The organism is Phytoactinopolyspora halotolerans (assembly GCF_010550675.1).
Classification (GTDB): domain Bacteria; phylum Actinomycetota; class Actinomycetes; order Jiangellales; family Jiangellaceae; genus Phytoactinopolyspora; species Phytoactinopolyspora halotolerans.
This window is the reverse complement of record NZ_JAAGOA010000004.1, coordinates 115,344-173,014: the sequence shown is the minus strand read 5'-3', so window position 1 is coordinate 173,014 and position 57,671 is coordinate 115,344. Positions and strand designations below refer to the sequence as shown.

General features: G+C 69.7%; 49 protein-coding genes (2 of these 49 cut by a window edge). 19 read left to right on the top strand and 30 right to left on the bottom strand.

Annotation, left to right across the window (positions count from 1 at the left end; all coding sequences use genetic code 11):
* Together aceB and aceA are read right to left on the bottom strand one after the other, a co-directional pair.
* Positions 1 to 148 carry the start of a malate synthase A gene (aceB, locus tag G1H10_RS07275; protein WP_216852995.1) on the bottom strand. Its footprint begins 1,640 nt before the window's first position, so 148 of the gene's 1,788 nt are visible here — the first part of the coding sequence; it begins with the start codon at positions 146 to 148; its stop codon lies off the left edge, out of view.
* A 132-nt stretch (positions 149 to 280) separates the two neighbouring features.
* Positions 281 to 1,621 carry an isocitrate lyase gene (gene aceA / locus G1H10_RS07270; RefSeq protein ID WP_163734878.1) on the bottom strand — a complete coding sequence of 447 codons (1,341 nt, stop codon included), beginning with the start codon at positions 1,619 to 1,621 and terminating at the stop codon, positions 281 to 283.
* Between the two features lie 210 nt (positions 1,622 to 1,831).
* On the opposite strand from aceA, the gene G1H10_RS07265 reads away from it, so the two are divergent.
* On the top strand, positions 1,832 to 3,268 hold the full coding sequence (locus G1H10_RS07265) for a helix-turn-helix transcriptional regulator (protein WP_246219261.1): 1,437 nt from the start codon (positions 1,832 to 1,834) through the stop codon (positions 3,266 to 3,268).
* A gap of 84 nt (positions 3,269 to 3,352) precedes the next feature.
* On the opposite strand, the gene G1H10_RS07260 is transcribed toward G1H10_RS07265, so the two are convergent.
* The 4 genes from G1H10_RS07260 to dusB form a co-directional block, all read right to left on the bottom strand.
* The gene (locus G1H10_RS07260) at positions 3,353 to 3,955 is read right to left on the bottom strand and encodes a class F sortase (protein WP_163734872.1); all 603 of its coding nucleotides are present in this window, start codon (positions 3,953 to 3,955) and stop codon (positions 3,353 to 3,355) included.
* Between the two features lie 49 nt (positions 3,956 to 4,004).
* Positions 4,005 to 4,904, bottom strand: coding sequence for a hypothetical protein (locus tag G1H10_RS07255; RefSeq protein WP_163734870.1), 900 nt, complete (start codon positions 4,902 to 4,904; stop codon positions 4,005 to 4,007).
* 63 nt (positions 4,905 to 4,967) lie between these two features.
* On the bottom strand, positions 4,968 to 7,661 hold the full coding sequence (gene ppdK / locus G1H10_RS07250) for a pyruvate, phosphate dikinase (protein WP_163734867.1): 2,694 nt from the start codon (positions 7,659 to 7,661) through the stop codon (positions 4,968 to 4,970).
* Positions 7,662 to 8,066: 405 nt separating this feature from the next.
* Positions 8,067 to 9,242 (bottom strand): tRNA dihydrouridine synthase DusB, encoded by a 1,176-nt coding sequence (gene dusB / locus G1H10_RS07245; protein WP_163735350.1) that lies wholly within the window; start codon positions 9,240 to 9,242, stop codon positions 8,067 to 8,069.
* Between the two features lie 247 nt (positions 9,243 to 9,489).
* On the opposite strand from dusB, the gene G1H10_RS07240 reads away from it, so the two are divergent.
* Complete coding sequence (locus G1H10_RS07240) at positions 9,490 to 10,428, top strand: ABC transporter ATP-binding protein (protein ID WP_163734865.1); 939 nt, start codon at positions 9,490 to 9,492, stop codon at positions 10,426 to 10,428.
* Positions 10,425 to 11,228 carry an ABC transporter permease subunit gene (locus tag G1H10_RS07235; protein ID WP_163734862.1) on the top strand — a complete coding sequence of 268 codons (804 nt, stop codon included), beginning with the start codon at positions 10,425 to 10,427 and terminating at the stop codon, positions 11,226 to 11,228. Before G1H10_RS07240 ends, G1H10_RS07235 begins: the two co-directional genes overlap by 4 nt.
* Positions 11,229 to 11,310: 82 nt before the next feature.
* Here G1H10_RS07235 and G1H10_RS07230 read toward each other — a convergent pair whose 3' ends face one another.
* From G1H10_RS07230 to G1H10_RS07220, 3 genes are all read right to left on the bottom strand, one after another.
* Positions 11,311 to 12,702, bottom strand: a complete 1,392-nt coding sequence (locus tag G1H10_RS07230) for a glycine--tRNA ligase (protein ID WP_163734860.1) — start codon at positions 12,700 to 12,702, stop codon at positions 11,311 to 11,313.
* A gap of 171 nt (positions 12,703 to 12,873) precedes the next feature.
* Positions 12,874 to 14,229 carry a YibE/F family protein gene (locus G1H10_RS07225; protein WP_163734857.1) on the bottom strand — a complete coding sequence of 452 codons (1,356 nt, stop codon included), beginning with the start codon at positions 14,227 to 14,229 and terminating at the stop codon, positions 12,874 to 12,876.
* Positions 14,226 to 14,699, bottom strand: coding sequence for an antibiotic biosynthesis monooxygenase family protein (locus G1H10_RS07220; protein WP_163734853.1), 474 nt, complete (start codon positions 14,697 to 14,699; stop codon positions 14,226 to 14,228). The genes G1H10_RS07225 and G1H10_RS07220 overlap by 4 nt, the downstream gene beginning before the upstream one ends.
* Before the next feature lie 198 nt (positions 14,700 to 14,897).
* Here G1H10_RS07220 and G1H10_RS07215 point away from each other — a divergent pair, with 198 nt between their 5' ends.
* Positions 14,898 to 15,302 carry a DUF6703 family protein gene (locus tag G1H10_RS07215; RefSeq protein WP_163734851.1) on the top strand — a complete coding sequence of 135 codons (405 nt, stop codon included), beginning with the start codon at positions 14,898 to 14,900 and terminating at the stop codon, positions 15,300 to 15,302.
* Positions 15,303 to 15,372: 70 nt separating this feature from the next.
* Here the strand turns inward: G1H10_RS07215 and G1H10_RS33845 are convergent, their stop codons facing one another.
* Complete coding sequence (locus G1H10_RS33845) at positions 15,373 to 15,789, bottom strand: Fur family transcriptional regulator (RefSeq protein ID WP_312856545.1); 417 nt, start codon at positions 15,787 to 15,789, stop codon at positions 15,373 to 15,375.
* 187 nt (positions 15,790 to 15,976) lie between these two features.
* On the opposite strand from G1H10_RS33845, the gene G1H10_RS07205 reads away from it, so the two are divergent.
* The 5 genes from G1H10_RS07205 (at position 15,977) to G1H10_RS07185 (ending at position 21,247) form a co-directional block, all read left to right on the top strand.
* Positions 15,977 to 17,101, top strand: coding sequence for a metal ABC transporter substrate-binding protein (locus tag G1H10_RS07205; RefSeq protein WP_163734846.1), 1,125 nt, complete (start codon positions 15,977 to 15,979; stop codon positions 17,099 to 17,101).
* Between the two features lie 88 nt (positions 17,102 to 17,189).
* A complete protein-coding gene (locus G1H10_RS07200; RefSeq protein ID WP_163734845.1) occupies positions 17,190 to 18,038 on the top strand; it encodes a metal ABC transporter ATP-binding protein in 849 nt (282 codons plus the stop codon).
* Positions 18,026 to 19,015 (top strand): metal ABC transporter permease, encoded by a 990-nt coding sequence (locus G1H10_RS07195; protein ID WP_163734842.1) that lies wholly within the window; start codon positions 18,026 to 18,028, stop codon positions 19,013 to 19,015. The genes G1H10_RS07200 and G1H10_RS07195 overlap by 13 nt, the downstream gene beginning before the upstream one ends.
* 193 nt (positions 19,016 to 19,208) lie before the next feature.
* Positions 19,209 to 20,126, top strand: a complete 918-nt coding sequence (locus G1H10_RS07190) for a type IV toxin-antitoxin system AbiEi family antitoxin domain-containing protein (protein ID WP_163734841.1) — start codon at positions 19,209 to 19,211, stop codon at positions 20,124 to 20,126.
* A gap of 71 nt (positions 20,127 to 20,197) precedes the next feature.
* Positions 20,198 to 21,247, top strand: a complete 1,050-nt coding sequence (locus G1H10_RS07185; RefSeq protein WP_163734838.1) for a zinc-binding dehydrogenase — start codon at positions 20,198 to 20,200, stop codon at positions 21,245 to 21,247.
* 66 nt (positions 21,248 to 21,313) lie between these two features.
* Here G1H10_RS07185 and G1H10_RS07180 read toward each other — a convergent pair whose 3' ends face one another.
* Both G1H10_RS07180 and G1H10_RS07175 read right to left on the bottom strand, forming a co-directional pair.
* A complete protein-coding gene (locus G1H10_RS07180; RefSeq protein ID WP_163734836.1) occupies positions 21,314 to 22,438 on the bottom strand; it encodes an amidase in 1,125 nt (374 codons plus the stop codon).
* A gap of 103 nt (positions 22,439 to 22,541) precedes the next feature.
* Positions 22,542 to 23,495 (bottom strand): LysR family transcriptional regulator, encoded by a 954-nt coding sequence (locus G1H10_RS07175; protein ID WP_216852992.1) that lies wholly within the window; start codon positions 23,493 to 23,495, stop codon positions 22,542 to 22,544.
* Between the two features lie 63 nt (positions 23,496 to 23,558).
* Here G1H10_RS07175 and G1H10_RS07170 point away from each other — a divergent pair, with 63 nt between their 5' ends.
* Positions 23,559 to 24,224 carry a type 1 glutamine amidotransferase domain-containing protein gene (locus tag G1H10_RS07170; protein WP_163734830.1) on the top strand — a complete coding sequence of 222 codons (666 nt, stop codon included), beginning with the start codon at positions 23,559 to 23,561 and terminating at the stop codon, positions 24,222 to 24,224.
* 89 nt (positions 24,225 to 24,313) lie between these two features.
* Here the strand turns inward: G1H10_RS07170 and G1H10_RS07165 are convergent, their stop codons facing one another.
* Together G1H10_RS07165 and recO are read right to left on the bottom strand one after the other, a co-directional pair.
* Positions 24,314 to 25,102: an isoprenyl transferase gene (locus G1H10_RS07165; RefSeq protein ID WP_163734827.1), complete on the bottom strand. Its 789-nt coding sequence runs from the start codon at positions 25,100 to 25,102 to the stop codon at positions 24,314 to 24,316.
* Positions 25,099 to 25,875 carry a DNA repair protein RecO gene (gene recO, locus G1H10_RS07160; RefSeq protein WP_163734824.1) on the bottom strand — a complete coding sequence of 259 codons (777 nt, stop codon included), beginning with the start codon at positions 25,873 to 25,875 and terminating at the stop codon, positions 25,099 to 25,101. Before recO ends, G1H10_RS07165 begins: the two co-directional genes overlap by 4 nt.
* Before the next feature lie 130 nt (positions 25,876 to 26,005).
* Between recO and G1H10_RS07155 the strand changes: the two genes are divergently transcribed.
* Positions 26,006 to 26,851 (top strand): DUF3800 domain-containing protein, encoded by an 846-nt coding sequence (locus tag G1H10_RS07155; RefSeq protein WP_163734821.1) that lies wholly within the window; start codon positions 26,006 to 26,008, stop codon positions 26,849 to 26,851.
* A 247-nt stretch (positions 26,852 to 27,098) separates the two neighbouring features.
* On the opposite strand, the gene dacB is transcribed toward G1H10_RS07155, so the two are convergent.
* Positions 27,099 to 28,691 (bottom strand): D-alanyl-D-alanine carboxypeptidase/D-alanyl-D-alanine endopeptidase, encoded by a 1,593-nt coding sequence (dacB, locus tag G1H10_RS07150; protein WP_163734818.1) that lies wholly within the window; start codon positions 28,689 to 28,691, stop codon positions 27,099 to 27,101.
* 237 nt (positions 28,692 to 28,928) lie between these two features.
* Between dacB and G1H10_RS07145 the strand changes: the two genes are divergently transcribed.
* Positions 28,929 to 29,963: a quinone oxidoreductase family protein gene (locus G1H10_RS07145; protein WP_163734817.1), complete on the top strand. Its 1,035-nt coding sequence runs from the start codon at positions 28,929 to 28,931 to the stop codon at positions 29,961 to 29,963.
* 26 nt (positions 29,964 to 29,989) lie between these two features.
* Positions 29,990 to 30,442, top strand: a complete 453-nt coding sequence (locus tag G1H10_RS07140; protein ID WP_163734814.1) for a MarR family winged helix-turn-helix transcriptional regulator — start codon at positions 29,990 to 29,992, stop codon at positions 30,440 to 30,442.
* 32 nt (positions 30,443 to 30,474) lie between these two features.
* On the opposite strand, the gene G1H10_RS07135 is transcribed toward G1H10_RS07140, so the two are convergent.
* Together G1H10_RS07135 and G1H10_RS07130 are read right to left on the bottom strand one after the other, a co-directional pair.
* Positions 30,475 to 30,900 carry a type II toxin-antitoxin system VapC family toxin gene (locus G1H10_RS07135; protein WP_216852990.1) on the bottom strand — a complete coding sequence of 142 codons (426 nt, stop codon included), beginning with the start codon at positions 30,898 to 30,900 and terminating at the stop codon, positions 30,475 to 30,477.
* An 8-nt stretch (positions 30,901 to 30,908) separates the two neighbouring features.
* Positions 30,909 to 31,160, bottom strand: coding sequence for a type II toxin-antitoxin system Phd/YefM family antitoxin (locus G1H10_RS07130; RefSeq protein WP_163734809.1), 252 nt, complete (start codon positions 31,158 to 31,160; stop codon positions 30,909 to 30,911).
* A gap of 295 nt (positions 31,161 to 31,455) precedes the next feature.
* Between G1H10_RS07130 and G1H10_RS07125 the strand changes: the two genes are divergently transcribed.
* Positions 31,456 to 33,000 (top strand): hypothetical protein, encoded by a 1,545-nt coding sequence (locus tag G1H10_RS07125; protein WP_163734807.1) that lies wholly within the window; start codon positions 31,456 to 31,458, stop codon positions 32,998 to 33,000.
* Here the strand turns inward: G1H10_RS07125 and G1H10_RS07120 are convergent.
* A complete protein-coding gene (locus tag G1H10_RS07120) occupies positions 32,981 to 33,415 on the bottom strand; it encodes an ester cyclase (protein ID WP_163734804.1) in 435 nt (144 codons plus the stop codon). The genes G1H10_RS07125 and G1H10_RS07120 overlap by 20 nt on opposite strands.
* 331 nt (positions 33,416 to 33,746) lie before the next feature.
* Between G1H10_RS07120 and G1H10_RS07115 the strand changes: the two genes are divergently transcribed.
* Together G1H10_RS07115 and G1H10_RS34455 are read left to right on the top strand one after the other, a co-directional pair.
* The gene (locus G1H10_RS07115) at positions 33,747 to 34,898 is read left to right on the top strand and encodes a cyclic nucleotide-binding domain-containing protein (protein ID WP_163734800.1); all 1,152 of its coding nucleotides are present in this window, start codon (positions 33,747 to 33,749) and stop codon (positions 34,896 to 34,898) included.
* Positions 34,895 to 35,872 (top strand): MBL fold metallo-hydrolase, encoded by a 978-nt coding sequence (locus G1H10_RS34455; protein WP_163734797.1) that lies wholly within the window; start codon positions 34,895 to 34,897, stop codon positions 35,870 to 35,872. The genes G1H10_RS07115 and G1H10_RS34455 overlap by 4 nt, the downstream gene beginning before the upstream one ends.
* A gap of 118 nt (positions 35,873 to 35,990) precedes the next feature.
* Here the strand turns inward: G1H10_RS34455 and G1H10_RS07105 are convergent, their stop codons facing one another.
* From G1H10_RS07105 to G1H10_RS07060, 10 genes are all read right to left on the bottom strand, one after another.
* Complete coding sequence (locus tag G1H10_RS07105; protein WP_163734794.1) at positions 35,991 to 36,995, bottom strand: type IV toxin-antitoxin system AbiEi family antitoxin domain-containing protein; 1,005 nt, start codon at positions 36,993 to 36,995, stop codon at positions 35,991 to 35,993.
* A gap of 168 nt (positions 36,996 to 37,163) precedes the next feature.
* Positions 37,164 to 37,571 (bottom strand): response regulator, encoded by a 408-nt coding sequence (locus tag G1H10_RS07100; RefSeq protein ID WP_216852989.1) that lies wholly within the window; start codon positions 37,569 to 37,571, stop codon positions 37,164 to 37,166.
* A 284-nt stretch (positions 37,572 to 37,855) separates the two neighbouring features.
* Positions 37,856 to 38,536, bottom strand: coding sequence for a response regulator transcription factor (locus G1H10_RS07095; RefSeq protein WP_216852988.1), 681 nt, complete (start codon positions 38,534 to 38,536; stop codon positions 37,856 to 37,858).
* A 77-nt stretch (positions 38,537 to 38,613) separates the two neighbouring features.
* Complete coding sequence (locus G1H10_RS07090) at positions 38,614 to 40,269, bottom strand: sensor histidine kinase (protein ID WP_163734789.1); 1,656 nt, start codon at positions 40,267 to 40,269, stop codon at positions 38,614 to 38,616.
* Between the two features lie 17 nt (positions 40,270 to 40,286).
* Positions 40,287 to 42,782 (bottom strand): ABC transporter permease, encoded by a 2,496-nt coding sequence (locus G1H10_RS07085; protein ID WP_163734787.1) that lies wholly within the window; start codon positions 42,780 to 42,782, stop codon positions 40,287 to 40,289.
* A 7-nt stretch (positions 42,783 to 42,789) separates the two neighbouring features.
* Positions 42,790 to 45,267 (bottom strand): ABC transporter permease, encoded by a 2,478-nt coding sequence (locus G1H10_RS07080; RefSeq protein ID WP_163734784.1) that lies wholly within the window; start codon positions 45,265 to 45,267, stop codon positions 42,790 to 42,792.
* Positions 45,268 to 45,273: 6 nt separating this feature from the next.
* Positions 45,274 to 47,703 carry an ABC transporter permease gene (locus G1H10_RS07075; RefSeq protein ID WP_163734781.1) on the bottom strand — a complete coding sequence of 810 codons (2,430 nt, stop codon included), beginning with the start codon at positions 47,701 to 47,703 and terminating at the stop codon, positions 45,274 to 45,276.
* 6 nt (positions 47,704 to 47,709) lie between these two features.
* Positions 47,710 to 50,115 carry an ABC transporter permease gene (locus G1H10_RS34450; protein WP_163734779.1) on the bottom strand — a complete coding sequence of 802 codons (2,406 nt, stop codon included), beginning with the start codon at positions 50,113 to 50,115 and terminating at the stop codon, positions 47,710 to 47,712.
* The gene (locus G1H10_RS07065) at positions 50,112 to 50,849 is read right to left on the bottom strand and encodes an ABC transporter ATP-binding protein (RefSeq protein WP_163734776.1); all 738 of its coding nucleotides are present in this window, start codon (positions 50,847 to 50,849) and stop codon (positions 50,112 to 50,114) included. Before G1H10_RS07065 ends, G1H10_RS34450 begins: the two co-directional genes overlap by 4 nt.
* A 69-nt stretch (positions 50,850 to 50,918) precedes the next feature.
* On the bottom strand, positions 50,919 to 52,250 hold the full coding sequence (locus tag G1H10_RS07060) for an adenylate/guanylate cyclase domain-containing protein (protein WP_163734773.1): 1,332 nt from the start codon (positions 52,248 to 52,250) through the stop codon (positions 50,919 to 50,921).
* 204 nt (positions 52,251 to 52,454) lie between these two features.
* Between G1H10_RS07060 and G1H10_RS07055 the strand changes: the two genes are divergently transcribed.
* Complete coding sequence (locus G1H10_RS07055) at positions 52,455 to 53,744, top strand: amidohydrolase family protein (RefSeq protein ID WP_163734771.1); 1,290 nt, start codon at positions 52,455 to 52,457, stop codon at positions 53,742 to 53,744.
* A gap of 200 nt (positions 53,745 to 53,944) precedes the next feature.
* Here the strand turns inward: G1H10_RS07055 and G1H10_RS07050 are convergent, their stop codons facing one another.
* On the bottom strand, positions 53,945 to 55,168 hold the full coding sequence (locus G1H10_RS07050) for a type II toxin-antitoxin system HipA family toxin (protein WP_163734767.1): 1,224 nt from the start codon (positions 55,166 to 55,168) through the stop codon (positions 53,945 to 53,947).
* A complete protein-coding gene (locus tag G1H10_RS07045) occupies positions 55,165 to 55,461 on the bottom strand; it encodes a helix-turn-helix domain-containing protein (RefSeq protein ID WP_163734764.1) in 297 nt (98 codons plus the stop codon). Before G1H10_RS07045 ends, G1H10_RS07050 begins: the two co-directional genes overlap by 4 nt.
* Positions 55,462 to 55,747: 286 nt before the next feature.
* Between G1H10_RS07045 and G1H10_RS07040 the strand changes: the two genes are divergently transcribed.
* Complete coding sequence (locus G1H10_RS07040) at positions 55,748 to 56,344, top strand: type IV toxin-antitoxin system AbiEi family antitoxin domain-containing protein (RefSeq protein WP_163734761.1); 597 nt, start codon at positions 55,748 to 55,750, stop codon at positions 56,342 to 56,344.
* A 774-nt stretch (positions 56,345 to 57,118) separates the two neighbouring features.
* A protein-coding gene (locus G1H10_RS07035) for a serine hydrolase domain-containing protein (protein ID WP_163734759.1) crosses the window boundary here: on the top strand, positions 57,119 to 57,671 show its 5' end (the start). 1,244 nt of this gene lie beyond the right edge of the window; only the first 553 of its 1,797 coding nucleotides appear in the window; it begins with the start codon at positions 57,119 to 57,121; its stop codon lies beyond the right edge, outside the window.

Below are 57,671 nucleotides of genomic sequence, written 5' to 3'. Positions count from 1 at the left end.
TCACCGCTCCCGTCTCCGTTGCCGTTGCCGTCTCCATGGTGCCCGCCTCCGCGCGCCGGCTGTCTCGTCGTTCTTCCGTGCCAGGCTCGCCGCCAGTATCCCGCGCCTGCTCCGCGCCGGCCCGCTGATTGATCAGATTCGCAGTCATCTCTCGTCTATGTCCTCTCCTCGTGCGCGTGCCCGGCCGTGAACTCGGCGCGCTGCGCTGCGACGTGCGCCCTGTGACGTGCGCACCGTCAGCGCCGCGCGTCGCGGGCCGGGCCCGCCGCACGCTCCGCTATCAGTGGAACTGCTCCTGCTCCGTCGACCCTTTCAGCGCGACGGTCTCGCCGTCCGGGTTCAACGTGGTCGACACCAGGTCGAAATACCCCGTGCCCACTTCGCGCTGATGTTTCACCCCGGTGTAACCGAGACTCTCGGCGGCGAACTCGTCTTGCTGCAGCCGCACGTAGGCCGTCATGCCCTCCTTGGCGTACCCGCGGGCCAGCTCGAACATGCCGTAGTTGAGCTGGTGGAAACCGGCGAGCGTGATGAACTGGAAGCGATAGCCCATGGCGCCCAGCTCGCGCTGGAAACGGGCGATCGTGTCGTCGTCTAGGTGCGCCTTCCAGTTGAACGACGGCGAGCAGTTATACGCCAGCATCTTCTGCGGGTACCGGTCGTGCACCGCCTCCGCCACCTGCCGGGCCAGGTCGAGGTCCGGCGTACCCGTCTCCACCCAGATCAGGTCCGCGTACGGGGCGTAGGCGAGCGCACGTGCGATCACCGTCTCCGGGCCCGGCGTCGTTCGGTAGAAGCCCTCGGGGCTGCGTTCGCCGGTGAGGAACTCCTGGTCGCGCGGGTCGACGTCGCTGGTGATCAGCTTGGCCGCCAGGGCGTCGGTACGCGCGACGATCAGGGTGGGGACGCCGGCGACGTCGGCGGCCAGCCGGGCCGCGTTCAGGGTCCGCACATGCTGGGCGGTCGGCACGAGCACCTTGCCGCCCAGATGGCCGCACTTCTTCTCCGACGCCAGCTGGTCCTCGAAGTGCACACCAGCGGCGCCGGCCGCGATGAGCGCCTTAGCCAGCTCGAACGCGTTGAGCGGGCCGCCGAAGCCGGCCTCGGCGTCGGCGACGATCGGCGCCAGCCAGTCCACGCCGGGGTCGACGCCCTCGGCGAAGGTGATCTCGTCCGCGCGCAGCAGGGCGTTGTTGATCCGGCGAACGACGGTCGGCACCGAGTTGACCGGGTAGAGGCTCTGGTCCGGGTAGGTCTGCCCGGACGTGTTCCCGTCCGCTGCAACCTGCCAGCCGGACAGGTAGATCGCCTCCAGACCGGCCCGCACCATCTGCACCGCCTGGTTGCCGGTGATGGCGCCGAGGGCGTGCACGTAGTCCCGCGTGTGCAGCAGCTCCCACAGCCGCTCGGCGCCGCGCCGGGCCAAGGTGTGCTCTTCGCGCACGGTCCCGCGGAGCCGGACCACGTCGTCGGCGGTGTAGTCGCGCTGGATCCCGGCCCATCGCGGGTCGGTCTCCCACGTGCGCCTGAGTTCCGCCGCCTCAGCGGCCGCTCGCTCCCGCGGGGCGTGCCGGCGGGTCTGTGTCACCTCGTGCTGTGTCCTGTCGAGTGCAACCGTCATGTTTCGCTCCTTGGTGATCGCGACGGCCGGACGTCGTCGGTTCGTCGAATCACGGCCACCGAGCGGGCGGGGCCGCGTACCCGTCGGACGACGACTGGCCGTCGAACATTCGGCACATGAACACAATGTGCCCACAACGACCGCCCTTTCTAGAGATCCTGTGTGTGAACTATGGTGGTTCTTCACTCACCGAGAAGAATGGGCTTTCCCATGGACACCGACATCGACCTCGCGACCCTTGGGCAGCGGATCCGGCATGCTCGCAAGGCCAAGGGCATGACCCTGGGCGAGCTGGCTCAGGCGGTCGACCGTGCGCCGTCGCTGCTGTCCCAGATCGAGAACGGGAAACGTGAGCCGCGGCTGACGCTGATCCAGGTGCTCGCCGGCGCGCTCGGCGTCGACATGGCCGATCTGCTCAAGCCGGAGGCGCCCTCGCACCGCGCGGCCTTGGAGATCGCGCTAACCCGGGCCCAGGTCAGTCCGCTGTACGCCAGTCTCGGCCTGCCGCAGGTCGGAGTCACCAGCAAGTTGCCGACCGAGGCGCTGGAAGCCTTGGTGGGTCTGCACGCCGAGCTGGAACGGAAGGCAAGCGAGCAGGCCGCCACACCGGAGGAGGCCCGGCGCGCCAACGCCGAGCTGCGGCAGCGGATGCGCGACCGGGACAACTACTTCGCCGAGCTGGAGGAGACCGCGTCCGGGCTGTCGTCGGCGATCGGACACACCAAGGGGCCGCTCACCGAACGCGGCGTCAACGACCTCACCGCACACCTCGGGTTCACCCTGCATCGCGCCGGCGACCTGCCACGCGCCACCCGGTCCATCACCGACCTGCGCAACCGCCGCATCTATCTGCCGCTGCCCAGTCACACCAACCACGATCCGCGCACCATCGTGCTGCAGACGCTGGCACATTTCGCGCTCGGCCACTCCGAGCCGGAGAACTACGCGGACTTCCTGCGGCAACGGGTCGAGGTGAACTACGTCGCCGCGGCGTTGCTCATGCCGGAGGCACCGGCCGTCGACTTCCTGCAGCGGGCGAAGTCGGCGAAGGCGCTGGCCATCGAGGACCTGCGCGACGTCTTCGCGGTCACCTACGAGACGGCGGCGCACCGGTTCGTCAATCTCGCGACGCATCACCTGGGTATCCCGATCCATTTCATGCGCGTCGGTGAGGACGGCATCATCTACAAGGCGTACGAGAACGACGACGTCACGTTCCCCGCCGACGTCACCGGCGCCATCGAGGGCCAGATGGTGTGTCGCTACTGGGCGGCCCGGGCGGTGTTCAGCGCCGGGGACCGGTACGCCTCGCACTACCAGTACACGGACATGGGGCGCGGCACGTACTGGTGCACCACGCATGTGGAGCGCACGTCGGACGGCGACTTCGCGATCGACGTCGGCGTGCCGTACGCGCACGCCAAGTGGTTCCAGGGCCGGGAGACGACGGTGCGGGCCACGTCGAGTTGCCCGGACCCGTCGTGCTGCCGTCGCCCGCCGGAGGGACTGGCCGGGCGGTGGGCGGAACACGCCTGGCCGAGCGCCCGGGTGCGCTCGCACCTGCTGGCTGCCCTACCGCCGGGCACGTTCCCCGGCGTCGACGACACCGACGTCTACACCTTCCTCGACCGCCACGCCCCAGCCTAAATGATCTGGTGAAGTGGGTTTTCTCGTGCACCACCAGGTCTGCAGGCATGGTAGTGCACGAGAAAACCCACTTCACATGATCATTTAGGGCTCGGTGGGGATGGCGGTGACGACGATGTTGGAGGTGTAGTCGTCGCCGTCCCAGCCTTCGCAGGTCACCAGCACCAGACGCGCCGGACCGTCCTGGGCGAACAGCGTCTCCGCCTGTTCGGCGAGCTCCTCCGGCGGCAATACATCGACGGCGACGACCTCGTAGTCCATCACTGCCTCCGCCTCACCGCTGAGCGTGATCGTGTCGCCTTCCTCCAGTCCGCCGACGCCGTTGAACACCGCGGTGCCAGACTCCAGCGCATGCCCGACGAGCAGGGCGGTTCCGGCCTCGGCACCCGGGGCCGCGCCCTCGCTCCACCAGCCGGCCACCAACGGGTCATCGGGCGGAGCCAGCACCCGGTCGTCGCTGGATCCGACGTCGACAACCGGCGCGTGCACCCCGATCTCCGGTACCGACACCTCGAAACGGGCCGGCTCGTCACCGCCGCGTCCGCTCGAGGTCGCGGCCGGACCGGCTGGCTCGTCGTCGCCCGGCATGCCCGACCCGGCGTTCCCGGAGGCTCCGTCCGGCTTGAACATCACGTTCACAACCCACACGGCGCCGGCGACGATCAACAGCGCGACGGAGATCACCACGTAAATCACCACAACACCCGGGCGACGACGCCGGTGCTGTGGTCTCCACTCAGACATCGGTCCGCCGACGACGGGTCACAGCGACGACGGCCGACGCCAGCAATCCGGTCGCCCCCAGCATGGCCACACCCCACACCAGCCCGGACGGGGATGCTGAGCCAGGACGTCCCGGCCCGGCAGCGGCGGACGCGGCATCGCTCGTCGGCGCGAGACCTGCGGGTATCGATGTCGGTACCGGCATCTGCGACGGCTCCCCCGTCCCGGTGGGTTCGGTCGGTGTGACGGGGGCCGTCGGCTCAGGCGCCGGCTCGCGCGTGGGATCCGGCGGGGCGGGATCGGGCGGCTCCGTCGGCCCTGGCGTTGTGGGCGGTGCCGGCGTGACGGAGCGCTCCGGCGGTGGATCGCTCGGTTCGGCTGTAGCCGTCGGCGCGTCCGTGCTCGTGGGAGGCGGCGTGGCCGGCGGTTCGGGACTCGGCGTCGGGCCACGCGGCGGCTGGGTCGGTCGCCCCGTGGGCCAGGGCCATTCCGGCTTCTCCGGCCAATCTGGCCAATCTGGCACGCCGGGCGGGTCCGGCCGCTCACCATCGGACGCGCGGACACCGCAGGCGAACCATCCGCTGATCCGCCGGGACCGACCGTTCCCCGCCTTGGACGCGGTCAGGCCGGTGAACGGACCTCCGGTATACATCTTCAGGTCTCCGCCTCCCGAGACACCGACCGCGATCAGGATCACACCATCGTCAACGGAGACGACGTCCAGCCTCCGTTCACGCTGTGAGAGGCGCGCCGTCACATCGCCGGTGACGTCCGACCCGTACGGCACGCACGCCGACGCAGGATTCGGCGCCGCCCGGCTAGGGGCATGACCACCTGGGCCCAGGCCCGGAACCGCCGAGATGAGCATGCTGACGCCCAGCACGGTCACCGATCGCCTCACGCCACTGCCCACCGACGCGTCTCCTGCCCCTTCCGGACGAAGGACTCGGCGGGAATCTAGCAGATCTTGCGGAGATCAACTAGACGGTGCGGCGTCCATGACGCGAGCCCGCCCGGCCTCCAGCCGCGCGACCGGCACCCGGAAGGGCGAGCAGGAGACGTAGTCCAGCAGTATCGACTCGAAGAAGTGGACCGACGCCGGGTCGCCACCATGTTCGCCGCAGATGCCGATCTTCAGGTCGGAGCGGGCCTCTTTGCCCTCCCACGCAGCGATCGAGACCAGCCGTCCGACCCCTTCGGCGTCGATCGACTCGAACGGGCTGACGCCGAAGATGCCCTGCTCCAGGTAGGCCGGGAAGAACGCCGCCTCGACATCGTCCCGGGAGAAGCCCCACGCGGTCTGGGTGAGGTCGTTGGTGCCGAAGGAGAAGAACTCGGCCGCCTCCGCTATCTGCTTCGCCGTCATGGCGGCCCGCGGCAATTCGATCATGGTGCCGATCGGGATGGTGAGTTCCACCCCACTGGCCCGGGCGACGTCCTCGAGGGTTCCGCGCGCCATCTCACGCACCGACTCCAGCTCCTGAACGGCGGCCACCAGCGGCACCATGATCTCCGGCAAGGGGTGGTGTCCCTGCGCCCGCAGCTCCGCGGTCGCCTCCGCGATCGCCCGCACCTGCAGCGCGAACAGCTCGGGGATGACCAGGCCCAGCCGGACGCCCCGCATGCCGAGCATCGGGTTCTGTTCGTGCAGCCGCTGCACCTCAGCGAGCAGCTCCGCCGCCTCGGCGTCGGGGTTGCCGGTGGCCTCTGCCACGGCCACCCGTACGGACAGATCGGTCAGATCCGGAAGGAATTCGTGCAGCGGCGGATCGAGCAGCCGGATCGTGACCGGCAACCCGTCCATGGCCTGAAGGATCTCGGCGAAGTCTGCCCGCTGCAGCGGACGCAGCTCGTCCAGCGCCGTCTCCCGCTGCGCATCCGTGCGTGCGAGGATCAGCCGCTCGACGATCTTGCGGCGCTCCCCCAGGAACATGTGCTCCGTCCGGCACAGCCCGATACCGGCCGCGCCCAGCTGCCGCGCGCGACGGGCGTCGCCGGGGGTGTCCGCGTTCGCCCGGACGTCCAATCGGCGCCGCTCGTCGGCCACGTTCATCAGGCGCAGCACCGCATCGACGACCGGCTCCTGGTCACCGGCGTCGTCCGGGCGCTGCCCGTGCAGCGCGTCGACGACGGCCGACGGCACCACCGGCACCTCACCGAGGTAGACCTCGCCGTTGCTTCCGTCGATCGAGATGGTGTCGCCTTCCACCACCCGCGTGCCGTCCGTGGTGGTGAACTCTCGTGCGCTCGGGTCGACGCGGAGGGCCTCGACACCGGTCACACAGGTCCGCCCCATACCGCGAGCGACGACGGCGGCGTGGCTGGTGCGGCCGCCGCGCGAGGTCAGCACCCCTCGGGCGGCCACCATGCCGCGCAGGTCGTCGGGGTTGGTCTCGCGCCGGACCAGGATCACGTCCTCGCCCTCGTCCGCCCAGGCCACGGCCGTCGCGGAGTCGAACGCCGCCTTGCCGACGGCCGCGCCGGGGCTGGCGGCCATGCCGGTGGCGATCAGCTCGCGCGGCGCGTCCGGGTCGAACTGCGGGAACATCAGCTGTGCCAGCTGCTCCCCGGTGACCCTGCGGAGCGCCTCGTCCTCGTCGATGAGCCCCTCGTCGACCAGCTGACCGGCGATGCAGAAGGCCGCCGCCGCGGTGCGCTTCCCGACGCGGGTCTGCAGCATCCACAGCTTGCCACGTTCGATGGTGAACTCGATGTCGCACAGGTCGCGGTAGTGCCGTTCGAGCCTGGCCATGATGTCGAGCAGTTCGTCGTATGACGTCTTGTCGATCCGCTCCAGTTCGGCCAGGGAGAGCGTGTTGCGGATCCCGGCGACGACGTCCTCTCCCTGCGCGTTAGGCAGGTAGTCGCCGTAGATGCCCTGCGCACCGGTGGCGGGGTCGCGGGTGAACGCCACGCCGGTGCCCGAGTCGGATCCGAGGTTGCCGAAGACCATCGTGCAGACGTTCACGGCGGTACCGAGGTCATCCGGGATGCGCTCCTGACGCCGGTAGATGCGGGCGCGCTCAATGTTCCACGAGTCGAAGACGGCGCGGATGGCCAGGTCCAACTGTTGCCGCGGGTCCTGCGGGAACGGCCGCCCGGTCTCGGAGAAGACAATGTCCTTGTACTCCTCCACCAAGAGTTTCATGTCGGATGCGTCGAGGTCGACGTCGGAGTCGGTCTTCCGCGCCTTCTTACGTGCCTCGAACCGGTCGTCGAAGCTTTCGTTGCGGATGCCCAGAACGGTGGTGCCGAACATCTGGATGAGCCGCCGGTACGAATCCCAGGCGAACCGCTCGTCTCCCGAACGCGCAGCCAGGCCGACCACCGAGATGTCGGTGAGTCCGACGTTGAGCACGGTCTCCATCATGCCGGGCATCGATATCGCCGCCCCGGAACGGACCGAGACCAGCAGCGGGTCCTCCGGGTCTCCGAGCCGCTTGCCGACCCGTTCCTGCAGCTCGGCGAGGTGGGTGCCGACTTCCCCGGCGAGCCCGTCCGGTTCGCAGCCGTTGTCCAGGTAGTAGGTGCAGGCTTCGGTGGTGATAGTGAATCCCGGCGGGACGGGCAGCCCGAGCCGGGTCATCTCGGCGAGGTTCGCGCCTTTCCCTCCGAGCAGGTCCTTGTCGTCCTTGCTTCCTTGTGAGAAGTCGAATACGTACTGGTGCACTCCCCGGCCCTCCAGATCTCCACGGCGTACCCCGAGAGTGGCGGCGTCGGGTGCCGTCAGTGCTCCGGGGACTGGATCGGTCTCTCTCGGTGGTGCCCACGCCTGGCCCTGGCGCGACCTCACCGATCTGGCTGTCGTGACTGACGTACGTCGGCGCTGAGTACGAGGTTGTGCGGGAGCTTAACCAGAGACCGGCGGACAAAACGGCGGCTGATTAGACCTCATCTAGACCAATTGCCCTGACCGTCAGTTTCACCATGGGAAGGCACACCTGTCTGACCGTGTCAAACACCGATGTGCGCGCTCACAGCACACGTGATCTACGGCACAGGTGACGGTACGTACCAGTAAGGACCAGGCTGGTGGAAACCAGCCCTCCCGGAAGCGCTTGCCTCCACGGGTGAATCAGCCGCCGGAGATCCCGATCTCGGCACAGGAGATGTCGTCCGTGGTGTCCTCGGCATCGTCCAACCAGCCCGCGGGCATGACCACCTTGCGCGGACTGCCCTGACGACCCCGAGCGGCGCCGATCTCCGACTCGGGGAACGGCTGTCCCGGATCGAGCTGAGCCAGCAGCTCATCGAGCTGGGCGAAGGTCTCCACCATGCCCAGCGACGCACGGATCTGGCCGCCCACGACGAAACCCTTCAGGTACCACGCCATGTGCTTGCGCATATCCCGCAGCCCCCGATCCTCGCCCAGCAGCTCGGCCAGCAGCTCGGCATGGCGGCGGATCATCGCCGCGACCTCGCCCAAGGTGGGCAGCGGCGGCGCCGGCTCGCCGGCGAACACCGCCGCCAGATCGCGGAAGAGCCACGGACGGCCGAGACAGCCGCGACCGATCACCACCCCGTCCGCTCCGGTCTCGCGGACCATGCGCAGCGCATCAGACGCCTCCCAGATGTCCCCGTTGCCCAGCACCGGGATGCCGACGTGCCGCTTGAGGGCAGCGATCGACGCCCAGTCCGCGGTACCCGAGTAGTGCTGCGCCGCGGTCCGGCCGTGCAGCGCGATCGCCGCGCAGCCGGACTCCTCGGCGATACGGCCGGCATCCAGGTAGGTCAGGTGGTCGTCGTCGATGCCCTTCCGGGTCTTCATCGTCACCGGGATGCCGTACGGCTCGGCCGCGCCCACCGCTGCCCGGAGGATCTGTCCCAGCAGGTTGCGCTTGTACGGCAGCACCGCTCCGCCGCCCTTGCGGGTGACCTTCGGCACCGGGCAGCCGAAGTTGAGATCGACGTGGGCGACGCCGTGGTCGCCGGCCAGGATTTTCACCGCTTCGGAGACGTAGTGCGGGTCGACGCTGTACAGCTGCACCGAACGCACCGACTCGGCGTCGGCGAAGACCAGCATGCTCATGGTCTTCTCGTCTCGCTCGACGATGCCCCGGGACGTGATCATCTCGCAGACGTACAGTCCGGCCCCCTGCTCTGCGCAGAGCCGACGGAACGCCGCGTTCGTCACGCCCGCCATCGGCGCCAGCACCACCGGCGGATCAACGGTGAGGTTGCCCAGCTCCAGGCTCCGCGCGCCGGGCGTGGTCACGCCGGTGGACAGACCGGCCGACGTGCACGCGGACATATCGGCCGGACTGCTGGTGTGGTCGGCGGCTGCAGGCATCACCGGTTCATTATCCAAGGTGACCCCCGCGAGAGCCGAATCCTGCCTGTGTGCCGCACCGGCGCACGCCGTGACCGCACCGGCGCACGCCGACGCCTCCGCGCTCAGGGGCACTGCGCTCCGGCGCACCGATTCCGACCACAAGATCCGCGCGATGACGCTTCCACCACGCGCTCAAAGGGTATGACGGCCCATCAAGGAGGCTGTGATGAACGATGCTCCATCGATTCACGTCGACGGGCTCACCAAGCGGTTCGGCAAGCTCACGGCAGTCGACGACCTGACCCTCCAGGTGTGGCCCGGGGAGGTCTACGGCCTGCTCGGCCCCAACGGCGCGGGCAAGTCCACCAGCATCCGGGCTCTGATGGGTTTCATCAATCCTACCTCCGGCCGGGTGGGCCTGCTGGGCGGGCACGCGCGCGAGCTCGAGATCCGTCGCCAGGCCGGTTACGTGGGCGACGTCACGCTCGACCGGGGCCTGCGCGCCGGCACCCTGCTGTCCTGGTATGCCGGGCTGCGCGGCGGCGTTCCGGAGAACAGGATCACCGAGCTGTGCTCCCGGCTGGAGCTCGATACGTCGCGGAAGATCGGCCAGCTCTCCACGGGAAACCGGCAGAAGGTCTCCATCATTCAGGCGTTCATGCACGATCCCGACGTGCTGATCCTGGATGAGCCGACCGCCGGGCTCGACCCGCTGTTACAACGCACGGTGCTGCGGATGGTCCGGGAACGACGCGACGCCGGCACCAGCGTGCTGTACTCGTCACACACGCTGCCCGAGGTGGAGGCGATCGCGGACCGGGTGGGCATTCTCCGCGCCGGCGCGCTGGTACGCGAGGACACCATGGCCAACATCCGCGACGTCGCACGCCAGCGCCTCGAGCTGCGGTTCGCCGGCGATGTCCCGGCCGATGTGCTGCGGGACGCGGAAGGCGTCGCCACGGTGGACGCCGACGGACGTACCGCCCACGTCGTCGTCGACGGCAGCGCGGCGGACCTGATCGACCGCCTCGCCGGACTCGGCGTCGAGCGGATCACCAGCCACGACGACGACCTCGAAGACATCTTCTTCGAGTACTACCAGGATGAACAGGACAGCGAAAGCAACAGGGACCACACACACGAAGATCAGGGGGTGGCCCGGTGAAGAACGGGCTGATCCTGGGCCAGATGCTGAGGGAACGTCGGCGCGCGACACTGTGGTGGTCATTGGCGATCGCGGCTCTGGTGCTGATCACCGCGGCCAGTTATCCCTCGGTGAAGGAAGCCGGATCGGCGTTCGACCAGCTCGTCGAGCAGATGCCGGAAGGCCTGCTGGAGATGATGGGCGCGGCCGACGGCCTCACGACGCCCGCCGGCTATCTGAACAGCCAGCTGTACTCCAACGTGCTGCCGATCGTGCTACTGATCTTCGGGATCAGCGCGGCCGCGTGGACCGTCGCCGGCTCGGAGCGAGAAGGAACGCTCGAGCCGTTGCTGGCCAACCCGGTCCATCGCTGGCAGGTGGCGATCGAGCGGCTGACCGGCACCACCCTGCTGCTCGCCGTGCTCACCCTGGTGGCGACCGTTCTGCTCGTCGCATTCCGGTCACCGTTCGAGCTCGACGAGCTCAGCGTCGCGGATCTGACCGCGGCCGGCACCGCCGCATTCCTGCTCTCGCTGCTGTTCAGCGGCATCACCTACGCCACCGGGGCCGCGACCGGCAGCAAGGGGTGGGCGATCGCCGCCGGCGCCGGACTGGCCACGGCCACCTACGTGTTGTTCGGCCTGTCCAGCCTGGTCGACCTGTTCGAGAGCCTGCGCTGGGCGTCCCCGTGGTACTGGTTCCTGCAGCCGTCGCCGCTCTCCGAAGGCTGGACCTTCCAGGCGATCGGCGTGCCACTGCTCGTGGTCGTCCCGGTGATCGCCGCCGGAACCGTCGTCTTCACCCGCCGCGACCTCACCTAAGACCATGATCATGAGCACTTTCCGTGCTATGTGCACGGTTAGTGTTCATGATCATGGACGAAAAGGGTGGAGGTGGGGCGCGTCAGCACACGGGCAGGCGCTCGGCGAGGTAACCCTCGACCCGGTCGAGGCCGACGCGTTCCTGCGTCATCGAATCGCGTTCGCGCACGGTCACCGCGTTGTCCTCGAGCGTGTCGAAATCGACCGTGACGCAGAACGGGGTACCGATCTCGTCCTGGCGACGATAGCGACGTCCGATCGCGCCGGCGTCGTCGAACTCGACGTTCCACCGCGCGCGCAACGCCTTCGCCAGGTCCCGCGCCTTCGGTGACAGCTCCGCGTTCCGGGACAGCGGCAACACGGCCGCCTTCACCGGCGCCAGCCGCGGATCGAAGCGCAGCACCGTGCGCCGGTCCACCCCGCCCTTGGAGTTCGGCGCCTCGTCAACGTCATACGCATCCAGCAGGAAGGCCAACACGGAACGGGTCAGGCCGGCCGCGGGCTCGATCACGTACGGCACCCACCGCTCACCCTTCTCCTGATCGAAGTAGCTCAGATCCACACCCGAATGCTTCGAGTGGGTGGTCAGGTCGAAGTCGGTGCGATTCGCGATACCCTCCAGCTCAGCGAACCCCTCCGACCCGGTACCGCCGAACTGGAAGCGATACTCGATGTCCACGGTCCGCTTCGAATAGTGCGACAGCTTCTCCGCCGGGTGCTCATAGAGGCGCAGGTTGTCCGCGGACAGACCGAGGTCGATGTACCAGTTCCAGCGCTCACCCAGCCAATACTCGTGCCACTGCTCGTCGGTGCCGGGTTCGACGAAGAACTCCATCTCCATCTGCTCGAACTCGCGGGTCCGGAAGATGAAGTTCCCCGGGGTGATCTCGTTGCGGAAGGACTTGCCGGTCTGCGCGATGCCGAACGGCGGCTTCTTCCGCGCGCTGTTCATCACGTTCAGCACGTTGGCGAAGATGCCCTGCGCGGTCTCCGGACGCAGGTAGTGCATCCCCTCCGCGGTCTCCACCGGGCCGAGGAATGTCTTGAGCAGGCCGCTGAACATTCTCGGGTCGGTCCAGGAACGCTTAGCACCGCAGTTCGGACACGCAACGCCCGCCAGGCCGCCCTCCGGCGGGCGTCCCTTGCGCTCGGTGAACTCCTCCTCCAGCTGGTCCGCCCGGAAGCGCTTGTGGCACGCCTGGCACTCGACGAGCGGGTCGACGAACTCCTCGACATGGCCGGAGGCGACCCAGACATCGCGCGGCAGGATGACGGCCGAGTCGAGCCCGACCACGTCGTCCCGCTGCTGCACCATCGACCGCCACCATTGGCGACGTATCTGCTCCTTCAGCTCCACGCCGAGCGGCCCGTAGTCCCACGCCGACCGCGTCCCGCCGTAGATCTCTCCCGTCGGAAAGACGAATCCGCGCCGCTTGGCGAGGGAGACAACGGAATCGACGGGGGTGGCAGGCACGCGTGATCACTCCATCCGGCTGGCTGTCGGCGAAACGGTCAGCCACCGAGGTTATCAGCGGCGTCGGAGCGGTCGAACCCACCCGTACCCGTGTCCGTACCAGTGTCCGCGTCCGTACCGTTGACGTTCCCGTGCCCGTACCCGTTCCGGCTTCTGGTGCTCGTTCCCCGTTCAGGTACCCGATCCCGGTCCCGTTTCCGCCGTTGCGGGCCGATCGGCGCCCGAAGGACCGCCACGACGACGCCGGCGCCCAGCGACCCGGTGGGTGTCACCCTGCCGCACCGCCAGCGCGGCGAGCCCGGTGGTCACCGGCACGGCCGCGATGATGCCCAGGCTGCCGACCAGCCCGCGCACCACCTCCTGCGCGACTTGCTCGCTGGTCAGCGCGTCGGTCATGCCCATCCCCGTCACGCTGAACAGCATCAGCAACGGCAGCGACGCACCGACATAGGCCAGCACGAGCGTGTTGACCGTCGCGGCGACGTGCTCCCGTCCCACGCGCATACCGGAGGCGAACAGTTTCCGGCGGGACGACGTCGGGTCGGCCGCAGCCAGCTCCCACACGGTCGCGGTCTGCGTCACGGTGGTGTCATCCAGCACGCCCAGCGCGCCGACGACGAGCCCGGCCAGCAGCAGCCCGCGCACGTCGAGCTCGGCGTCGACCAGGCCGATGTACGCCAATGACTCGTCGAACAGCCCGGTGAACTGGCTCAGCTCAGTGAAGAGCGCGCCGAGCAGACCGGTGAGGGTCAAGCTGATCAGCGTCCCGATCAGCGCCACGGAGGTACGGATCGAGACGCCGTGCGACATGTACAACGTGGCGATCATGATCGCGGATGCGCCGACGACGGCCACCGGCAGCGGATTCTGTCCGGCCAGCAGTGCGGGCAACAGGAAGAAGACGATGATCAGCACCGAGATCCCGAGGCCGACCAGCGCAGCCAGTCCCTTCCACCGGGACAGCAGCACCACCGCGACCGCGAAGATGATCCCCAGCCAGAGCAGCGGCGTCCCACGCTGGAATTCGGTGATCTCGTACCGGCTCTCCAGCGGGACGTCGCGGGTCGCGGTCAGCACGACCTTGTCCCCGATCTCGAACTGCGGCGCACCGACCCCGTACGGGACCGGCACCACGACCTCGAGCCCTTCGTCCGGGCCCGACTCGATCAGGACGTCGGCCTCCAGGCACGTGGTGCCGGGCTGACCACCGCCGCCGCCGTCGCCGGTGCCACCGCCTTCCTCATCGCCTGCACCGCCGCCCTCAGTGCCGCCGCTACCCTCGGCGCCGCCGCTGTCTGTGTCGCCACTCTGCGACGACGCGCCGCCGGCCGCCGCGCACGGGCGGAGGTCGATGATCTCGGCGTCGACGCGGTCGCCAGCCTCGATGCTGGGCGCCTCACCGGACGGCCAGAGCACCACCAGCCCGGCGATGGTCAGCATGATGAGCGGGATCAGGACCGACAGGACGAACGCCCGCACGCGAGGGCTCGCCGGGGTCGCCTCCTGGTGGAGATGGGCGCCGGTCACCGATCATTCTCCCGCGCGCCGGTCGAGCCCTCGGGACGGCCCGGATCATCCTCCCGCGTTTCCGGGTCGGTCGAACCCGCGGAACGGCCCCGGCCATCATCGCGGACATCGAGATCGGTCAGGATGGCCGGCCCGGCGGCGTGTCCGAGGCCCACGTCCTCCGCGTCGGCGGCGAGGGCCGTACCACCGTCCGGCGTCATGACCTCGAACGCCGTCGGCTCGTCGACCGCGCGCGACAGCAGCGGCACCACATGCAGCTTCACGTCGTACGCGGATAGCGCGCGCCGGTATGAGCCGACATCCCGCCACTCGCTGGTGAGCACCCACAACGTCGGGTCGTCGGTGGCACGCCCGACGTGTCCGCGCTTCCAGCCCGGCTGCTGCGCGAGTGTATGCAGCGCCTCGAACGCCTGGTCACGGAAGGCCGGGGCCTCAGCGCGAGGAACCCGGTATCGGGTGACGACGAGCATGACTGTCCTTTCTCCGGGCGGCAACGGACGAGCATAGTCAGATCCGACCCGGTTCCGCCCGCGCGACAGGCGGCCGTACCATTCATGGAGCACACGCATCATGGTTCACCGAGCAGGCGCGTCACGCGGGGAGGCGGCCGCCGGACCGCTCGGTCCAGGATGTCCAGCCCGAGCAGAGCCCGAAGATGAGGGACGATCGTGTCGAAGAAGCGCCGCCAACCGCATCGCGCGCCGCAGCGGCGACCAGCCAATCCCGGAGCCGCCCGCGCGCCGCGTCCCGGCAGCTCACGCCGGCCCGGCCCGGCTCCGGTCGCACAGCTCGGCTGGCGCGCGGGACTGGAACGGGCCAGCTATCCCATCCTCGTCCGGCTCACCCGGCTACCGAAGTGGTTCCTGGGCCTGATCACGGCCGGTGTGCTGCTCGGCGGCCTGCTGGCGCCGGCTCCGTGGTCTCCCGTCCTGTTGGCGCTGATCATTCTCTTCCTGACCTGGCTGCTGGTGCTCGCGTGGCCCAAGCTGGAGCCCGCCGCGCGAATCATCCGCGCAGCGGTCATCGCGGTTGTCGCCGCCCTCCTCATCGCGCAGGCCACCGGCGTGTTCTAGATCCCGGGCGTTCGGGAACCGCGGCCGGCCTTCGACTAGGGCCGGCCTGCGCGCGCGATCACGCAGCGGCTCAGGCCTGTGCGGCGCAGCGCGGACAGAGCCCGAAGATCTCCAGAGTGTGCGCGACGTCGACGTAGCCGTGCTCCTTGGCCACGGACCTGGTCCAGCGCTCCACCGCCGGCCCCGCCACTTCAACGGTCGCCTTGCAGGAGCGGCAGACCAGATGGTGATGGTGCTCGTCGCGTGCACAGCGCCGGTAGGCGGCCTCGCCGCTGGAGGTGTGCAACACGTCGACCTGGCCGTTGTCCGCCAGGGTCTGCAGCGTCCGGTAGACCGTCGCCAGCCCGACGCTCATGCCCCGGGAACGCAGGGCTGCGTGCAGGTCTTGGGCACTGATGAAGTCCTCGGTCTCCTCGAGTACCTCGTCGACGGCGGCACGCTGGCGCGTACGCCGCTGTTCCTTGGCCGGCTGCTGCTGTAGCGACACTGCTGGCGACCGCCTCTCTACGTCATGTCTGCGTCCGGCTACCTCACTATCACCCCACTGTAGTTCGAGCGGCGCGCCACACGCGCGATCCCGGGCGGATATGTCGGTGCCACGTCCCGCAGTCGCAAAGCTGCCGAAATATACATCATTTTGACAATGGTTGTCACTCTTCATGAGAATGGATCGCATGACTTCGCGTTCTGCATTCCGTTGGCTGCCTGCGTTGGCGGTATCCGGGCTCATTCTCGCCAGCTGCGGGTCGGACGACGGTTCCGGTGACGGCGCGGCGTCGTCCTCGGATGGCCCCACGATCGCCGCAGCCTTCTACCCCATGGCGTTCGTCGCCGAGCACGTCGCCGGCGACCTCGCCGATGTGGAGAATCTCACCCAGCCGGGCACGGAGTCACACGATTTGGAGCTCACCGCGCAGCAGGTGGGCGCCGTCGCCGACGCGGATCTGGTGCTGTACCTGGAGGAGTTTCAGCCCGCCGTCGACGAGGCGGTGGCGCAGAACGGTTCCGGTGCGGTCGTGGATGCCGCGAGCGTCGTCGAGCTCCGCCCGGACGAGCACGATCATGCGGGTGAGGAAGCCGACGACGAGCACGACCACGACGAAGAGGACGCCGACGCCGACGAGGAGACCGGCGACGACCACGCCGAGGACGAGCACGACGACGACGGCCACGACGAAGACGCCGAGGACGAGCACGATCATGCGGACGAGGAGGCGGCCGACGAGGACGAGCACGCCGACGAGGCGGGCGACGACGGTCACGACCACGGTGGCCTCGAGGGCGACCCACACCTCTGGCTCGACCCGACCAACCTGTCCACCCTCGCCGACGCGCTCGCCGAGGAGCTGGCGGAGATCGACCCGGACAATGCGGACGCCTACGACGCCAATGCGCACGAGTTGATCGAGCAGCTGGAGGCGCTGGACGAGGAGTTCAGCGAAGGGCTGGCGCAATGCGAGCGCTCGCTCATCGTCGTCAGCCACGAAGCATTCGGTTACCTGGCAGACCGGTACGGCCTGGAGCAGCTCGGCGTCGCCGGGCTCGACCCGGATTCGGAACCGTCTCCGGCACGCGTCGCCGAAGTACACGACACGATCGAGCGTGAGGGCGTGACGACGGTCTTCTACGAGCGGCTGTCCAGCCCGGACGTCGTTCAGTCGATCGCCGACGATCTGGGCCTTCAAACCGCCGTCCTCGACCCGATCGAAGGACTCACGGACGATACCGCGGACGAGGACTACTTCAGCCTGATGCGGCAGAACCTCGAGGCGATCCAAGCCGCGAACGGCTGCAGCTAGGATCGGTGGCGTTCTGCACTCCGCGTACCGAGGCCACGCGTTGCAGAATGCGACAACCAGGTGAGGCGGACTCTCGAATGACGATCGGATGACGGAACGCGTCGTTGACGTGCGTGGGCTTCACGTCACGCTCGGCGAGCAGCCGGTCCTGCACGGCATCGACTTCCACGTGGACGCCGGGGAGGTGGTCACACTCCTCGGCGCCAACGGTTCCGGGAAGTCGACGCTCGTGCGCGCCGTCGCCGGCTTGGTGCCGGCCGCGGCCGGCGACATCGCCCTCTTCGGCCGGCCCTTGCGGTCGTTCCGCGAGTGGCGGCGGATCGGGTACGTACCGCAACGGACGACGGCGGCCGGCGGAGTTCCGGCGACGGTCAAAGAAGTGGTGGCATCGGGTCGGCTCGCCCGTCGCAAGCCCTTCGTGCCCGCATCGCGTGCGGACCGGGACGCGGTGACGCGGGCGATCGATCTCGTCGGACTGGCCGACCGCACCAACGACGGCATCGACACGCTCTCCGGCGGACAGCAGCAGCGGGCGCTGATCGCGCGCGCGGCCGCGGGTGAGCCCGATCTTCTCGTGCTCGACGAGCCGAACGCCGGCGTCGACATACGCAGCCAGGAGGCATTCGCCCGATCGCTGCGGACGTTCGTCGCCTCTGGTCGCACGGTGCTGCTGGTCCTGCACGAGATGGGACCGTTGGCGTCGCTTGTCGACCGGGCGGTGGCGCTGGATTCGGGCCGGGTGGTGCACGACGGACCACCGCCGGGGCGCGCGGATGCCGGAGCACACGAGGGTCAAGAGCCCGGGCGGGCCGCAGCCGCGCGTGCCGCAGCCGGTATGACCGAGGATCTCACCCCCGGGCATGGCGCGGCCGGAGTACCCGACGACCACCCGCACAGCAACGAAGAACAGGGAGGTCCGTTCGGATGGAACTCCTGAACTACGACTTCATGCAGCGTGCCGTGCTCGCGGCGCTGTTGACCGGGCTGGCCGCCCCAGCCGTCGGCACGTATCTGGTGCATCGGCGGCTGGCGCTGATGGGCGACGGGATCGGCCACGTGGCGCTGACCGGGGTGGCGGTGGGTCTGCTCACGGGATGGGCGCCGGTCTGGACCGCGGTGGTGGTGGCGGTGATCGGCGCTCTGGCGATCGAGTTGGTGCGCGCCCACGGTAAGGCATCCGGCGACGTCGCCCTGGCGATGCTGTTCTACGGCGGTATTGCGGGCGGTGTCCTGCTGACCGGGCTCGCCGGCAGCACGGCGGCCACGCTGAACACCTACCTGTTCGGCTCGATCACCACGGTCTCTCAGGAGGACCTGGTGGTGATCGGGGTGCTCGCCGTGGCCGTGATCGTGCTGTCGATCGGCCTGGGACCACAGCTGTTCGCCGTCTGTCAGGACGAGGAGTACGCCCGTGCCTGCGGAATCCCGGTCCGGCTATACAGCATCCTGATCGCGGTGATGGCGGCGGTCACCGTCGCCGTGGCGATGCGCACCGTCGGTCTGCTTCTGGTCAGCGCTCTGATGGTGGTGCCCGTGGCGACCTCGATGCAGCTGACGCGCGGGTTCCGCGCGACGTTCGCGCTCGCGTTGGCCCTGGGTGTCGCGCCGTCGCTCGGCGGCGTGGTGTTCGCCTACTACGTCGACGTGGCGCCGGGTGCGAGCATCGTCGTGTTCGCCCTCGCCGGGTTCGTGCTGGCCTGGCCGTTGGGGACGGCCGTGCGGCGGGCGCGCCGGCGGCGTCGCACGAACGGCGAGGATCCGCGGGTGACCGGGGTGCACGTACCCACCGAGGAGCACCCGCACCAGCACGATGACGAGTGCGGACACCCGGCAGTGGAACACGGCGACCACACCGACTATCTGCACGACGGCCACCTGCACGCCGCCCACGGCAAGCATTACGACGAACACTGACACGTTCTTACGCCAAACGTCGGAAGGTTCTTATCGCCACAGCGACAACAACCTTCCGACGCTCGCGGTGCGACCGCCTTGAACGACGTGGTTGTCCACAGGCGCCGCTGCCGTGCGGTCTTGCCTGCCCGGTTATCCACTGTTTCCGGTTGCGCCTTGTTGGTTCGCCACGGATCGTTCAAGATCCATGTGCATGGTGATTCCCGACGAGCTCACGCAGCTCATCAGCGCGCAAGACGGCTTGGTCACCCGTCGGCAGGCGCTGTGCGCAGGTGTCACCCCGGCGGCGATCGCTCACGCGCTCGGTCGTGGACGGAAATGGCAGCATGTGACGCGCGGCGTGTACGCGACCTTCACCGGACCGCTTCAGCCACGCCATCACCTCCGGGCAGCGCTGCTGACGACCGGCGACGGCGGAGTGGTCAGCGGCGCTATGGCCTGCCGCGCCTACGGGCTGCGCTATGTACCCGAGACGGCGGAGACGGTGGTTCTCATCCCCGAGCGCAGCAGACGTCGTACTACACCGTTCGTGGTGGTTCGGCGCACCACGAAGATGCCCGAGTCGCGGGACATCGCGGGGATACCGACCGCCAGTCCCGAACAGGCCGTACTCGACGTCTGCCGCGGCATGTCGTCGCTTCGCGATATTCGGGCATTGTTGTGCGAAGCGGTTCAACGAGGGTTGACCACGCCGGATCGCATCCTCACGATGCTCGGTGACGCCCGGTGGAAGGGGTCCGGCCTTGTACGCCGCAGCCTGGACGATCTCACCGCGGGATGCCGTTCTGCACCCGAGTGCGAACTGCGCGACCTCGTCCGCCGCTCCACCGTGCTGATCGAACCACGGTGGAACGCGCTACTTCCTGGCACGATGCACCGGATCAGGCCCGATGCGTGCTGGCCCGAAGCCCGTGTCGTCGTCGAGATCGATTCCGCCGAGTGGCACCGCTTCGGCGACAGCGTCGAACGCACGGAGCGCAGGCGCGCGCTGTACGCGTCCCTCGGCTGGACGGTGGTTCCGGTGTCTCCGCGTCGCCTCCGAGAAGAGCCGGATGCCGTCCTGCGCGAGATCGAGGCGGCTGTGGCGGCAGGGCTTGCCCGCACCGCGTGAAACGTCGGAAAGAAGTGGTTGCCCCAGCGACAAGAACTCTCCGTCGTTTTACGGACCATTACCCTGAGCACGTGCGAGCGATGGTGTACGAAGCGTTCCGGCAGCGGCCTGAGGTTCGAGAGGTGCGGGATCCCAGCTGCCCGCCGCACGGCGTCGTGGTGAAGGTGGAGGCCACCGGGCTGTGCCGCAGCGACTGGCACGGCTGGATGGGCCACGACGACGACATCACGCTCCCGCACGTGCCTGGCCATGAGTTCGCCGGGACCATCGTGGCGACGGGTACGGCCGTCTCCGCAGACTGGAGCATCGGCGATCGGGTCACCGCGCCGTTCGTCAACGCATGCGGGAGCTGCGTCCAGTGCCGCGCCGGTGACCAGCAAGTCTGCGACGACCAGACACAGCCGGGGTTCACCCGCTGGGGCTCGTTCGCCGAACTCGCGGTCGTCGACCACGCGGACGTCAATCTGGTGCGCATCGCGGATGAGGTGGACTTCGCGACGGCGGCCAGTCTGGGCTGTCGTTTCGCCACCGCGTACCGCGCCGTCGTCCAGCAGGGCGGCGTGGGTGGCGCGGGCGGCGCGCCACGATGGGTCGCGGTACACGGCTGCGGCGGGGTGGGACTCTCCGCGGTGCTGATCGCGGCAGCGTACGGGGCTGACGTGGTCGCGGTCGACGTCGCACCGGCGGCGCTCGACCAGGCACGTCGCCTGGGAGCGGCCGCCGTGGTCGACGGCACCGAGAGTGACGTGCCGGTGGCGATCCGGGACATCACCGGAGGCGGGGCGCACGTGTCGCTGGACGCGCTCGGCCATACCGCCACGTTCCAGAACTCGGTGCGCTGCCTTCGCACACGCGGGCGACACGTGCAGGTCGGGCTGCTGGTCGCCGAGCACGCCGCGCAGTCGGTGGTGATGGGTCCCGTCGTCGCCGACGAATTGGAGATCCTCGGCAGCCACGGTATGGCCGCGCACGACTACCCACAGATGCTGCGCGACGTCGCGCAGGGCAGGCTCCGGCCCGAGCTGCTGCTCGGCGATCAGCTCACGCTGGAGGACGGGGTCGACGCCCTGCTGGAGATGTCCGCTTCGTCGCCGACCGGGGTCACCGTCCTCCGCCCATAGCCCACAGCTTGTGATCACCGATCCGTTTTGTGGACCATGGTCCGGCCATCGTCGGTGATCGTAGGCTTATCGGGCGGCCACGGCGGCCTCCAGCACGGCGGCCGCGGCCAGCAGCTCCTCCTCCGCATACCAGGCGCCCACCAGCTGCAGCGACGCCGGGAACCCTCCGTCCGTGCGCGGCACCGGCAGCGCCACGGCCGGAAGCCCGGCGAGGTTGAGCGGCACGGTCAGATACGTCATCCCGGGCCGCACATCGTCCATACGCGGCGGCTCTGCGCGCAGCGTGGGCAGCGCCAGGAAGGCATGATCCGCCAGCAACTCGCCGAGCCGGGACCTGGCCGCCAGCCCGATGCGCCGACACTCCGCGACCCGGCCGGCCTTGATCCGCGCGCCTCCCCCGATGCTCTCGACGTCGCGCTCCTCCAGCAGGTCAGGTCGGTCCAGCAGGTGCCGTTGGGCCCAGTAACCCTCGGCGCCCATGATGTCGTTCGCGGCGGCGACCCAGCTTTCCCATTCCGGCAGGGTGACATCGACGGTCTTCACCCCCGCGGCCGCCAGCACCGCGTCGAGGGAGGTGTCAATGCCCGGGTCGACGTCGGCGAACCTCAGCCGTGCCGCCGTCAGCGGAACGCCACTCGCGTCAGCCTGCCGAAAGCCCGGTTCCATCAGCTCCATCCCCACCGCCAGACCGGCGACGTCGCGTGCGAGCGGCCCCACCGTGTCGAGGGTGCGGGAGAATTCGACCACTCCGTGCGTCGGCACCCGGCCCGCCGTCGTCTTCAGGCCGGTGATGCCGCAGCAGGCTGCCGGCACGCGCACCGAGCCACCGGTGTCGGTGCCATACCCGACGTCTGCCTCGTCGTTCGCCACCGCGACGGCCGACCCGCTGCTGGATCCGCCCGGCACACGTTCCGGATCGATCGGGTTGGTCGGCGTTCCGGTCCAGGGGTTGATGCCGTCGATGTGCCGGCACAGCTCCACCAGGTTGGTCTTGCCGACGATGCGCGCGCCCTGCCGGCGCGCGGTCTCCACCACCGGCGCATCCGCGGCGGCCGGCGCGGGGTCGTCCATCAGGGCCGGGCACGCCGCCGTCGTCGGAGTGCCCGCCACGTCGATACAGTCCTTCACCGCCAGCCGCGGCCCGTCGCCGTCAGTCTCCAGGCGCAACAGCCATGTCGCATCGATAACCACAGAGTGATCATGCCGCATACGGCGGCGCGGCTGCAGCCGGCAGGTCCGGGCGGTCCGGGCCCGGCCGGTCACCCGAGGAGAGCCGGCCGAGCCGGGTCAGCGGTCACGCCGCTGGGGAGGAGTGCACCGGACCGCGGCCGAGTTCGAGCAGCCGGGCACGGACCGCCGCCACCGAGCGTCGTGCTTCCGACTGTGGTCGGTGGACCAGGAAGAGCGTATTCAGCGGCGGAAGCTCCGGCTCGGCGAGTAGCTGCAGCTTTCCCGTCTCGAGCGGTCTCGCGGTCAGGTACCGCGGCAACACGGTCATCCCGGCGCCGGCGGTGACGGCGGCGAGCGCGCCGCGCAGGTCCGGCACCACCAGGTCGGGTGTGCGAGTGAGGCGGGTGCCGAAGACGGTCCGCCAGTAGCGGCGCACGATCGGGGCCTCCTCCCCGTACGCGACGAGTGGGATCGGCGCGAGCCGCTGCGGATCGGCACGCTCCGGTACAGCACGCTCCGGCTCGGCACGCTCCGGATCCGTACGCTCCGGCTTGATCCGGTCAGCCCAGGACGGCGCCGCCACCAGATCGAACTCCTCGTCGTAGAACGGCTCGGCCAGCACACCTCGGCGGCGCGGCCGGACGCTGATGACGGCGAGGTCCAGGTCAGCTCCGACGACGGCGTCGAGCAGCCCGTCGGGCATGCCGAACGTGGTCCGCAGCTGCAGGCCGTCGGCGACCATGCCGGACAGGGCAGGTAGCGCCTGCTCGCACAGGAAATCCGCCGGGCCACCGATGCGCACCGTGCTCGGGTACCGCGCGGTGGTCTCGTCCACGACGGCCGACTCCAGGTCATCGATCGCGCCGGCCACCCTCCGGGCCAGCTCGTCGGCGGCGGGCGTGGAGGCGACGCCGCGCGGGAGCCGGTCGAAGAGTCGTCGCCCCAGCGCCGCCTCGAGCGAGCGGACTTGCGCGGTGAGGGTCGGCTGGGCCAAGCCGAGCGACTCCGCGGCGGCCGTGATGGAGCCTTGGCGGTACACCGCGAGGAAGCTGCGTAGCAGGTCGAGCGAGATGTTCACATCAGAAATCCTATGGCTTAGATCGGGCTTGCTATTGGCGCCTATTCCTGACCAGGCCTGACCATGGGTGCCATGACGCGAGTACTGATCATTCTCACCAGCCACGACACCATCGGATCGACCGGCCGCCGCACCGGATTCCACGCCGGCGAGGCAGCCGAACCTTGGCATGTCTTCCGTGACGCCGGCTTCGACGTCGATGTAGCATCCGTCGCCGGCGGGGCCGCGCCGGTCGACAGCCGGGATGACCTCGACCCCGCCCAGGAGGCGTTCTTCCGCGCCGTCGACATCGAGCGGACGGCCCGCGCCGCCGACGTCTCCCCCGGCGATTACGACGTCGTCTTCTTCGCCGGTGGACACGGCACCATGTGGGACTTCCCGGACAACGCCGACCTTGAGCGGCTGGCGGCGGGCGTGTACGAGCGTGGCGGCGTGGTGGCGGCCGTCTGCCACGGGCCCGCGGCCCTGGTCGGGCTGCGTCTCTCCGACGGTTCATACCTGGTGGACGGCAAGCGGGTGGCGGCGTTCACCAACGAGGAGGAGACGATCGTCGGGCTTGCCGATACCGTGCCGTTCCTGCTGGCGGACGCGCTGATCAAGCAGGGAGCCCAGCATGTTGCGGCGGCGCCGTGGACCCCTCAGGTCATTGCGGATGGACGGCTCGTCACCGGCCAGAATCCGCAGTCCGCGCGCGGCGTAGCCGAGCAGATCATCACCATCCTCCCCTAGTCATCAGCGATGAGACGCGCGCCATACCCGCTGTGACCGGTCCAGCAGTCGATGATGATGGCGAAGGGCGGGGCGGCGAGGGTGGCGAGTCAGACGGCCGGGGCGCTAGGGTCGGCGCCGCCGTAGCGCCGGTCCCGCTTCGCGTAGATCTCCACCGCACGCCATAGATCGCGCCGGTCGAAGTCGGGCCAGAGCGTGTCCAGGAAGACCATCTCCGCGTACGCCGACTGCCAGAGCATGAAGTTCGACGTGCGCTGCTCGCCGGAGGACCGGACGAACAGGTCCACCTCCGGCAGGTCGGCGTTGTACAGGTAGCGGGCCAGCGTCTTCTCGTTGACCCGCTTCGGGTTGACCTTGCCGGAGGCGACGTCCGCGGCCAGCGCGGCGGCGGCGTCGCCGAGCTCGGCCCGGCCGCCATAGTTCACGCAGAACTGCAGCGTGATCACGTCATTGTGCCGGGTCCGACGCTCTGCCTCGACAAGCTCGTCGATGACGCTCTTCCACAGCCGGGGGCGACGTCCGGCCCAGCGGATCCGCACCCCCATCGCGTCCAGCTCATCGCGGCGACGGCGGATCACCTCCCGGTTGAACCCCATCAGGAACCGCACCTCGTCCGTCGAGCGGCGCCAGTTCTCGGTGGAGAAGGCGTACGCCGACAGGCAGCCGATACCCATCTCGATGGCCCCGTGGATCACGTCCAGCAGCGACGACTCGCCCGCTTCGTGCCCCTTGGTGCGCGGCAGGCCGCGGCTGTTCGCCCACCGCCCGTTCCCGTCCATGATCAACGCCACGTGCCGGGGCACCAGATCCGCCGGGATCGGGGGCGGCGTCGCACCGGACGGGTGCGGAGGCGGCGATGCGTACTCGCGTCTGCTCACGCCTGGATCACCTGCTCGTCGTCGATCACATTCCGCTCCCGATATACCCGCTCGACGAGGGGAAGCGACCGCAGGCCACGCTCCAGATGCCACTGCAGGAACGCGGCCGTGATCCCGCTGGCCTCCCGGCGCGCCCGCGAACCGCTGGCGTCGGCGATCTCCCAGTCGCCGGTCAGCAGCGCGCTCAGCAGCGCAACGGTGTCGATCGACGGCGCCACGGTGCCTGCGGGACGACACGCCGGGCACACCATGCCGCCGGCCTGCACCGAGAAGAGCCGGTGCGGCCCGTCCGCGCTGCAGCGCGCGCAGTCGGTGAAACTCGGAGCGAACCCGGCGATCGCCAGACCACGCAGCAGATACGCGTCGAGCACCAGCGCCGGGTCGTGCTCGCCGCCGACGAGTGCCCGCAACGCGCCCACCAGCAGAAGGTAGTGCTGCAGGGCCGGCTCGCGCTCCTCGGCGCTGAGCCGTTCCGCCGTCTCCAGGATGGCGGAGCCGGCGGTGTACCGACCGTAGTCGGCACAGATCCGGGTGCCGTACGGGGACAGCGTCTCCACCTGAGTGACCACGTCCAGCGTCCGTCCGGTGGCCAGCTGGACGTCGACCTGCATGAACGGTTCCAGACGGGCGCCGAACCGGCTGGTGGTGCGCCGCACCCCCTTGGCGGCCGCCCGGATGCGCCCGTTCTCCCTGGTCAGCAGCGTGACGATACGATCCGCCTCACCCAGCTTCTGGGTGCGCAGCACAACCCCTTCGTCACGATAGAGACTCACGCCCCCTATTGTCCGTCACGCCGCCGACATCCCGGACTCGACTCGCCGACGAGGTGACCACACCAGAACTCAACCGTCCGCAACGTCACGCGTTTGGCTATAGCTACGAGCAATCGTAAGATCAACTTCCATGCCGAACGTCGCTCCGACCACCTCCAATCGACTCTCGGCTTCGATCGACTACCAGCCGTTCGTAGCGCCGCCAGAGACGCACAAACTGCCGCTCCTCCGGGCCTATATCGACGAGACAGGGGACCGCGGAATATTGAAGGGCAGAGCCAGCCCGATCTTCGGAATGGCGGCCGTGATGGTGGATGATGATGCGGAACGATCAGCACGACAGGCCCTGGGCCGGTTACGGACGGACTTCAATGTGCCAAGCGATAGGCCGCTCTCCTGGAAGGACGATCTCAAGAATCACGATCGTCGTGTCCATGCAGCCAACATTCTCAGCACACTAAAAGGTCTGAGGGTTGTGTACGTGGTCGCAGACAAGTCGCAACTCAGCGATGGCACGTACCGCGACGACGTCACGCTCTTCTACAACGTCATAGCGTATGCCGGACTTCAACGTGTCCTGTGGGCAGCACGCGCTTGGCCGGACGGGAAACGGCAGGTAAAGGTGCATTTCTCCCACGTCAAGAAGCACGACCATACAGACACACACCGATACTTCCAGATCAAGAAACGGCAGGACAAGAATGTTCCTTTCGACCTCGTTTCCAAACTGAGCTGGGTGAGTTCTGACAAGTACGAGATGAGCCAGATCGCCGATGTATACGCGGGCTTCCTCAAGGCAGCGTTCTGGCCAAACGTGTGGCAGAATACGGAGGGTGCCTACTTACTCAAGATTTGGCACCAAATCCGCAGATCCGAAGAATGTGTAATAAGCCTAGGAATGCAGGTGAGGCCGAACAGCAAGCTGGCATTTACTCAACCGTGGTGGCCATGCCCAGACTGCAAAAGCCCATACTGAAAAGACTCCCCGAGGAGCCTCCAGGAGCCGATCCCCTGTTGGGGCAGCGCTGGCAGCAACGCAGGCTTTCCTGGCAGGCACCTCGAGGAGCCTTTCTGTAAGGCTACCAGCTCAGAGCTTGCGCATCCAGCAGTCGCGGTCGAACGGCCGCGCCGTGCGAGCCGCCTCGACCATGATCATGAACACTTACCGTTCTCATAGCACGGTTAGTGTTCATGATCATGGATGGTGGATGGGAGGGAGGCGGTCAGCAGGCCTTGGTCCAGGAGCATTCCAGGTCGCCGGGCTGATCCGTACGAGGTTCGGGCGGCGCGCGGAACGTCGTCGCCGACGGCTCGCCGCCCTCGGTGTGCTCGGCCAACCGGATGGCGATCGCGTCCTCGATGTCGCTGGGCTTGGAGCTGAGGTAGTTGTTCAGCAGGATCGAGTAGACCAGCTCGTCGCCGTCGGCGGTGGTCACGTATCCGGATAGGCCGGTGGCGCCGGTCAGGGTGCCGGTCTTGCCGCGCACGTTACCGTCGGCGGCGGTGCCGTCCATCCGGAACCGGAGCGTGCCGCCGACGAATCGCTCCTCCACCCCGGCGACCGGCAACGACTCGTACCACGCGTCGTACCACGGCTCATCCTGGACCGCGAGCAGCAGCTGGATGATCTCGTTCGGCGGGATCCAGTTGCGCCGGGACAGGCCGGACCCGTCCACGGACCCGATCGTGCCGGTGTCGAGGCCCCAAGCCTCCATCGTGTCGTCCATGACGTCGAGCCCGGCCGGCCAGGTGCCCGCACCCGCGGCCTCGCGCCCCATCGCCTTGATCAGAACCTCGGCGTGACCGTTGTTGCTCAGCTTCATGAACGGGATCAGCAGCTCACTCAGCGGCATCGACTCGTGCGACGCAAGCACCCGTGCGTCGTCCGGCGTCGGCCCGAACTCCACCCCTTCGCGTACCCGCACCCCGCGTTCCTGCAGCGCCCGGACGAAGACATCCGCGGCCAGGCCGGTGGGTTCCCATACCGCGCGCCACTGCGACGTCGCCGCGGAGTCGGTGGCGATGGTGCCGGAGACTCGTATCTCCTCCTGGCCATGTGCGCGTTCGATGGAGATGTTCCGGCCGCTGCCCGCATCCGTCGTGGTGGCGTCGTTGACGATCTCCACGTAATCGTTCTCCGGGATCACGGTGACCTCGGCGGCGTCGCCCGCGCGGCTACCGGGTTCGACGCGGACGATGACCGTCCCCGCGTCGTAGTCGGTGTCCGGGGCGATACTCAGCGCGGAGATCTGCGCCGAGTAGTAGTACTGCTCGTCATCCCAGTTCCAGCCGAGCCCGAGCCGCCGGTCGTCGAACCACGTGTCGTCGACGACGACGGCGCCGTGCACACGTTCGATACCCGCGTCGGCGATCTCATCCGCCAGCGCCTCGTAGTCTTCGGCCAGCATCGTCGGGTCTCCGGTGCCGCGCAGGTACAGATCGCCCGCAAGGATCCGGCCCGCGTGACGGGCGTCGGTCTCCACCGTGGTGTCGAACGTGTAGTCCGGGCCGAGGACGTCCATGGCCGCGGCCGCGGTGAACAGTTTCTTGTTCGACGCCGGCATCAGCCGGTCATCGCCGTCGCGCTCGTAGAGCACGTCGCCGGTCTCAGCCTCGGCGACGACGACGGAGACCTGGCTGCCGTCCATCCGGGGGTCGGCGAGGATTTCGTCTATATCGGCCGCCAGTTCCTTAGCGGCCGGGTCCAGCTCGTTCGTGCTATCCGCCGATGGAAGCGCCGACGGGACGACGTTGATGGCGGCCACGACGCCGCCGGCGGCGAGGGTTGCGATGACGTTCCGGGCCCGACGTTGCATCAGGTCTCCTCTCGGGAAAGATCGCAGTGAGGTCTAGACCATCTCGGAGATCTTTCCGGTATGTCAAGGCTTGCCCGGATGAATTCTCGCCATCCGGGCACGCTCCCCCACCGTCCGCGTGCGCCCCTGCACCGCAGGCACTCGGCCACACATACGGGATACCGGCTTGACATTAGATGTCGCGACATATAGTGTCATGACATCTAATGCCGATAGCGAGAGACCAGGAGCGTGGTCATGGAGCTTCCAGACATTCCCAACCGGAGGATCGTCGTCGAGAGATTCGGCGACGTCGATGAGCTGCGGTTGGTCGACGAGGTGCTCCCGGCGCCACCATCAGGGGCAGTGCGCGTGAAGGTGCTGGCAGCCGGCGTCGGTTTCACCGACATCATGGCCCGTACCGGCGACTACCTCCTGCAGCGACGCACGCCGCTCACACCGGGATACGAGCTGGTCGGTGAGGTGGTGGACGCCCGGCCCGGCTCTTCCGGCGCGGTACCACGGTGGGCGCAGCCCGGGACACGCGTCGCCGCTTCCCTACCGCACATGGGCGCATACAGCGAGTACGTCACGATGCCGGACTGGTTGCCGGTCCCGGTGCCCGACGGTCTCGACACCATCGCCGCCGCCTCCATTCCCCTGGACTACCTCACCGCGCTGAGCCTCTTAGAGACCCATGGCCACGTCCGCGAGGGCCACGCGATCCTGGTGCACGGGGTCAGCGGTGGCGTCGGACGCGCCGTCGTCCAGCTCGCACACCGGGCCGGCGTCCGCATCTATGGCACCGCGTCGTCCGCGACGGCGCAGGACATGCTCGCGGACGCCGGCGTGCGCGTCATCGACTACCGCCGCGACGACTTCGAGCAAGTGATCAAGCGCGAGGAACCGCACGGTGTGCAGGCCGTGTTCGACCACATCGGCGGTGACTACCTGCGCAGAGGACTTCGCATACTCGCGCCGCGCGGTGTCCTGGTCAGCTATGCGTTCTCCGGACGCCCCGGACACATGGTGGCCGACACCATCCGCGGCGCGCTGACCGTGACGCTGCTCGGACTGCGGCCCGGCAAGCGCACTGCGCTGTGCATGGTGCCGCGGCAGATCGCCTCGGACCACCACTGGTACCGCGACAGCCTAGAGCGGCTGCTGACGATGGCGGCGACCGGCGAGATCGAGCCCGTCGTCGGCGCGACGTTCGCATTGGAGAAGGCCGCGGACGCCCACCACGCCCTTCAGCGGCGCGAAGCATCCGGCAAACTTGTGCTGACCACCTGACCCGCCCCGAGGAGAACGCCACACAGATGAGAGAGGTCACAGAGCTTCGCTACCTGATCCTGGCGCTCCAGCGGGAAGGCAATCGCCAGCTGGCAACCGACCTCCGGCCGCTCGGACTCACACCGTCCCAGGCGGAGACGCTCGGGTTGCTCGCCGAACGCGAACCGCTGACCCTCAACGGGCTGGGCGAAATGCTGGTCTGCGAGTCCGGCACCAACCCCAGCCGCATCGTCGACCGCCTGGTCAGCGCCGGCCTGGTCCGTCGGGTGCCGAATCCGGAGGACCGACGCCAGGTGCTGCTGACGTTGACCGATCACGGCCGGGAGCTGGCCCGGCAGGTCGTGGAGGTCGAGCAACGGCTCGAAGACCGGCTCGTCGCGCTCATCGGGGATCGCCCCGTCGCGCCCGCCCTCACCCTGCTACGCGACATGGCAGCTCAGGTACCCGCCGGCCGGGCTCTCGACCGTCGCCGCGGTTGATCCCGACTCCGGCCGTCCGCCGAGGCCGGCCGTCAGCCGGCTGCCATGGTCGCGACGTGGCCCGCGGCGCCATATTTCAGCAATGTCTGATCAGCCGTGATCAGCGTCGCATTCAGGGTGCGAGCCGTCGCCACGATCATCCGGTCGGCCGGATCTCGATGGATCTCCCCCGGAAGGCGTGTGCTGGCCACCGCGATCTCCGGCGCCAGCGGCACCACGCTCAGCCCCGGGTTGCCGACGACCAGATCGATCCACTCGCCCACATCGCGTGTGAGCTGCAGCCGTTCCTTGGCCACCAGCATGGCGATCTCCCACAAGGAGATCGCGCTGACGTTCACACCCGCCGCGTACGAGGCGTTCTCGATGGCTTGGCGCGTCTCTGTCGACAACCGCGCGTCGCCTGCCATCAGCCACACGAGGATGTGAGTGTCGAGCACGACGCCGCTGTCCGCCGTCACGCTCGGCATCATTGGATGGCATCCCACGAATCACCGATCGGACTGATGAGATCCTCGTAGCGGCCTACCGTCCCGCTGAGGGCACCGAACAGCGGCGCCGGAGGCTCAATCGGCACCAGGCGGGCAACGGGCCGGCCGCGCTTGGTGATGGTGACCGGGGCCCGTGTCTCCGCGACCTCGTCCAACACCTTCAGGCAGGTCGCCTTGAACTGGCCGGCCGCGATCCGGGTGTCGCCTTTCTCAGCCGCAGGTACCGTCATATGACCATGGTCACGCACTATAGTCATGACGGCAACTCTTTATCGTCGAAACGCGGACGTTCGCCCTCGCGGCCGCGACCATCTCCCGGGACACGACGCCGATGCCCGGCTGCGTCCATGGTCGTGTGAATCACGTCCGCGCGAAGCAGGTTGATGGCAGACGTGGATACGGCGCGCGTGCTCGCGTCCCGGTTCCGGTAGGCGATATCTTCAACGGATACGTGCGTGCCGTGCCGTCGGCGTGATGCTGGCTACGGTCGCGGCACGACTGCACCCCGCTGAGCAGAGGATTGTCATGGACGACCCGTCCGGAGTGGTGTTCCCGCGCAGCTCAGATGGCGTACGCAGCACATCGGCGCTAGGACGTGCCGTCGTCGCGGACGCATTGCGCGGAGTGGACGCGGTGGGTGCTCGCGCGGCGGAGGGCGAGACGAACTGGCGACGAGGCTACCTTCTGCACTTCCGGCGGCTCGTGGAGGCCGGGCTCACCTCCGCTTCCGCCGCCCAGCAGATCGCCGCCGACGGGTTGGCCTCCCTGCACGACCGGATGCGCTTCGTGCCGCCCGACGACGCCACCGGTGACGGTCCCCGTGACGAGACGAGCGCCGGTGCAGATGCCGGTGCCGGGGTCGGTGCCGATCGCGGTGCCGGTGACGAGGCCGAGATCAGCTTGGCCGAGGCGCTGAACCAGCAGACCGACGTACCTTTCGAGACGGCGGTCGTCACCGGTGCGGGCACGCCGGAACGCGAACTGGTCTTGCCGTACCGCGGGGATCGCCTCAGCGGTGACGCGCTCGCCCGCCAGCTCGACACGTGGGTGGACGCCGGCGTGCTCGAGCCCTCCGCCGCGGAAGCCGTGCGCACGGTCATGGCCAACCCAGACTGGCTGGACCTGTCGGACGTCCGTCTGGTCGCGTTCGGCGCGGGCGCCGAGATGGGTCCGGTCCGGGCGGTTCTGCGCTGGGGCGGAGACGTCACTGCCGTCGACCTGCCGCGCCCCGGCATCTGGACAGGCCTGGCCGACGCCGCCCGTCGTTACGCCGGGCGGCTGCACATGCCGGTCCGCCCCGGCAGCGGCGACCTGGAATCACGGGCCGGTGCGGATCTGCTCCGTGAGCTGCCCGCCCTGGTCCAGTGGCTCATGCAACTGGACGGCCGGCTGGTGCTCGGAAACTACGCCTATGCCGACGGCGCCACCCACGTCCGGGTCTCGATGGCCGTGGACGCGCTCTCCGCCCACCTGATGAGGGAGCGGACGGACACGGCACTGTCCTTTCTGGCCACGCCGACGGACGTGTTCGCCGTTCCCGCCGACGCCGTGGAGCAGTCGGTACGTGCCTATCAAGCGAGGTCGAAGCTCGCGCTGATCCGCCGCCCATTGAAGATCCTGTCCACGGGCCGGCTGCTGCAACGCAACTACGTTCCCGCTTCCGACCCGGGCATCTGCGACAGTCTCGTCGCCCAACAAGGCCCGAACTACGCGCTGGCCAAACGGCTCCAACGCTGGCGCGCAACGACGGCGCACGCGGACGGGCACACCGTCAGCCTCAACGTTGCCCCACCCACCCGGACCCGCTCGGTCATGAAGAACCGCGCGCTGGCCACGGTGTACGCGGGGGCGCATCGGTTCGGCGTCGAGGTCTTCGAACCAGGCACGGCCAACACACTCATGGCCGCGCTGCTCGTCCACGACCTGCGCCGACCCGCGCCCCCGCGTGAGCATCCCTGGCTGGACGAGGCCGCCGGAGCGGCACACGGCGGATTGTGGCGGATGGCCTACGCCCCGCGCAGCGCGCTCGGCCTGGCTGCCCTGGTCGGCATCACCGGGGCGCGGGCGTAGCGGCACCTGGGCCGGCCACCCCGATCTGCTGCATGAAGGTGGCGTCGTCTCGCACCAACCAGTGCTCGATCACCTTGCCGTCTTCGAGCCGGTGGATGTGCACGTGCTGGTACGCGAACTCCCGGCCGGTCGGCTCGATGCCCATGAACTCCCCCGTGTGCCGTCCATGGTGCGTCATGAAGGCGACCACCGTGTCGCCCTCCTCGACCAGCTGGTGAATCTCGTAGCGCTCGTCGGAGAAGGCGCTCCGGAGCCAGAACATCGTCTGTTTCGCGCCCTCGAAGCCTTGCGGCGCGCCGGGAGGCGCCGCATGGTTCACCCCGTCCGCGTGGATGAGTTCGCTCAGCCCGGCGACGTCGCCGTTCGGCCAGACCTGTTCCCAGAGCCTGCGCACGCGCTCCTTGTTGTCCGACATGGTTCCTCCGTTCCGTCGGCACGTCATCGCGCTCCGGCGAGCCGGCCCGGTCGGGCGTGTCCGGTCGGGCGTGTCCGGACCGACCTGCCCGGCGGGACTTGTCCGGCCGGACCTGTCTAGTGCGGCTCGTCGCTTCGATGCTCCGTGCCTCTGTGATCGACATGGCTCTTCAACTCTGCGCTCAGCCAAGGCGTCGGGCCAGAGTGCAGGCATCCCGCTTTCCCACACCTCCGTGCGGGTGGCAGCACCCCCTGCGACCTGCAGGTCTGCGCCCTCCACAGCACGGCTCCGGCTGCGTAGCGTCGTCGTCGACGGCAGGAGAGGAAGCGCCATGACACCCACAACCGTGCACGCCACCGCCACATCGCTCTCGTGGATCCCGTCCGAGGCGGTGACCGGCATGTCCCGGAAAGCCTTCGACCTGGGATTCACCCACTACGACGAGCCGCCGCCGGACACGATCGACGACCTCGACGAGCTGCGCGCTCACGACCGGTTTCGGTACGCCAACGTGCTGGCCTGCTGGGCTGCCGTCGAGGACGGCCGTGTCGTCCGGGCCGGCTACGACGACGACGCCGGCGTCATGATGGGGTCGACCACCATCCATATCGGCAAGCTCGGCACCACGTTCACCGCGGTCGCGTTCCCCGTCATCCGCCGGGATCCGGAGTTGCTCGAAGACGGCAGCGCGCGACTCGTGCAAACCTGCGGCGGTCGGACGGGACTGCCGGCGCCGCGTCCGGTCCCGCACCCGCCGTTCGTGAAGATGCAGGCACCGTGGGTGTGGACGACGCTCGCCCTCACCGTGCGGCCGGACGGCTCGTCGGAGGTCGAACTCACCGGCGCGAGCCGGTTTCCGCGGCACTGGGTGTACGACGCCGCCGGCATGCTCGTCCTGAAGTCCGGTCTGACCGATTTCTCCAGCTGGTATGCGCACTCCTTCGGCTCACGCACACCGTGGGGCGACGAGGATTCGCCCGCTCTGGTGACCGCGGCGGAGAGCGCCGGCGAACGGGCCATGTCCCGGCTGCTGATGAGCGGGGCGCAACGTCCGAGGATCGCGACGCTCGCCGCCGGCGACCTGTTGACGCGGCAAGGCACGCCAGGCGACGAGCTGTACCTGCTGCTCGACGGCGTTCTGGCGGTCGACGTGGACGGTGACCGTCTCGCCGAGATCGGCCCCGGCGCGATCCTCGGCGAACGTGCCGTGCTGGAAGGCGGTCTGCGCACGTCCACGCTCACCGCTGTCACGCCCGCACGGGTCGCCGTCGCCGCGGCCGACGCCATCGATCACGAGCGCCTCGCCGAGTTGGCCGCCACGCACCGCCGCGAGGACCGCGCCGCCACCCCCGCCGCCACGGTCGGTGGCACAACGGCCGGTGGCACGGCCGGCAGCGCACCGACGGGCGTTGCGGCCGGCGGTGCCGGATCCGCATCACATCAGCCGACCGGCAGAACACCCGCCGAGGTCGAATCCACGTGAGGATCACGCTGCACGGCGTTCGTGGCTCGATGCCCGCGCCCGGCCGCGAGTACCTCCGGGTGGGCGGCCATACGTCGTGTGTGTCGGTGACGCTGACGGGGGAAGCGTCACCGACACTCGTGTTGGACGCCGGGACCGGCCTGACCCATCTGTCCCGCACGCTCGGCCATCGCCCGTTCCACGGCGAGATCGTCCTCACCCACCTGCATTGGGACCACGTCCAGGGCCTCCCGTTCTTCCGCTCGGGCGACACGGCCGACGCCGACGTCGTCCTGCACCTCCCCGCCCAAGACGCCCCGCCTCCACCTCGATATGAATGCGATGATGGGGTCGGCCGAGGGGCGCCTCGTCAGCACACTGCCGTCGCGGTCGACGTGCCTGCCCCGACCGGTACGACGGCCGGGCCGCCGATCGTTGCACCCTTTCCCTCCGGAGGCGGAGCCGAGCCCGAGAAGTCCGGCTCCGCGGCGGCGGCCCTGCTGGGCCGTGCGATGTCGCCGCCGCACTTCCCCATCGGCCCGGAGGGCCTGGCCGGCCGGTGGCGGTTCCGGATGGCCGAGGCCGGGTGGCTGGAGGCCGGCGGCGCACGCGTGTTACTCACCGACATCCCGCACAAGGGCGGCCGCACCTTCGGCATCCGGGTCGAAGCCGACGGCGCGTCGTTCGCCTACCTCCCCGACCACGACCCGTCGGCCGATCCGGCCCCCGGCGCGACGCTCGCTCACGGCGTCGATGTCCTCCTGCACGATGCGCAGTTCGCCGAGTCCGAGCGCGCGATCGCCGTCGCCTACGGCCACTCCACCGTCGCCGACGCCGTGGCCCTGGCCATCCGCGCCGACGTCGGCCGGCTCGTGCTCATCCACCATGCTCCGACCCGCACCGACGACGCGGTCGACGCGCTCGCCGCCCGCGAGGCCGCCGACGCCGAGTTCCCGGTCACCATCGGCCGCGAACGCGACGTCATCGACCTGTGAAGTGCAATGTCCAGGCCTAGGCGGAGCGCCTCGTGGGCTCACGTAACGGTTGGACGGATCACGGGCGCGCCAAGCGTTACTTAAGCCCACGACGCCGGCAGCCGCTCCCGAATCCGATTCATGCCACCCGCCGATATGTCCGGTTCTCCCGGTACCACGGACACGGCCGGTCCCGCGGAACCCGAGCGGCGATGACCGCCCGGAACCGCTCGGCGAGCCGGCGACGGTGGTGGCGGGCATCCGACCAGCCGTACCGGACGATCTCGAGACCGTATTCACGCAGACGCCACTCCCGCTCTCGCTGGTCGCCGATGACACGTGCCGCGTCGAGACGGTCGTTGTACTTCAGATCCCCGTCCCCCTCGAACACCAGCCACCGATCATCGAGGAGGTGGTCCGGCCGGAATCGGTCGGCCCCAAGATCCACCCAGGCGTTGGAGATCGGCACGGGTAGATCATGTTCGAGGAACGCCAGACGCCCCAGCGTCTCCAGAGCGGACTCCGCATACGCATCGGCGTGTTCGATGACCCATCGCGCATTCCGCGTCCCCGACCAGCCGTTCTGCGTGTCGAGCACACGGCTCAGCTGCTCGACGGTCGTGCCCGAGGCCAGCACCGCGTCGGCCACCACCAAGGCCGCGTCTACGGAGGACGTCCGGGCCAGGTCCACGGCAAGCCTGGCATCGGTCGTGGTCGCACAACCGTCGACAAGGGTACGGTCCTCCGCCGGCAACGTGACCGCGCGGATCTCGCCGAAGGCGGTGTTCGCCGATCCCACCGCTCGTTCCACGGCGACCAGCGGCTTGTCTGGGGGCGGACCGATCGCCGGCAGCCCTCGGATCGCCACGGCCGACCATCCGGCGGCGCACGCGCTCGGCCCGCACGCCTGTGTGAACGCTCGCGAACGCAGCGCGAAGGCGGGCCATGGCGGTGCGGTCTCGTATTGCTCCCGGCTGGCGTAGACACCCTTGGCCAGCCGGACGAGAAGCTCGGCGCGCACCAGGCGCCCAAGGCGGGGCCGGGTGATGCCGACCTCCCGCATGCGGGCAACCGTCAGCAGGCCGCCGTCAGCGGCGAGCGCGTCCTCGATCTGCGCCGGAAGGCGAGTAAGGGGTGCCGACATCCCGCTATCGTCCGGGTGCCGGCGCCTGGACGGGAAGGGCATGGCCGGGGTTGTGGATAACCTGGCGGCCTCGTGGGCTCACGTAACGGTTGGAAGGGTCATGGGCGCACCAAGCGTTACCTGAGCCCACGACGTGCACACACTCAGGCACACATGGGGCGGGGACGGTCAGAAGCCGGGCGGTTGGGTGCCGTCGATGACGGAGCGCAGAACGTCCGGCGTGAGGTCGGTCTTGTGCACGTACGCGCGGGCGCCGCTCGTTCCGGCGTCGTCGGGCAGGTCGTCGGCGGAGTAGGTCGAGAGCAGCATGACCACGACGTCCGGCAGCGTCCGAGTCAGGCGCCGGGTCGCTTCGATCCCCGACATCCCGGGCAGGTTGATGTCCATCAGCACCAGCGACGGCCGCAGCCGCTCGGCCAGTTCCAATGCGGCCTCGCCGCTGGCGGCCTCGCCGACCACCTGGTACCCGGCGGTGGCACGGACGACGAACCGGGCCGCCGCGCGGAACGGTTCCTGGTCGTCCACCACCAGCACACTGACGGCCGGCGCTTCAGCCTGCAGACCCGGGGCGATCACACCTTCAGCGTTGCATGCGAGAGGCCGATGCGGTATCCGGCGGCCACCACAGCGTACGGGGGTGCAGGCATCCCCTGACGGAAACACCTGGCCGAGGGCCCGGAACACGCCCCGCCGAGGGGCCGGAACACCTGGACAGACGGGACCGGAGGGCGGGGGCGGAGGGCCGGGGGCAGGCAGGGGCGGAGAGGCCGAGACTGCAGTGCCGACGCAGGGCGGGTCCTCGGCTGCGCGGCGCGGACGGGGTCCGCGTGGACACCGGTTGGCCAGCGGTCAGAACAGCGTCAGGGCTGGATGGTGGAGAGGTACAGCAGCACCGCCGCGACCCGGCGGTGCACATCGGGCTCGTTGCCCACACCCAGCTTGGCGAAGAGCGAGTTGATGTGTTTCTCCACCGCCCGCTCGGTCAGGTACAAGTGCGCCGCGACCCCCGCGTTGCTCTTGCCCTGCGCGATCTGCTCCAGCACCTGCCGCTCCCGCGGCGTCAGGCCGGCCAGCGGATCCGTCTCCGGCTTCGCCCGGCTGACCAGGATCTCGACGACGCGCGGGTCGATGACGCTGCCACCGGCCGCAACCTCGCGTACCGCACCGGCCAGTTGGTCCGGCTCGCTGACCCGCTCCTTGAGCAGGTACGCGCGCCGCTTCGACCCTCGCTCCAGGAGCTTCACCGCGTACTCCGGCTCCGCGTACTGCGACAGCACGACGACGCCCGTCTCCGGCGAGTCCGTGTAGAGCCGCGCCGCCGCCTGGATCCCCTCATCGCTGAAATCCGGCGGCATCCGGATGTCGGTGATGACGACGTCGGGACGGTGCTCGGATACGGCGTCGAGCAGCGCGCCCAGATCCCCGACAGCGGCGACGACGTCGATATCCGGATACGTATCCAGCACGCGCTGGATACCCTCGCGCACCAGGAGCACGTCGTCGGCCACCACCAGCCGGATGGTCCGCGCAGCGTCGGTCACGCAGGGAGTGTACTGGTTCGCCGCGCTGATCGCGGGCGTTCCCGGCATGTCCGTCTGGACGCCTGTTGAGCCCGGCCTCACGCGGCGTCCACCTCGGCTGGTACCGGGATGTCACCCCGGATCGTCGTCCCGCTCCCCGGAGCGCTGTGTACGGTCAGCGCCCCGCCGAGCGCGCCGACACGGTCGCGCATGTTGACGAACCCGTGGCCGGTGGCGCCTCCAGCCGCATCGAACCCGGCGCCGTCGTCGCTGACGGTGAAGGCGAGCCCGGCCTCGTCCGCCGCGACGCGCACCGTCACGTTGGCACCCTCACCGGCATGCTTCGCGGCGTTCTGGATCGCCTCCAGGCAGCAGAAGTAGACCGCCGCCTCCACGCCCGCCTCAAACCGGCGGTCGGTCTCCACGCGCACGCTCGTGGGGACGGTGGCGCGGCCGGCTGCGTTGCGCAGCGCCTCCCCCAGCCCGTGGTCGCGAAGCAGCGGCGGGTAGATGCCGTGTGCCAGCTCGCGCAGTTCGGTCACGGTCACCTGGATCTCCTCGCGCAGCTCGTCCAGCATCGGCGGCACGGTCGACGGGTCGTCGCCGGCCAGCCGCGCCAGCAGCCCTACCTTCACCGCCATCGCCACCAGATGCTGCTGCGCGCCGTCGTGCAGATTCCGCTCGATCTCCCGGCGCGACGCATCGGCCGCCGCGACGATGCGCGCTCGGGACGCCTGAAGCTCGGCGTTGCGTTCCTTCAGCTCGTCCAGCGACGCCTGCAGCGCCGTATCCAGCGACACGTTGTGCAGCGCCAGCCCCACCTGGCGGGCCAGCTCGGTCAGGACGCGATCGTCGTCGTCGGAGAATCCGGCCTCTCCGGGCGGCCGGGCCACGACCAGGAGGCCGAGCAGCTTGCCGAGGTGGGTGATCGGGGCGATCCGGATAGCCGACCGGTGGCCGCCCTGGCCGCTCCCGTCCGGCGAGCGCTCTGCGTGTCTCTGCCCGTCCGGCCGCTGCCCAGCCCCCTCGTCGCGGTTCAACACCTGTGGCAACCACACCTCGGCCCAGGCGTTCCCGGAGACACGCGCCGCACTGACCGCCGCAAGCTCGGCCGCACCGAGCGTGATCCGCGTGCGTGGCCGCTCCGGCACGGAGACGGTGCGTTCCAGCACGCCATCGCTCCCGGTCCAGACCTCGGCACCCAGCGGCCCGATGGTGGAGCGCAGCGTCTCGGTCAGCTGCAGCAGCAGCTCGTCCATCGGGACGGCCCGCGTCATCCGGGTACCGAAGGTCTCCAGCACCGTCCGCGCCGGCCGACGACGCGGTCCCGACCAGCCGCGAACCAGGTCGCGCAGCCGGGCGCGGACCGGGTTCGCCAGCAGCACCGACACCAGCCCGGCGATCATCGACAGCCCCAATACGCCGTGCTCCGAACCGTCGACATCGTCGCCGAGCCCGACGACGATCACCACATACACGGTCAGCACCATCAGGACCAAACCACCGACGACCACGGTCGATCCGAACACCGTGGTCGCATGCCGCCGCAGCCGGGCCGAGAACATCGCCGCCGCCACCACCGGCGTCGCCAGCACGCCGCTCGCAGCCCACGGCAGCAGCGGATCGGGAAGATCGAGCAACACGTGCAGCATCCATGTCGCAGCCGCGATCGTCGCGGCCACGAGCAGCGACCACGCGACCCACAGGGCACGGTCGCGCCGAGCGCGGGCCCGTTCCGAGTCGATCCTGCTCATGAATCAAGCCCTTTCGTTCATTCGGCCCGCAGGACGGACGCGATCCGCAACGACGACGCGCAGCGTCCCGGCACCGCCGCCAACAGCACGGCCACGAGCAGAGCGACGGGCGCCACCAGCACCAGCGCCCACACCGCCGCAGGTGGAACGTAGTGGATGTACATGGCGTCGGCGACGGAACGCCAGACGGTCCGGCCGACCGCCAGCCCTACCGGAACACCGACCGCAAGCCCCGCCAGCGTCAGCACGATGGCCTGGGTGATCACCACACGGCGCGACTGCCCGGGTGTCATTCCCAGCGCCCGGAGCACGGCTATCTCAGGACCACGACGCCGCACCGCCGCGCCCAGCGCGTACCCCACCGACCCCAGCGCCAGCACGACGACGAATCCGGCCAGGAACAGCGGCAACGGCCGCATGAACCGAAGCCCGGCGGGATCGTCGAACTCGGGCGGGATGATCCCGACGGTGTCCGGGCTCGCACCGGGGACGGCGGTGAGCGCGTCGCGGAGGCGCGGCAGCATGGTCTCGAAATCGATGCCGGGCTCGAACCCGACCTCGCCCATGTGGAACTGGAACCGTTCACCGAAAAGCGTCTCGTACGCTGCACGGGTGGTCACCACCGAGGTGTCGACGGCGTCGCCGCCCACGCCCACCACCGTCAGGTCTGTGGTCCCGCTGGTGCCGGTGAGGGTGATCGTGTCGCCGACGCCGGCGCCCAGCGCGTCCACCGTACGCAGCCCCAGCATCGCCTCGGCCGGACCTGCCGGCGGCCTGCCTTCGGTGATGATCTGTTCTGCGGGCGCACCCAGCGGAACCGGCGACATCACGACGAGCTGTTCGGTTCCGCTCTCGGCACCGGCCTCCGCCACGTTCCCGACGACGTCCTGAACACCGGTGACTCCGGGCGTCTCCGCCAGCGCGGTGAACACGGCGTCGGCGGACGTCTCGACGAACGCGAAATCGTTGAAACCGACATACGCCTCGGCGCCGTGCAAGACCCCGACCCGAGCGGGGTTGGTGGCCGCATCGTGCACCGCGGCGGAGAACGTCAGCGCGGCGAGCACGCCGGTGACGCCGGCGACCGCGCCGAGCAGCGCCGGCCGGACCGGCACCGCCCGACGTCCCCGTCCGGGCTCGAACGCGAACCGGGTACCCGCCACCACCGGGACCGGCAGCCCGGCAGCCGAGGCGGCCGCGGCCATCGTCGAACGTCGCGCAGACGCATGTCGCTCGGTCGAGCGCGATGCGAACGCCGACGCCGCGACGGCGCCGGATATCACCAGGAACGGAACGCCGGCCAGCCCGGCCGCGAGGACGGCCACATCGACGTCGACGCCCGGCGCCGGCTCCACGACCGACGCGGTACCGATCGGGAACCAGCGCGACGCCAGTATCGACGCGGCGGCTCCGAGTGCGGCTCCGGCCACCCCGGCGCATGCAGGGCCGATGATCGCCGCCGAGCGCGCCTGCCCCGGTGTCATCCCGACCGCGCGCATGAACGTCAGCTCGGTCACGGTGACCGCAGCATGACGCGCGACCGCCACCCCGACCAGGAAGACCGCCGCGACCGCACTGACGACGGCGAACACGAACAGCGCCGTCGCCTCGAAGCCGGTCACCTCGCGGGTCGTCGACGCCCACGACGCCTGGTTCACGACGACGATGTCGGACTGCCCGGCGACCTGTGCCAGGTGTTCACGGAACTTCGGGATCGCCGCCGCACCGCCGTGCAGCCGGACCAGGGCACCGGTGCCCGCCAGGTCCCGTGCGCCGCTGAAATGCGCTGTGAACTGCTGATAGAGCCCGGCCGACGGGATCACGTATCCCGCGCCGTGCAGCCGGTCCCCGAACCAGGGTGAACGCACGACGCCGACCACGGTCGCCTCGATCACCGGTCCGGCCGCCGGTGCGGTCTCGTTGATGTCCCAGCCGGCGGCGAGGGCGGCCTGCAGTTGTTCCGGCGTGTACAGGCCGAGGACTCCGTCGTCGGTACTGGCATACGCGGTGTCCGGGCCCTGCACGACGTCGATCTGCCCGGGGGTGTAGAGGCCGAGCGTGACGGTGTCACCGACGCCTGTGCCACGGGTGCGTTCGAAAGCCGGGGTGACGACCACCTCGTCGGCGCGCGACGGGTCCGCCGCCCTGCCCTCGAGCACCACCGGCCGCTCAACGGTGCGGAGCATGCCGGTGTCCACCGGCGGCAGCGCCAGGGAGTCTCCCGCCGGTTCGCCGTCGATCTCGAACCCGCTGTACGCGATCACTCCGAGCGCCGCCACCTCGGGCAGCGCCCGAACCGCGTCCCAGTCGAACCCCGGGCGGTTCGGCTCCACCCGCACGGTGGCCGGCATGGTCTCCGCGAGTAGCCGGTCGACGGCGCTCGATCCGCGCCGGGCACCGGCGCCGGCCGTCATGACCGTCCCGGCGGCGACGGCGATCAGCAGCGTCAGCACCAGCAGCGACCGCCACCGACGCCGAGCGTCGAGCCGGAACCAGTACGCCACCGCCGTCATCGCCGTCTCACTCCGTCCTCAGGACGTGGCCGACCCGCATCGACGCCGCCCTGTGCCCCGGCCAAACGGCCAGCACGACTGCGGTCACGACGACGATCAGCGAGATCACGACGAGGAGCCGGCCCGGTCCCGGTGGCACGTAGTGCACGACCGTCGCTTCGGCGACGTGCCGCCACACCGTCCGCCCAAGCGCCACACCCAGCGGCACGCCCAGCGCGACCCCGCACAGCGCGGTCACCACTGCCTGCATGACCACCGCCGCGCGGCACTGCCGACGGGTCAGCCCGAGAGCCCGGAGAACCGCCAGGTCGTGATGGCGGCGCCGGACCGCGATGGCCAGCGCGTGGCTGACCGCTCCGACGGCCAGCGCGGCCAGGAACCCGGCCAGGTAGACGGGCAACGCCCGGATCACCCGGAGCTCGGTGGAGTGGTCGCGTTCCAGAGCCGGTTCGACCCGTATCGCGTCGGCCTCGCCGGTGGCACCGCCGCTGGCACCGCTGGTGGCGTCGTCTGCCGGACCACCGGTCGAGCCACCGCTCACGGCGGCGGACACGGCCCGCTGGAGCCGGTCGGCCACGGCCGCGCTGTCCGCGCCGTCGCGCAACTCGATGTGTGCGACGCGGGACGCGTGTCCGTCGAACAATGCGTCGAAGCCTGCGCCCGTCATCCACGCCCCGTCCACGCTGTAGTTCTCGGGACCTTCCGGGACGTACGCGAGCCCTGTGACCCTCACCTCGCGGGTGGACCGCGTTCCGGCCAATTCGATACGGCCGCCGACGCCGACGTCGTACAGCTTCGAGTCGTACGGCCCGAGCGCCACCTCGTCCGGCGAGGACGGCAACCGCCCCTCGGTGATCACGACGCTCATCGGGTCCGCGACCGGATCCACGGTGTACACGACGAGACTCGCCCCGGCGAGCGATGCCACGGCTGAACGACTGTCGTTCACCGCGACGACGTCCGGGTCCTGCTCGATGGCCGGCAGCGCGCCTCCGCCTGCCGCCGTGTCCTCGCCCGAGAGCCCCAGAGCCATTTCGAGCTGATGAACCTGCCCGTACCGTGCGGGGTTGTCGGCCGCGTCGTCGATCGCAGCCGACAACGTGACCGCCCCCACCACGCCGAGCACGCCCACCACGGCACCGAACAACGCGGGCCGCACCGGAACCGCGGATCGCCCCGAGCCCGGCTCCAGCGCGAAGCGCGTGCCCAGGACCACGGGGAGCGAAACTCCGGAGCGGGACACCGCGGCCGCGATGCGCGACGGCCTCGGGCGGCGCCCGCGTGCCCGCACGCCGAGCACCACCACGGCGGTACTCCACGACGCGACCGCCATCGCGAGGACGGTCGCGGGCCATCCGGCGGCGTACACCGGCCAATCGGCGTCGATTCCGGGCGACGGCTCGCGAGACGCGGCCGTGCCGATGGGGAACCACCGGGAGGCGATGACCGCGGCCCCGACGCCGGCCGTCGCGCCCACCACTCCTGCGATCGTCGGGCCGGCCACGCCCGCGGACACGGACTGGCGCGGTGACAGTCCCAGGTATCGCAGGACCTCCAGGTCGCGGATCGACGTGGCGGTGTACCGCATGACGGCCTGCCCGATCAGGACCACAGCCGCGACGCCGGCGGCGACCGCGAACAGAGCCAGACCGGTCGACTCGACCCGGACCACGCCCTGGTCGAACTCGGTGGACTGGGCGAGGTTCCACATGCTGATGTCGGCCCGTCCGCTGGCGTTCGTCAGGCGGCGGTGGAACTCGGCCACACCGGCACCGCCCTCCGCCAGGCGCACCAGGCCGCTGGCGCCTCCCCAGGCGGAGGAGCCGAGCAGATTCGGGCTGTACTCGGTGAAGAGGGCAGCCGAGGGGATCAGCCATCCCGGATCCCCTTGGCTTTCCGACAGCACGGAATTGCGCACGACTCCGACGATCCGCATCTGCAGACGTGGGCCGTCCGCCCGCGCGGCGTCGGCGGCGGACGGCTGCTCCCGCCAGTTCGGCGCGATGTCGTCGAGCGTGCCGGGCTCGTAGAGCCGGATCGCCACCTGGTCGCCCACGCCCGCCCCGTAGGTTTCGGCGAATCGCGGGGTGATCACCGCCTCGTCGAGGCGGGACGGATCGGCCAGCCGACCCTCCAGTACCGTGGGCCGCTCCAACTGGTACATCGTGACCGCATCAGCGAACACCGGCCCCTCGATCGGACGGCCGTCGAGTTCGTAGCGGCTGAACACCACCACGCCCACCGCCTCCACGCCGGGCAGCCGGCGCACCATGTCCCAATCGAAGGCGGGGTCATTGGGCAGGATCTGCACGGTCGCGGGGGCCGTTGCGGCGGTGAGCCGCTCGTTTGCGCTGGCTCCCCGGCGCGCCCCGGCCGCCACCGCCATCACCGTACCCGACGCCACCGCGATGAGCAGGGTCAGCACCAGTAACGTCCGCCAACGCCGGCGGAGATCCAAACGGAGCCAGGACACGACGATCGCCATGGCGCGTCACTCCGTCCTCAGGACGTGGCCGACCCGCATCGACGCCGCCCTGTGTCCGGGCCAGGCGGCCAACAGAGTTGCGGCCAGCAGGGCGATCGGGACGATGAGCCACAGCGCGAGCGCCGCCGCCGGCGGCACGTAGAACAGAGGTGTCGTGTCCGCCACGTACCTCCACACCATCCGCCCCAGAGCCACGCCGAGCGGCATGCCGATCAGCAAGCCCAGCAGCGCCAGGACCGTGGCCTGGGTCAATGCCGCCCCACGTGCCTGGATTCGTGTCATCCCCAGCGCCCGGAGCACGGCGACGTCATGCCGGCGCCGACGCACCGCGGTCGCCAGCGCATGCCCGACGGCGCCCAGTGCCAGCACCGCCAAGAACGCGGCGAGGAACACCGGCAACATCCTGACCTGCCGGAGCTCCGCGAGTGGGCTGGGCGGACCGGGCTGGGAGAACATCTCCCCCGCACCGAGGGCCGCCTCGATCCGTGCGGCTACCGCCTCCGCATCCGCACCGGGTTGCAGCGCCACGTGCACCAGGTGGAACTTGAACGCCGGCGACAACGAACTGGCGGGGTCGAACAGCTGATCGTAGGCCACTGCGCTCACCCAGCCACCCGTCACGTAGGTGTTGTGGCTCGGAAACTCGGGCACGAAAGCCAACCCGCTGACCGTCAGGTCCCGCACGCCCAACGTGCCGGTCACCTGCACTGTGTCGCCCACCGACGCGCCTATCGCCTCGGCGCTGGCCGGCGCCAGGGCCACCTCATCCGGCCCGTCCGGCGCCCGGCCTTCGACCACCACCGGCTCCCACCGGGCATCGACGGGGTCGAGCGTGTACAGCGGCACCGGCATGTCGCCGGCCTCCGCGACGGCGACGCGCGCGTCGTTCACCGCCGCGACGGCTGGGTCCGCGGCGATCTCCGGGAGAAGCTCGTCCACCGGGCCGCCGTCCTCACCCTCGAAGCCGACCAACGCCTCGAGCTCATGCACCTGCCCGAAGCGCTCCGGGTGGTCGGCGGCGTCCTCGACGCCGGCGGAGAACATGAACGCGGCGAGCACGCCGAGGGTTCCCACGACGGCCCCGATCAACGCCGGCCGGACCGGCACCGCGTGACGGCCGTGCCCCGGTTCCAGCGCGAACCGCGTTCCGACAACCACCGGGACCGGTGCGCCCGCGCGAGTGGCGGCCGCGGCGACGACGGAACGCCGCGGCGACGACGATCGGGACGCCCGAAGCGCGAGCAGCGATGCACCCGCCGTGCCGGCCGCGACCAAGATCGAACCGGCGACGAGGCCGGCCACGAGGACCGCCGCGTCGACGTCGAGTCCAGGAGCGGGCTCGAACTGCGCTGCCGTGCCGATCGGGAACCACAGCGAGGCGGCGACGGCGACGATCACACCGAAAAGCGACCCGACCACGGCCGCGATCAGCGGGGCGCAGGCGCTGGTCACAGCTGTCAGGCGCGGCGTCATACCGACGGCCCGTAGGGTCTGCAGGTCGGCGACGGTCGCGGCGGCGTACCGCACCACCGCCTGGCCGACGAGGAACAACGCCGCCACCCCGGCCGCCGTCGCGAACACCAGCAGTGCGTCCGCTTCGAAGTCCGTCACGTCGCGGGCATGCCGGGCTTCCGCGGTGAGATCCCACACACCGATGTCGGATCGGCCGGTGACCCGTTCCAAGCCTTCCTTGAAATCGGGGATCGCGTTCGCGCCGCCGCGCAGCCGCACGGCCGCATTGACCAGGCCTTCGCCGGAGGCTCCGAGGACGTTGGGCGTGTACTGCTCGAATAGCGCGGGTGAGGTGAGCAGCCCGCCGTCGGAGTCCGCCGCCTCGTCGCCGGAGAGCAACTGAGCCGGCGAACGGACCACGCCGACGATCCGAGCCTCCACCACGGGGCCATCGGGCTCCACCTCGGTGGCGTCGCCGGAGAAGACCAACTCGTCGAGCGTCTGAGGTGCATACAGCCGCAGCGTCAGGGTGTCGCCCACGCCCAGCCCGAAGGTGTCCCGGAATCGCGGGCCGACCACCACCTCGTCGGCCCGGTCGGCATTCAGTAGCCGGCCCTCGAGGACGACGGGCCGCTCGATGGTGCGCAGCATCTCATCGTCGGCCACGGGATACCGGCCGATCCAGGCATCCCTGGGAACCTCGTCGATCACGTACTGATCGGTGAGGGCGAAGGTGCCGAGCGCCTTCACTTCCGGCAGTTGCCGGACGGCGTCCCAATCGAACCCGGGTTGGTTGGGCTGAGCCACCACGGTCGCCGGAGAAGTCTGCTCCAACAGCCGATCCACCGCGGTGCCACCGCGCCGGGCACCGGCGGCGGCCGTCATGACCGTGCCGGCGGCGACGGCGATCAGCAGCGTCAACACCAGCAGCGACCGCCACCGACGCCGGGCGTCGAGCCGGAACCAGTACGCCACCGCGGTCATCGCTGCTCACTCGGCTCTCAGGACGTGGCCGACACGCATCCCGGCCGCACGCTGCGACGGCCACGCGGCCAGGAGGTTGGCGGCGATCAACGCCACCGGCGCCACGAGCAGCAGCGCCAGCACCGCGACCGGAGGCACGTACAGCACCGGGGTGCTGTCGGCCACGTAGCGCCAGAGGGTCCGCCCCAGTGCCACGCCCAGCGGCACCCCGATCGCAACCCCGGCCAGCGCCAGCACCGTCGCCTGCGTCACCACCACGCCCCTGGTCTGCCACCGCGTCATGCCGGTGGCGCGGAGCACCGCCAGATCGTGCCGGCGCCGGCGGACGGCCGTGGCCAGGGCGTGGCCCACCGCGCCAAGTGCCAGCACCGCCAGGAACCCGGCGAGCAGCGTGGGGAGCTGCCGGACCTGACGCAACTCGGTGATCTCCACCGGTGGCCAGGGCGGTTCCAGGAACGCTCCGGTCGTCTCGGCGATCCGGCCGGCCACGGCGTCCTGGTCGGCACCAGGGTGGAGGGCCACCAGGCCGAGGTGGAACTTGAAGCCGCGGAACAGCGCGTCGTAGCCGGCCGGCGTGACCCACGCTCCGGTCGCGTAGTCGTTGTGCGGCGCCGCCGGCACGAACGCGATGCCCGTCACCGCCAGCTCCTGCTCGCCGTGGGTTCCGGTCATGGTGATGGTGTCGCCGACGTCCGCGTCGATCGCGGCCGCGGTGCGCGGACCGAGTGCGATCTCGGCGTCGTTCTCCGGCATCCGGCCTGCGGTGAGCACCACATCGACCCGCTCGCCGGCGACGACCGGGTCGTAGGTGGTGGCCGCGACGGCGACCTCGGCGATCTGCCCGATGTCCTGGCGTGCATCGTTGACGGCGGCCACGCCGGGGTCGCCGGCGATCGCCGCGAGCAGTTCGTCGGCGGGACCGTGGTCGGTGCTGTTGTAGCCGAGGAACGCCTGCAGCTGATACGTCTGGCCGAAGCGCTCCAGGTTGCTCCCCGCGTCGTTGATGCCGCTGGAGAAGGTCATCGCCGCCAGCACACCGAGCACGCCGGTGACGGCGCCCAGCAGTGCGGGCCGGACGGGTACCGCGTTCCTCCCGCGTCCCGTCTCCAGGGCGAACCGGGCGCCGATGACCGCCGGGACCGGCAGTCCGATCCGGGCAGCCACCGCCGCCAGACCCGAGGTATGCGGCGTGGAGATTCTCAAGGTCGCCCGCACGGCGAGCCACGCGGCAGCGAGTGCGCCCCCTGCGACCAGCAGCGGAGTGGCAATCACGCCGGCGGCGATGACGACGCCGTCGACGTCGATGCCAGGGGCCGGTTCCACCAGCGCCGCGTGACCGGTCGGGAACCAGCGGGACGCCACCACGGCTCCCACGGCACCGAGCACGGCTCCGCACGCCGCGGCCGTGACCGGCCCGGCCGCAGCCGCCCAGCGCGTTTGGCGCGGCGCCATGCCCACGGCCCGCAGCACCTGCAGATCGGCGACGGACGCGGCGGCATGCCTCGAGATCGCCTGGCCCACCAGGAAGACGGCCGCGATGCCCGCCGCCGCGCCGAACGCCAGCAGGCTGCTCGCCTCGAACTCGGCGACGTCGTCGTAGTGGCGCGCCTTGTCCGCCCAGTTCCACACGTCGATGCCGGGGTTCCCGGTCACCTCGGCCAGCTTCTCCTTGAACGCCGGGATCGCCGCTTCGCCGCCGTCGAGACGCACCAAGGCGTTGAGGTAGCCGCTGTCCAGCTCGGTACCGAGAAAGTTGGGTGCGTACGCGGCGAACAGTCCGGGCGACGCGACGAGGCCTCCCGGGTCCTCCACCGTCTCCTCGCTGAACCATCCGGAACGGACGACGCCCACGATCGTGGCCTCGATCACCGGCCCTTCGAACGCGTCGGGTTCGACGTTGTCCCGATAGATCGCGTCGACCTGCTCCGGCGTGGGCAGCCTCAGCGTCACCGTGTCGCCGACGCCGAGGCCGAACGACTCCTCGAAGCGGGCGGAGGTCACGAGCTCGTCGGCTCGGGCCGGGTCGAAGAGCCTGCCCTCAAGGATCACCGGACGCTCGATCGTGCGCATCACCTCGTCGTCGCCGGGAGGAAAGGCCGCCGCCTCGTCCCGGTACTCGGGGGGCACCTCGGCCACGTCGAATCCACCCACGACGAAGGTGGAGAGAGCCTCGACCTCGGGCAACGCGCGGACGGCGTCCCAGTCGAATCCCGGCTGGTTGGGCAACACGACGGCGGTGGTCGGCAGCGTCTGTTCCAGGAGCCGATCCACCGCACTGGCGCCGCGCCGTGCGCCCGTCACCGCCGTCAGCACCGTGCCCAGCGCCAGCGCGATCAGCAGCGCCAGCACCAGCAACGACCTCCACCGCCGACGGAGGTCGAGGCGCAACCAGGCGAGCACAGCCTCGTTCACGGTCTGGCGTCCTCGACCATCACCGCGTCGTCGGCCTCTACCCGTGCAACGCCGCCGTCGTCGTCGAGAATCCGCCCGTCGCGCATCCGGACCACGCGGGACGCGCCGGCCGCCACCTCCGCGGAGTGGGTGACCATCAGGATGGTCTGGCCGTCGCCGTGCAGCCGCCGGAAGAGCTCCAGGATCTCCACGCCGCCCTCGGAGTCCAGCGCGCCGGTCGGCTCGTCGGCGAGCAGCACGGCGGGCTCGTTGACCAGCGCCCGGGCGATCGCCAGCCGCTGCCGCTGCCCGCCGGAGAGCACCGACGGCACCTCCTCGGTACGGTCGCCCAAGCCGAGCAGGTCGAGCAGGTCGCGGGCGCGCGTCTCGGCCGCCTTACGCCGCATCCCGCCGAGGATCGCCGGCAACGCGATGTTGTCCAGCGCGGATACCCCTTCGAGCAGGTTGAAGAACTGGAAGACGATGCCGACGTGGTGCCGCCGGAACTTCGCCAGCCAGTTCTCGTCCTGGCCGTCGACGCGCAGCCCGTCGACCATCACCTCGCCCTCGTCGGCCTGGTCCAGCCCGGCGAAGATGTTCAGCAGTGTCGACTTCCCGCAGCCGGACGGCCCCATCAGCGCGACGAACTCGCCGTCCGCGACGTCCAGGTCCACTCCGCGCAGGGCACGCACCGGCGCCAGGTCGGCCTCGAACGTCCGCCGCACGCCGCGCGCTTTCAGCGCCTGTTCCGTCATCTGTGCCCCCTCCTGTTCGTGTCACGCGACCCCGCAGGGGCACGTTCAGCTATGCGGTCGCGCGCACCGTCACGGCGCGACGCGCTCGGGTGTCCCGACGACGCGGCAGGCGGTCACCGGGGCATCGCGTCCTTTGACATGTACGGGATCCAGCGGTTCGAATCCCCAGGACGGCGCCAGCGCGGCGGTCGCCTCGCTCGCGATCGTCGTACCGGCCGGGCGGGCCAGGTCTTGCAGCCGCTGGGCCAGGTTCACCGTGTCGCCGACCAGCGTGTACTCCAGCCGCTCCTCGCTGCCGAGCAGCGCGGCGGCGACCTCGCCGGTGGACAGGCCGATGCCCATCCCGAACGGCTCCAGCCCCTCGGCCACCCAGCCGCGATCGACCGCGGCCTGCCGTCGGTGCATGTCCAGGGCAGCGGCCAGCGCCCGCTCGGCATGATCCGCCTGCGGGAATGGAGCGCCGAACACAGCCATCACAGCGTCCCCCACGTACTGCATGACGGTCCCCTCTTGCTTAAGAATGGCAGAGTTCATGGCTTTGCGGTGCATATTCAGCTGGCGAGCTAAAACGGACGGATCGGTACGCTCGGCGATACCGGAGTAGCCGCGCACGTCCGACATCAGGACGGTCACCGTCAGCCGCTCGGTGCGGCCGATCGCCGAGGGGTCGGCGCGCAGCTTGTCGGCCAGCCGCGACGGCAGCAGCCGGCTCAGCGTCTCGCCCTGCTCCTCACGGTCGAGGATCGCTGTGTGCAGCTTGCGCAGCCGGGTCAGCGCGTCGTGCCGCCCAGCGCTGGCGTCCCTGGCCAAGTGCAGAAAGAGCTGCTCGACGGCGTGGTCGACCGCTTCCGGGGTGGTGCCCAGGTTCGCCGCGATCGCCTTCACCGCGCGTCCTTCGGCCACCATGGTGAGCAGCCGCTCCTCGTCGTCGGAGAGGCCGGTGCCGCTGCGGGCGGGCGCGACGAGCGCAGCGACGATCTCCGGATCGAGCATCGAGCCGCCCGCCGCCACCTCACGGACCGCCCGGGTCAGCCGGTCGGAGTCGGCGACCCGGTCCTTGAGCAAGTACGCGTATCCGGCCGCGCCCTGGGCCAGCAGTGCCACGGCGTACTCCGGGTCCGCGTACTGGGACAGGACGACGACGCCTGTCCCGGGCAGGCGTTGCCGCACCTCCTTGGCCGCCTCGATCCCCTCGTCGGCGAACCGGGGCGGCATCCGGATGTCGGTGACCAGGACCTGGGGACGGTGCTGCATCGCCTGCGCGATCACGCCGTCGTAGTCCTCCGCCGTCGCGACGACGTCGATGTCGCCGGACAGGGAGAGCAGCGCCTGAACGCCGGCCCGGACGATCGCGTTGTCGTCCGCCAGCAGCGCGCTGATCCGTCCGTCGGCCGAGGTCATGCCAGACATCACACCGCGCCCCGATCCATGGCGCCAGGGTGAGGTCCACCGGATCGCCCCGGGTGCCAGCACCCCATCCACTGGGCGGTCCACGCCCTGTGCCGTGGTGGTGACGGGCCCCTACGCTCCTATGACCGCTCGCTCTCGCCCGCAGACGGCCCGAGCGCGTCAGGCCGCCGGGCCGACCAATGGAGGGGTTGACCGATGTTCGCAATTAGAGGGGCACGTCTATTCGACGGCGAGGACTCCGTCGACCTGCCGAACCCGACGATACTGATCGATGACGGCCGCATCCAGGCGATCCGGTCGGGCACGACGACCGGCACCGGCCACCCCCACGTCGACCACGTCGTCGCGCCCGATGACGTCGACGACGTGATCGACCTCGGCGACGTCACCCTGCTGCCGGGCCTGATCGACACGCACGTCCACCTGGTGTTCGATGCCGGCCCGGATCCGATCGGCCGGCTGGCGCAGCTCAGCGACGACGAGGCGCTCGAGCTCATGCGATCCGCCGCACGGGCTCACCTGGCGGCAGGCGTCACCACGGTGCGCGACCTGGGTGACCGCAACTACCTGGGGCTCCGGCTGCGGGACGAACTGGCGGCAGCGTCCACACCGGGCGCAGCGTCCGCACCGGGCGCAAGCGGGCGAGCACCAACCGGACCCTCGATGTTCCCTGCCGGTCCGCACGTCCTCACCGCCGGTCCGCCGATCACGACGACGCGCGGACACTGCTGGTCCCTGGGCGGCGAGGCGGACGGCGTCGACGGCATCAGGGCCGCCGTACGCGAGCACGCGGAGCGCGGCGTCGACGTCATCAAGGTGATGGCCAGCGGCGGCCTGATGACCGAGGGCACCCGCTCCGAGCTCCCGCAATACTCGCTGGCCGAGCTGCGGGCCGCGGCGGACGAGGCGCACCGGCTAGGGCTGCCGATCACGGCACACGCACACTCGGGTCAGGCCATCGCCGACGTGGTCGCCGCCGGCTTCGACTCCATCGAGCACTGCTCGTTCATGACCGAGGACGGCGTCGAGCCGGTGCCGGACACGATCGCCGCCATCGCCTCCGCCGGCATCCCGGTCTCCGCCACCCTGGGCATGCTCCCGGACCTTCCCCTGCCGCCGCCGATCGCGAGCCGGATCAACGGGATCATCGGCATGGGACGCATGCTGACCGAGGCGGGCGTGACCATCGTGTGCGGCAGCGACGCCGGCATCGGCCCGCCGAAGCCACACGGCGTACTGCCGCATGCGGTCGGCCAGTTCGTGCGTGAGCTGGGCTGGACGCCGGCCGACGCGCTGCGCGCCGTGACGTCCCACGCGGCTCGGGTCTGCCGGGTGGATGGCCGCAAGGGTCGCATCGCGCCCGGCTTCGACGCGGATCTCCTCGCCGTCCACGGCGACCCGCTCCGCGACCCGTCGGCGGTGCTCGACGTTCACTCGGTGTACCGGCAGGGCGTCAGCGTCGCGGCACTCCCCGAGCGCACGTAACATCGCCGCACTTCCTGAGCGCACGTCACCGCACCGCACTTGCTGAGCACACGTAACGTTTGGGCCCCGTTTCCGGCGGCCAAGCGTTACGTATGCTCAGCAAGTGGCGCGAGATATCCACAGATCTGCTCTGGGGCTCCCGTTCACACCGCACACATGGTGACGATGTGAGCAGCACGTCCGTCGGTGGTCACGATTCTTCACAGTTGCCTGATCGCTTCCCGGACACGTTCGGCGACCCGGGCGCTGACACGTGAGTCGGTGGCGAACTCGTCCCATCGAGCGATGGCCGCATTGACAGCATCGAGGACGGCTTGGGCATCACGGTGCTTGATCTCCGCCCGAGCGGCAACCGCAAGCACATGATCGCGGCGGGGATCCCTGCCCTCACCGTCTACGGCGAGTGTGTGCTCGCCACCCGGGCCAGCCGAGAAGGTCACGTCATACGCCGGCGAGAGGCTCCACCTACCCGTCGAGTCCATGAGGAAGGAGAAGTTCTTGGTGTGATCGTCCCGGTTGTGCACGGCGATGTTGAACACCATCCTGCGGAACGCTTCCAGCACCGCCCGATAGTCACGCGTGAGCCTCGCCGTGACCGTGAGGAGCGCATCGTAGTCGACCGACGGCGCACGATGCGTGGCATGCAGGAGACCACTCAGGGTGTGCATGTGGCACCGACGATGACCGGGAGACCTGTCGAATCGCCGCACGCCGAGATACGCTCGCCCGTTCTCACCGACGGCGAACAGGCGAGTTGCCGGAACATCGATACCCGCAGCAGCTGCCATTGCCAGGTATGCATGCTCGACACGGCCGGCATCTCCGTCGTCGGACTCCGCAAAAAACTTGACAAGCCAATGCTCGAACCCATCCGGCAGGTCCTGGTCGCCCGCGATGACTTCATCGCCTCGGATACCGACCACCACCTTGGGGCGCGCGCCACCAGCGCTGCCTCCCGCAGCTGCCAACACCGGCATGACCTCATCCGTGTGGCCCGCAAGTATCTCGGTTGCCTGCTCACCTAGCATCGCGAGATCGATCCGCCCGAACGAATCGTCGACATCGTCAGCGGGGTGATACGTCAGCGCACCCATGGTTCGTGTCCCAAGGTACGTCAGCCGGTCGAGCGGCATCACAGTGCGCACATCGACGCCACGCTGGCGCAGTGCGCGATCCATGAGGAGCATGCCCCAGCCGTCGGGCAGCGAGTCATCGAACAGGCCAGGCAATGGCCCGAACGTCCGATCGTCACGATACTCCTGCAAGCCCGTTTCGACCGGAAGACGAAACGGCGACAGCGGCAAGCCCCGACGGACAAACGAATCCGCGTACTCGAAGACGGTGGTCCGTCCGTCCGACGCCAGCAGTCCGACCTCAAAGATCTCATCGGGCGACCATTGCAGCCGCACCTGAACACGCCTCACCGGCGCCCCCGTTTCCGTCTCGGTTCCTCACGCTGGGCCACGAACTCATCGACCGACGTGGCCGGCGGCGGCGCGAGGAGCTCGGCGAACTCATCCAACCGCCCCAGTGCCGACGCCAGCCTCAACAGCGTGTCGACCGAACCTCGCCCCGTTGTCTCGAACCGACGCACCGTCATCTCCGACACGCCAGCCTGGGCTGCCAAGGTCTCGATCTTCATGTCGGCACGAAGACGCAACGCCCGCACCCGTTGCCCGAGCCGGCGCGCGACGTCGTGTTGTGTCAACAAACTCATCCGCTGCACAGGCGCCTCCTAATCGTTCTAAATTCTATCTCACAAGCGTTTCACAGGCCATAAGCGTTCTATTTTGAACAGTTAATTCGCGACCTGGTGCGCAATCGGCGAAGGTGGTCTCCGGCGGGGCGACCATGTCAAAGTGCCGTACTTGCTGAGCACACGTAACGTTTGGGCCCCGTTTCCGGCGGCCAAGCGTTGCGTGCGCTCAGCAAGTGGCGCGAGTTATCCACAGATCTGCACTGGGGCTCCCGTTCACACCGCACACATGGTGACGATGCGACGCGTGACCGCGCACCTAAGCCGTCTCCCCGGCGACGTCGAAGAGCTGCTCGCTCTGGGCGGCGGGCTGCTCACGGTCGGCTCCGCACAGGCGGCCGGTGTGACGCGTCCACGGTTGCAGAGGTTGGTGCGCGCCGACCTGCTGGTGCAGCTTGCATACGGTACGTATGCCGGCCGGGAGGACTACGAGAACGCATCGCCGTGGCAGGCGTTCGCGCTCCGCTCGCGCGCATTCGCCGCAGTGTGTGGCCCAGAAGCACACGCGGCGGGATGGTCGGCCGTCGCCGTTCGTGAACTGCCCACCGTCGGCCGGCCTCCGGAGAAGCCGGTCGTGGTCGTGCCGCCGGGCTCGCGCGCGGACGGGAACTATGCGTTCGGGGACATCCGTGCGGTCGCGCTGCCGCCCGAACACCGCACGGTCGTCGACGGGTGCCCGACCCTCACCGATGCGCGCCTGGTGGTCGACCTGACTCGGACCGAGGACCGCGAGCAGGGCCTGGTCCTCGCCGATGCCGTCCTCGCCGCCGGCACCATGATGGATGATCTGCGCGACGTCCTTGAGATGCAGCGTCGATGGCCAGGGGTCGCCGAAGCGAGCTGAGTCATCGAGCATGCCGATCCCTACGCCGAGTCCGCCCTGGAAACGCTGGGACGGCTGGGGTTCATCGAGCACGATCTCCCATCCCTACCTCCAGCGCCTGGGTCGATCTCGGCCCCGGAACGATTCCTGCCGGACCATCTGCCGGACGACCGATGGCTGGCGCTCGAGGGCGACGGGGACCTGAAATACAACGATCGGCTCGACGCGGCGGCCGTGATCACCGCGCGGCGCGAACACGAGTGGAGGCTATGTGAGAGTACGGACTCGAGGTGGTCCGGTACGGCTGGTCGGACGCGCGGCGCCACCGCCGACAACCGGCGGAGCGCTTCCGTGCGGTGATCGCCGCCCGGGAACCTCGGCCGCGGCCGTGGCCGTGGTACCGCGAAATCCGGACATCGGCAGGCGGGGCACAGCTTGTTGAGCGTACGTAACGTTTGGGGCCAAAAAACAGCCGGCCAAACGTTACGTACGCTCAAGAAGCGGGGGCATGCCGGTGCCGCGGCGCCAACTCCGCGGGTGCCCGACCCTGGCGGGTGCCCGCACCTCACGCGTGCCCGCCCCTCGCGGGCGGCGGTCCCGCGTTTACATCACGTTTGCGGCGGTGTACGTACGTTCGGGCGTATGAACAGACGTCTCATTTCGCTCATCACGTTCACCGCGGCCGCAACGGCCAGGGCGGCCAGGGTGGTCACAGCGGCCGGAGCCGCAAGGGCGGGCAGAACGGACACAGCGGGCACAGCAGCCAGAACGGCCGGAATAGCCAGAGCGGCTGCCGTGGCCGCCGTGGCCGTGCTGGCCACCGCCGCCTGCACCACGGACACCAAAACCCCAGAAGCCGAACCCGCGCCTTCGAGCACTGATCAGGGCAGTACAGGCACGCCGGCGCACGCGTGCGAACCGGAGCTCGACAAGGCGCTGAGTGCATGGGCCGACGCCGGATTCAGCGGATCGATCACCGTCATGACCGGCGGCGAAGCCGACTGCGTCGCCGCGTACGGGATGGCGGACTCCGAAGCGGAGACGCCGAACACCGTCGACACCGTCTTCGCGATCGGATCGGTGTCCAAGGCGTTCACCGCGGCCGCCGTCCTGGGCCTCGTCGCCGACGGCGCACTGGCTCTCGACGACCGGGCGGGCGACGTGCTCACCGAGCTCGACGGGCCGGTCGCCGACGCCACCATCGAGCAGCTTCTGCTGCACACCAGCGGCCTGACCGGCTCGCACGGCGACGACTACGAGCCACTGGGCCGCGACGCCGCCATCGAGGCGATCGGCGGGCTCGAGTCTGCGTTCGAGCCCGGCACCGACTACGCGTACTCCAACGCCG

Coding starts and splice junctions, on each gene's coding strand:
- aceA (WP_163734878.1), bottom strand. CDS start 1,621: ATGACGGTTGCACTCGACAGGACACAGCACGAGGTGACACAGACCCGC.
- G1H10_RS07265 (WP_246219261.1), top strand. CDS start 1,832: ATGGACACCGACATCGACCTCGCGACCCTTGGGCAGCGGATCCGGCAT.
- dusB (WP_163735350.1), bottom strand. CDS start 9,242: ATGTCCGCGTGCACGTCGGCCGGTCTGTCCACCGGCGTGACCACGCCC.
- G1H10_RS07240 (WP_163734865.1), top strand. CDS start 9,490: ATGAACGATGCTCCATCGATTCACGTCGACGGGCTCACCAAGCGGTTC.
- G1H10_RS07220 (WP_163734853.1), bottom strand. CDS start 14,699: ATGCTCGTCGTCACCCGATACCGGGTTCCTCGCGCTGAGGCCCCGGCC.
- G1H10_RS07205 (WP_163734846.1), top strand. CDS start 15,977: ATGACTTCGCGTTCTGCATTCCGTTGGCTGCCTGCGTTGGCGGTATCC.
- G1H10_RS07200 (WP_163734845.1), top strand. CDS start 17,190: ATGACGGAACGCGTCGTTGACGTGCGTGGGCTTCACGTCACGCTCGGC.
- G1H10_RS07195 (WP_163734842.1), top strand. CDS start 18,026: ATGGAACTCCTGAACTACGACTTCATGCAGCGTGCCGTGCTCGCGGCG.
- G1H10_RS07190 (WP_163734841.1), top strand. CDS start 19,209: ATGGTGATTCCCGACGAGCTCACGCAGCTCATCAGCGCGCAAGACGGC.
- G1H10_RS07170 (WP_163734830.1), top strand. CDS start 23,559: ATGGGTGCCATGACGCGAGTACTGATCATTCTCACCAGCCACGACACC.
- G1H10_RS07155 (WP_163734821.1), top strand. CDS start 26,006: ATGCCGAACGTCGCTCCGACCACCTCCAATCGACTCTCGGCTTCGATC.
- dacB (WP_163734818.1), bottom strand. CDS start 28,691: ATGCAACGTCGGGCCCGGAACGTCATCGCAACCCTCGCCGCCGGCGGC.
- G1H10_RS07145 (WP_163734817.1), top strand. CDS start 28,929: ATGGAGCTTCCAGACATTCCCAACCGGAGGATCGTCGTCGAGAGATTC.
- G1H10_RS07140 (WP_163734814.1), top strand. CDS start 29,990: ATGAGAGAGGTCACAGAGCTTCGCTACCTGATCCTGGCGCTCCAGCGG.
- G1H10_RS07130 (WP_163734809.1), bottom strand. CDS start 31,160: ATGACGGTACCTGCGGCTGAGAAAGGCGACACCCGGATCGCGGCCGGC.
- G1H10_RS07125 (WP_163734807.1), top strand. CDS start 31,456: ATGGACGACCCGTCCGGAGTGGTGTTCCCGCGCAGCTCAGATGGCGTA.
- G1H10_RS07120 (WP_163734804.1), bottom strand. CDS start 33,415: ATGTCGGACAACAAGGAGCGCGTGCGCAGGCTCTGGGAACAGGTCTGG.
- G1H10_RS07115 (WP_163734800.1), top strand. CDS start 33,747: ATGACACCCACAACCGTGCACGCCACCGCCACATCGCTCTCGTGGATC.
- G1H10_RS07105 (WP_163734794.1), bottom strand. CDS start 36,995: ATGTCGGCACCCCTTACTCGCCTTCCGGCGCAGATCGAGGACGCGCTC.
- G1H10_RS07090 (WP_163734789.1), bottom strand. CDS start 40,269: ATGAGCAGGATCGACTCGGAACGGGCCCGCGCTCGGCGCGACCGTGCC.
- G1H10_RS07085 (WP_163734787.1), bottom strand. CDS start 42,782: ATGACGGCGGTGGCGTACTGGTTCCGGCTCGACGCTCGGCGTCGGTGG.
- G1H10_RS07080 (WP_163734784.1), bottom strand. CDS start 45,267: ATGGCGATCGTCGTGTCCTGGCTCCGTTTGGATCTCCGCCGGCGTTGG.
- G1H10_RS07075 (WP_163734781.1), bottom strand. CDS start 47,703: ATGACCGCGGTGGCGTACTGGTTCCGGCTCGACGCCCGGCGTCGGTGG.
- G1H10_RS07065 (WP_163734776.1), bottom strand. CDS start 50,849: ATGACGGAACAGGCGCTGAAAGCGCGCGGCGTGCGGCGGACGTTCGAG.
- G1H10_RS07060 (WP_163734773.1), bottom strand. CDS start 52,250: ATGACCTCGGCCGACGGACGGATCAGCGCGCTGCTGGCGGACGACAAC.
- G1H10_RS07055 (WP_163734771.1), top strand. CDS start 52,455: ATGTTCGCAATTAGAGGGGCACGTCTATTCGACGGCGAGGACTCCGTC.
- G1H10_RS07045 (WP_163734764.1), bottom strand. CDS start 55,461: ATGAGTTTGTTGACACAACACGACGTCGCGCGCCGGCTCGGGCAACGG.